This is a genomic window from Halalkalibaculum roseum (assembly GCF_011059145.1).
GTDB lineage: Bacteria > Bacteroidota > Rhodothermia > Balneolales > Balneolaceae > Halalkalibaculum > Halalkalibaculum roseum.
Genome location: NZ_JAALLT010000005.1, coordinates 57,672 through 104,849 on the forward strand (window position 1 = coordinate 57,672; position 47,178 = coordinate 104,849).

At 45.1% G+C, this 47,178-nt stretch carries 42 protein-coding genes and 1 tRNA gene (1 of these 43 cut by a window edge); 18 read left to right on the forward strand and 25 right to left on the reverse strand.

The genetic code is table 11. From position 1 onward, the window contains the following. Both G3570_RS15525 and murI read left to right on the forward strand, forming a co-directional pair. Nucleotides 1-2,389, forward strand: the 3' portion of a protein-coding gene (locus G3570_RS15525; protein WP_165143785.1) for a lamin tail domain-containing protein. The gene continues 1,034 nt to the left of window position 1, outside the view; the window shows 2,389 of its 3,423 coding nt (coding positions 1,035-3,423); its start codon lies beyond the left edge, outside the window; the stop codon is at nucleotides 2,387-2,389. 86 nt (nucleotides 2,390-2,475) lie between these two features. Then, nucleotides 2,476-3,300, forward strand: a complete 825-nt coding sequence (gene murI, locus G3570_RS15530; RefSeq protein ID WP_165143786.1) for a glutamate racemase — start codon at nucleotides 2,476-2,478, stop codon at nucleotides 3,298-3,300. Between the two features lie 89 nt (nucleotides 3,301-3,389). Here murI and G3570_RS15535 read toward each other — a convergent pair whose 3' ends face one another. The 3 genes from G3570_RS15535 to G3570_RS15545 all read right to left on the reverse strand — a co-directional run bounded on the left by G3570_RS15535 (nucleotide 3,390) and on the right by G3570_RS15545 (nucleotide 6,109). Continuing rightward, nucleotides 3,390-4,724 carry a PhoH family protein gene (locus G3570_RS15535; RefSeq protein ID WP_165143787.1) on the reverse strand — a complete coding sequence of 445 codons (1,335 nt, stop codon included), beginning with the start codon at nucleotides 4,722-4,724 and terminating at the stop codon, nucleotides 3,390-3,392. Between the two features lie 288 nt (nucleotides 4,725-5,012). After that, nucleotides 5,013-5,297, reverse strand: coding sequence for a DUF5808 domain-containing protein (locus tag G3570_RS15540; protein ID WP_165143788.1), 285 nt, complete (start codon nucleotides 5,295-5,297; stop codon nucleotides 5,013-5,015). A 29-nt stretch (nucleotides 5,298-5,326) separates the two neighbouring features. Then, nucleotides 5,327-6,109, reverse strand: a complete 783-nt coding sequence (locus tag G3570_RS15545) for a TrmH family RNA methyltransferase (protein ID WP_165143789.1) — start codon at nucleotides 6,107-6,109, stop codon at nucleotides 5,327-5,329. 121 nt (nucleotides 6,110-6,230) lie between these two features. On the opposite strand from G3570_RS15545, the gene amaB reads away from it, so the two are divergent. Then, a complete protein-coding gene (gene amaB, locus G3570_RS15550; RefSeq protein WP_165143790.1) occupies nucleotides 6,231-7,760 on the forward strand; it encodes an L-piperidine-6-carboxylate dehydrogenase in 1,530 nt (509 codons plus the stop codon). 101 nt (nucleotides 7,761-7,861) lie between these two features. Here amaB and G3570_RS15555 read toward each other — a convergent pair whose 3' ends face one another. Together G3570_RS15555 and G3570_RS15560 are read right to left on the reverse strand one after the other, a co-directional pair. After that, the gene (locus tag G3570_RS15555) at nucleotides 7,862-8,809 is read right to left on the reverse strand and encodes a DUF3078 domain-containing protein (protein WP_165143791.1); all 948 of its coding nucleotides are present in this window, start codon (nucleotides 8,807-8,809) and stop codon (nucleotides 7,862-7,864) included. A 73-nt stretch (nucleotides 8,810-8,882) separates the two neighbouring features. Then, nucleotides 8,883-9,395 (reverse strand): phosphoribosyltransferase family protein, encoded by a 513-nt coding sequence (locus G3570_RS15560; RefSeq protein WP_165143792.1) that lies wholly within the window; start codon nucleotides 9,393-9,395, stop codon nucleotides 8,883-8,885. Between the two features lie 125 nt (nucleotides 9,396-9,520). Here G3570_RS15560 and G3570_RS15565 point away from each other — a divergent pair, with 125 nt between their 5' ends. The 8 genes from G3570_RS15565 to G3570_RS15600 all read left to right on the forward strand — a co-directional run bounded on the left by G3570_RS15565 (nucleotide 9,521) and on the right by G3570_RS15600 (nucleotide 16,585). Further along, nucleotides 9,521-9,823: a YtxH domain-containing protein gene (locus tag G3570_RS15565; RefSeq protein ID WP_165143793.1), complete on the forward strand. Its 303-nt coding sequence runs from the start codon at nucleotides 9,521-9,523 to the stop codon at nucleotides 9,821-9,823. After that, a complete protein-coding gene (locus G3570_RS15570) occupies nucleotides 9,816-10,997 on the forward strand; it encodes a DUF2851 family protein (protein WP_165143794.1) in 1,182 nt (393 codons plus the stop codon). The genes G3570_RS15565 and G3570_RS15570 overlap by 8 nt, the downstream gene beginning before the upstream one ends. A 51-nt stretch (nucleotides 10,998-11,048) precedes the next feature. After that, nucleotides 11,049-11,119: transfer RNA gene (locus G3570_RS15575), tRNA-Gln, on the forward strand. Nucleotides 11,120-11,194: 75 nt separating this feature from the next. Continuing rightward, nucleotides 11,195-12,127, forward strand: coding sequence for a ribose-phosphate diphosphokinase (locus G3570_RS15580; RefSeq protein ID WP_165143795.1), 933 nt, complete (start codon nucleotides 11,195-11,197; stop codon nucleotides 12,125-12,127). A gap of 141 nt (nucleotides 12,128-12,268) precedes the next feature. Then, a complete protein-coding gene (locus tag G3570_RS15585; RefSeq protein ID WP_165143796.1) occupies nucleotides 12,269-12,982 on the forward strand; it encodes a 50S ribosomal protein L25 in 714 nt (237 codons plus the stop codon). A gap of 26 nt (nucleotides 12,983-13,008) precedes the next feature. Then, complete coding sequence (pth, locus tag G3570_RS15590) at nucleotides 13,009-13,566, forward strand: aminoacyl-tRNA hydrolase (RefSeq protein WP_165143797.1); 558 nt, start codon at nucleotides 13,009-13,011, stop codon at nucleotides 13,564-13,566. 34 nt (nucleotides 13,567-13,600) lie between these two features. Continuing rightward, nucleotides 13,601-15,784, forward strand: a complete 2,184-nt coding sequence (locus G3570_RS15595; protein ID WP_165143798.1) for a sodium-translocating pyrophosphatase — start codon at nucleotides 13,601-13,603, stop codon at nucleotides 15,782-15,784. Between the two features lie 138 nt (nucleotides 15,785-15,922). Further along, nucleotides 15,923-16,585 (forward strand): hypothetical protein, encoded by a 663-nt coding sequence (locus tag G3570_RS15600; protein WP_165143799.1) that lies wholly within the window; start codon nucleotides 15,923-15,925, stop codon nucleotides 16,583-16,585. A 142-nt stretch (nucleotides 16,586-16,727) separates the two neighbouring features. Here the strand turns inward: G3570_RS15600 and G3570_RS15605 are convergent, their stop codons facing one another. Next, nucleotides 16,728-17,471: an SAM-dependent methyltransferase gene (locus tag G3570_RS15605; RefSeq protein WP_165143800.1), complete on the reverse strand. Its 744-nt coding sequence runs from the start codon at nucleotides 17,469-17,471 to the stop codon at nucleotides 16,728-16,730. Between the two features lie 255 nt (nucleotides 17,472-17,726). Between G3570_RS15605 and G3570_RS15610 the strand changes: the two genes are divergently transcribed. The 4 genes from G3570_RS15610 to rnhA all read left to right on the forward strand — a co-directional run bounded on the left by G3570_RS15610 (nucleotide 17,727) and on the right by rnhA (nucleotide 21,767). Further along, nucleotides 17,727-18,977, forward strand: a complete 1,251-nt coding sequence (locus G3570_RS15610) for an OmpP1/FadL family transporter (RefSeq protein WP_165143801.1) — start codon at nucleotides 17,727-17,729, stop codon at nucleotides 18,975-18,977. Nucleotides 18,978-19,005: 28 nt separating this feature from the next. Continuing rightward, complete coding sequence (locus G3570_RS15615) at nucleotides 19,006-20,370, forward strand: SGNH/GDSL hydrolase family protein (protein WP_165143802.1); 1,365 nt, start codon at nucleotides 19,006-19,008, stop codon at nucleotides 20,368-20,370. Nucleotides 20,371-20,479: 109 nt separating this feature from the next. Next, nucleotides 20,480-21,322 (forward strand): orotidine-5'-phosphate decarboxylase, encoded by an 843-nt coding sequence (gene pyrF / locus G3570_RS15620; protein WP_165143803.1) that lies wholly within the window; start codon nucleotides 20,480-20,482, stop codon nucleotides 21,320-21,322. Next, entirely contained in the window at nucleotides 21,312-21,767 is a 456-nt protein-coding gene (rnhA, locus tag G3570_RS15625; RefSeq protein ID WP_165143804.1) for a ribonuclease HI, read from the forward strand. The genes pyrF and rnhA overlap by 11 nt, the downstream gene beginning before the upstream one ends. A 157-nt stretch (nucleotides 21,768-21,924) precedes the next feature. On the opposite strand, the gene tsaD is transcribed toward rnhA, so the two are convergent. From tsaD to G3570_RS15670, 9 genes are all read right to left on the reverse strand, one after another. Then, nucleotides 21,925-22,926 carry a tRNA (adenosine(37)-N6)-threonylcarbamoyltransferase complex transferase subunit TsaD gene (tsaD, locus tag G3570_RS15630; protein WP_165143805.1) on the reverse strand — a complete coding sequence of 334 codons (1,002 nt, stop codon included), beginning with the start codon at nucleotides 22,924-22,926 and terminating at the stop codon, nucleotides 21,925-21,927. Between the two features lie 158 nt (nucleotides 22,927-23,084). Then, on the reverse strand, nucleotides 23,085-25,031 hold the full coding sequence (gene dnaK, locus G3570_RS15635; RefSeq protein ID WP_165143806.1) for a molecular chaperone DnaK: 1,947 nt from the start codon (nucleotides 25,029-25,031) through the stop codon (nucleotides 23,085-23,087). A 121-nt stretch (nucleotides 25,032-25,152) separates the two neighbouring features. Continuing rightward, nucleotides 25,153-25,578, reverse strand: coding sequence for an Hsp20/alpha crystallin family protein (locus G3570_RS15640; protein WP_165143807.1), 426 nt, complete (start codon nucleotides 25,576-25,578; stop codon nucleotides 25,153-25,155). Nucleotides 25,579-25,726: 148 nt separating this feature from the next. After that, nucleotides 25,727-27,019 (reverse strand): 3-phosphoshikimate 1-carboxyvinyltransferase, encoded by a 1,293-nt coding sequence (aroA, locus tag G3570_RS15645; protein WP_165143808.1) that lies wholly within the window; start codon nucleotides 27,017-27,019, stop codon nucleotides 25,727-25,729. Further along, nucleotides 27,020-30,013 (reverse strand): tetratricopeptide repeat protein, encoded by a 2,994-nt coding sequence (locus tag G3570_RS15650; RefSeq protein ID WP_165143809.1) that lies wholly within the window; start codon nucleotides 30,011-30,013, stop codon nucleotides 27,020-27,022. Between the two features lie 100 nt (nucleotides 30,014-30,113). Beyond that, nucleotides 30,114-30,779, reverse strand: a complete 666-nt coding sequence (locus G3570_RS15655; RefSeq protein ID WP_165143810.1) for a CBS domain-containing protein — start codon at nucleotides 30,777-30,779, stop codon at nucleotides 30,114-30,116. A 31-nt stretch (nucleotides 30,780-30,810) separates the two neighbouring features. Then, a complete protein-coding gene (gene hflX / locus G3570_RS15660; RefSeq protein WP_165143811.1) occupies nucleotides 30,811-32,100 on the reverse strand; it encodes a GTPase HflX in 1,290 nt (429 codons plus the stop codon). A 59-nt stretch (nucleotides 32,101-32,159) separates the two neighbouring features. Then, nucleotides 32,160-32,744, reverse strand: a complete 585-nt coding sequence (locus G3570_RS15665) for a hypothetical protein (protein ID WP_165143812.1) — start codon at nucleotides 32,742-32,744, stop codon at nucleotides 32,160-32,162. A gap of 2 nt (nucleotides 32,745-32,746) precedes the next feature. After that, nucleotides 32,747-34,876 (reverse strand): BatA domain-containing protein, encoded by a 2,130-nt coding sequence (locus tag G3570_RS15670; protein ID WP_165143813.1) that lies wholly within the window; start codon nucleotides 34,874-34,876, stop codon nucleotides 32,747-32,749. Nucleotides 34,877-35,011: 135 nt separating this feature from the next. On the opposite strand from G3570_RS15670, the gene G3570_RS15675 reads away from it, so the two are divergent. After that, nucleotides 35,012-37,663, forward strand: coding sequence for a hypothetical protein (locus G3570_RS15675; RefSeq protein WP_165143814.1), 2,652 nt, complete (start codon nucleotides 35,012-35,014; stop codon nucleotides 37,661-37,663). A gap of 88 nt (nucleotides 37,664-37,751) precedes the next feature. Here the strand turns inward: G3570_RS15675 and G3570_RS15680 are convergent, their stop codons facing one another. Then, complete coding sequence (locus tag G3570_RS15680; protein WP_165143815.1) at nucleotides 37,752-38,648, reverse strand: TIGR01777 family oxidoreductase; 897 nt, start codon at nucleotides 38,646-38,648, stop codon at nucleotides 37,752-37,754. A gap of 133 nt (nucleotides 38,649-38,781) precedes the next feature. Here G3570_RS15680 and G3570_RS15685 point away from each other — a divergent pair, with 133 nt between their 5' ends. Next, a complete protein-coding gene (locus G3570_RS15685; protein ID WP_165143816.1) occupies nucleotides 38,782-39,231 on the forward strand; it encodes a MauE/DoxX family redox-associated membrane protein in 450 nt (149 codons plus the stop codon). Between the two features lie 159 nt (nucleotides 39,232-39,390). On the opposite strand, the gene G3570_RS15690 is transcribed toward G3570_RS15685, so the two are convergent. The 9 genes from G3570_RS15690 to G3570_RS15730 form a co-directional block, all read right to left on the reverse strand. Next, nucleotides 39,391-40,431 (reverse strand): dipeptide epimerase, encoded by a 1,041-nt coding sequence (locus G3570_RS15690; protein WP_165143817.1) that lies wholly within the window; start codon nucleotides 40,429-40,431, stop codon nucleotides 39,391-39,393. Continuing rightward, entirely contained in the window at nucleotides 40,418-41,239 is an 822-nt protein-coding gene (locus tag G3570_RS15695) for a phosphatidate cytidylyltransferase (protein ID WP_165143818.1), read from the reverse strand. Before G3570_RS15695 ends, G3570_RS15690 begins: the two co-directional genes overlap by 14 nt. 3 nt (nucleotides 41,240-41,242) lie before the next feature. Next, nucleotides 41,243-41,512, reverse strand: coding sequence for a putative signal transducing protein (locus tag G3570_RS15700; RefSeq protein ID WP_165143819.1), 270 nt, complete (start codon nucleotides 41,510-41,512; stop codon nucleotides 41,243-41,245). Continuing rightward, complete coding sequence (locus G3570_RS15705) at nucleotides 41,505-42,452, reverse strand: CPBP family intramembrane glutamic endopeptidase (RefSeq protein ID WP_165143820.1); 948 nt, start codon at nucleotides 42,450-42,452, stop codon at nucleotides 41,505-41,507. Before G3570_RS15705 ends, G3570_RS15700 begins: the two co-directional genes overlap by 8 nt. Nucleotides 42,453-42,508: 56 nt before the next feature. Then, nucleotides 42,509-43,066, reverse strand: a complete 558-nt coding sequence (locus G3570_RS15710; RefSeq protein ID WP_165143821.1) for a DUF4199 family protein — start codon at nucleotides 43,064-43,066, stop codon at nucleotides 42,509-42,511. After that, nucleotides 43,044-43,547: a DUF2085 domain-containing protein gene (locus G3570_RS15715; RefSeq protein ID WP_165143822.1), complete on the reverse strand. Its 504-nt coding sequence runs from the start codon at nucleotides 43,545-43,547 to the stop codon at nucleotides 43,044-43,046. Before G3570_RS15715 ends, G3570_RS15710 begins: the two co-directional genes overlap by 23 nt. Nucleotides 43,548-43,549: 2 nt before the next feature. Further along, the gene (locus G3570_RS15720; RefSeq protein WP_249067203.1) at nucleotides 43,550-43,984 is read right to left on the reverse strand and encodes an acyl-CoA thioesterase; all 435 of its coding nucleotides are present in this window, start codon (nucleotides 43,982-43,984) and stop codon (nucleotides 43,550-43,552) included. Nucleotides 43,985-43,988: 4 nt separating this feature from the next. Continuing rightward, nucleotides 43,989-44,984, reverse strand: coding sequence for an acetyl-CoA carboxylase carboxyltransferase subunit alpha (locus G3570_RS15725; protein ID WP_165143823.1), 996 nt, complete (start codon nucleotides 44,982-44,984; stop codon nucleotides 43,989-43,991). A 115-nt stretch (nucleotides 44,985-45,099) separates the two neighbouring features. Further along, nucleotides 45,100-45,828, reverse strand: a complete 729-nt coding sequence (locus tag G3570_RS15730) for a polyprenol monophosphomannose synthase (RefSeq protein WP_165143824.1) — start codon at nucleotides 45,826-45,828, stop codon at nucleotides 45,100-45,102. 147 nt (nucleotides 45,829-45,975) lie between these two features. On the opposite strand from G3570_RS15730, the gene tgt reads away from it, so the two are divergent. Next, nucleotides 45,976-47,106 carry a tRNA guanosine(34) transglycosylase Tgt gene (tgt, locus tag G3570_RS15735; protein ID WP_165143828.1) on the forward strand — a complete coding sequence of 377 codons (1,131 nt, stop codon included), beginning with the start codon at nucleotides 45,976-45,978 and terminating at the stop codon, nucleotides 47,104-47,106. Nucleotides 47,107-47,178 lie beyond the last annotated feature (72 nt).

Here is a 47,178-nt window from a genome sequence, read left to right on the forward strand (position 1 = left end):
ATTCATGTACGACCCTCCTTTGGGATTACCGGAATATGTGGAGTTAAAAAATCGATCGGGTAACTACCTGAACCTGATGGGGTGGAAAATTGGAGACAAAAGCGGTACCGGTACTATCGTTCAGGACACACTTGTACTTGAACCCGGCAGCCTGTTGGCAATAAGTTCCGATACAGCTGCTCTTACTTTGGAATTCGGTTCCGGTAACTATTTGAGTGTCAATACAGGTAACTTTCCTTCGCTGAATAATGGAGGAGATGCCATTCGCATTCTCAATAATCAAGGAATACTGATCGATTCTCTCTACTATTATCCCGATTGGGGTGGAGAAGATATAGCAATGGAGAGGCGTTCTGTAGATGCGGTCTCCGATAAAAAAGCAAATTGGGGCGACTCCCCACAAGGTATCGGTACCCCGGGCTCCCCTAACCTTGTAGAGCAGGATATAAACCCGCCTGTTCTAACAGCTGTAAATGCTACAGGGGCAAACATACTGTTGCTGTCCTTTAATGAAGAACTGGACGCACAGTCAGCTACTGATGCATCACACTACGCAATAAGTCCTGCAATTGGGATTAATTTAATCTCTACTATCGCTGACAGCGTGCTAATCTACCTATCCAGTGAACTACAACCGCTTCAAACCTACATAATATCAGTTAACGGTGTTAAAGATATTTTTGGTAATGCGATGGACACCTATTCACTGGATGTCAGATACATACCATTTGGCAGGGTAGCAACCGGTGATATTGTCATAAACGAAATACTGTACGATGAAACTGAAAATGGGTATACCGAGTTTGTGGAGCTATTCAATACCACTAAGAAGAATTTTGACCTTTCCGAATGGCTAATCGGTGATGCTACCGATTTAGCGAAGCTACCGGAAAGGGCAACTTTTCTGGCTGGTGACTACCTGGTACTGACTGCTGACGCCGGTTTTGCAAACGGTCAGGAAAGCACTATTTATATTTCAGGCTTTCCATCACTCAACAATTCTGATGATATAATTTTCCTCAAAGATAGAGAGGGGATCACGGTTGACTCCCTGAACTATACCAAGGAATGGAGTCATGCATCGCCAGGTGTATCTATGGAGCGTAAGGATCCGTCAGGTGCCTCCAACGATCCCTCAAACTGGAAAGAGTCAGCAGCTGGAGAAGGTCATACAGCCGGATTAGAAAATTCAGTACACCAGAGGGACCAGACTCCTCCATCCATGATTTTCGCAAAACGGGTAACGCCCGAGCTGATTTCAGTTCACTTCAATGAGTTTATTGATCCTGAACAAAATACTGTATTTGATATGGATGGTTCCGTGATGAGTATTGAAGGATTTGAAGTATCAAATGCCAATCGCATTTTGCTAAAAACGCCGGTTTCTAAATCCCGCATCTTATCACAAGTTATTACTGCACGTAATCTTCGCGATATGGTTGGGAATAACACTACTAATCAGTCCATACCTCTCGCCCGGAAAGTAGCACCGGGAGATGTTGTCATCAATGAAATCATGTATAATCCAATAAGTGATTCCGAGGATAACCTTCCAGATCAGTCAGAGTATGTGGAACTGAAAAACACGCGGGATTATGCAATCTCCCTGGAAGGAATATACCTGCGCGATGCTACAGACGAAAATGGTGAAGTGCGTTCCTTAAATCCGGTCTCATCAAAGTATAAGTGGATTCCGGCCGGAGGGCTGGCCCTGATCTATTCTGATGAAAAGGAAGCATTCACTGAAAGTAAAATTGCAAGTTTCTTCGGTCTGCAAGTGGATAACACCCTTAATTTGCGCATTGACCGAAGCAGCCTAGGATTAGCCAACGACCGGGATGCCATCTATCTGGCCGACCCTTCAGGAACTACTATCGACTCAGTATTCTATGAGGAGAGCTGGCAAAATCCGAACCTAATAGATACGCGAGGAATAGCACTGGAGCGTATCAATCCATTAGGCCCCAGCAGTGATCCCTCAAACTGGAGTTCCAATACCTTACTACTGGGTGGCACGCCGGGCTCTGAAAATTCTATCTTCCAGGTTACCGCGAATCAGCCCGAATCTACCGGAATAAGCTTCAGTCCGAACCCTTTTTCGCCGGACGATGACGGCACAGATGATCATCTGTTCATCAACTACAAACTGGATCAACCCGACTACCTGCTGAAAGTTCAGATATACGATCGATACGGGCGATTGGTAAGAAAACTGGCAGACGGAGTGCCGGGCAGTTTTGAGGGTTCGCTTATTTGGGACGGTAGAAATGATAATGGAAAGAGCAATCGCATTGGCATTTATATCGTGGTATTTGAGGCGATCAATAGTACGGTAGGCAGAAACAGGGCATTTAAAAAGACGGTGGTACTTGCCAGAAGGCTTCAATAGTGTTTGAATTTTATATACTTGAAATTAGGATTTAGGAATTGGGTCTCTTTTGTTAATTTCAAGATCAATTTTCAAACGATAGAAATATGAGTAAAAAAGGTCCCATTGGCATTTTCGATTCCGGCTATGGAGGACTCACCGTACTGAAAGAAATTGTCAATGAGTTGCCTGATTACGATTATCTCTACCTGGGTGACAATGCAAGAAGTCCGTATGGCACACGATCCTTTCAAACCATCTATGATTATACCTTAGAGTGCGTAAAGCACCTGTTTTCACAAGATTGTCATCTTATCATACTGGCTTGCAATACGGCCTCGGCAAAAGCTCTACGAAATATTCAACAACAGGATCTTCCTGAAATTGATCCGCAGCGAAGAGTACTTGGGGTTATAAGGCCCACTGCAGAGGTGATTGGCAACTATTCGGGAAGCGGTCACGTCGGGGTGCTGGGTACCGGAGGTACTGTTAATTCCGAATCGTATGTCATGGAAATCAAAAAGCAGTTTCCGGAACTGACCGTTGTGCAGGAAGCCTGCCCGATGTGGGTACCGTTAGTAGAAAACGGAGAATACGACAAACCGGGAGCCGACTACTTTGTGCAGCAGCATGTGGAACGTGTTTTGGCCAAAGATCCAAAAGTTGACACCCTCCTTCTTGCCTGCACCCACTATCCCCTTCTAATGAAAAAGATTCGTGAGTATACACCGGAACATGTTTCGGTATTAAGTCAGGGCGAAATTGTTGCGGAAAGCCTGAAGGACTATCTGAATAGGCACCCTGAGATCGATGAAAAATGTTCCAAAGGAGGAAGTCGACACTTTCTGACGACTGACTCCACGGAAGAGTTTGATGCACACGGCAAGGAATTCTTCGGCAATGAAATAACCTCAGAATATGTACACCTCTAGTTTTTGCCGCAGATCTGAACGGAAGGGTACAGATTAACGAGCGATGCTGTGCATCATTTGTAAATCAATTAATCTGTGCAAATCTGAGGCTACAGAAGCTTGCTGGCGAGATTTGCCAGTTCCGATCGCTCTCCTTTTTCCAGGTTGATGTGCGCATATAGATCATTATCATGCATACGGTCTACCAGGTATGAGAGTCCGTTGCTCTGGGTATCCAGGTACGGGGTATCAATTTGAAAAATATCACCGGTAAAGATCACCTTCGTATTTTCACCGGCCCGGGTGATAATGGTTTTAACCTCATGAGGCGTCAGATTCTGAGCCTCATCCACAATAAAGATCACATTCGACAGGCTACGTCCCCGAATATAGGCCAGAGGTACGATGCGCAGCTTCTCCGTTTCCACCATCTCGTCAATTTTCTTGAAAGGCTTGCTGCTCTCTTTAAACTGGTTTTTGATGAAAGAGAGGTTATCCCATAATGGTTGCATATAGGGATCTATCTTTGATTTCACATCTCCGGGTAAGTAACCGATATCCTTATTGCTCAAAGGGACTATAGGTCTTGCCAGATAGATCTGCTGAAAATCACGCCGCTGTTCCAGGGCACCGGCCAAGGCCAGTAATGTTTTGCCCGTACCTGCCGCTCCTGTAATGGTAACCAAAAGGTTCTCCGGATTCATGATAGCCTGCAGTGCAAAGGTCTGTTCTGCATTCTTAGGTTTGACCCCATAGGCTGCCAGTTTGTTCACCGGTTCGATCAGCTCAGACTTTGAGTTGTAATACCCGAGTGCAGAACTGGAGTGATTTTTCAGAATATAAAAGTGGTTGCTCGAAGGTTTGCTCTCGGTGACTTCTCCCGGTTTCAGATTGCCCTCGCGGTAAAATTTATTGATGAGCTCGGCATCCTCATACTTCACCTCGGTTTTACCCTTATAGAGGTGATCAATGTCCTTGACCTGTACCGTTTCATAATCTTCGGCTTCAATATTCAGCGCCCTGGCCTTGATTCTGAGATTGATATCCTTTGAAACCAGGATCACCTTTTTATCCGGCTCGTCTTCCATCAACTTGAGGGCGGAATTCAGAATGCGGTGATCGTTCTTCTGGTTGCCGAAAATGTCGGAAGCATCGACTTCACTCGACTCGTCCTTCAAAACCCTCAGCTTGCCATGGGTTCGCCCGTTGAGCGGTATCCACTGCTGCAGCATATTTTTGTCGGAAATTTTATCAAGATATCGGATGAATTCCCGCGCATGAAGGTTGATTACGTTATTTCCTTTCTTAAAGGTATCAAGCTCTTCCAGAACGGTGATGGGGATGGCGATGTCGTTCTTCTGGAAGTTTTTTACTGCGTCATAGTCATATAAAAGTACGGAGGTATCAAGTACAAAGATCTTTCGGGGCTTCTTGGCTCTGGGCATAAAGATCAGGGATTAAATTGAAAGAACGTCGGTGATGATATGAATCTATTTCAACGATATATAAACAAACAATGAGAAGCAATTCCTAAAGACATCTTAATTAAAAAATAATGCGGAAGGGGAAAGGGGTATAGGGTATAAGGTGGAAGGGTAAAGCTATTTCTTTTCTTTTTAAGTAAAAATTTGGTTTATCAGATTACTTCTAATTTAAATTAGAATTCTCGATACTATACATTCCTTGAAAATAACTTAACATAAGGCACTCCAAAGATTCATTTACAGGCTAATTCAGTTTGGCAATATCAAGGCAATTAAAAACAGCATTCCGGAACCGATTAGTACCCAGGACAGAGGTTTGGCAAAGTTAAAAGTGTAGCCTCCCCCGGTTCGTTTTGGCACAATGATACGTGGATCATCTCTATTGGAATAGATTAAATTACTCTGCCAGTTTGAGGACTCCTTTACGTGCTCTTCACCCCTGTTCTCACGGTGCCAGCGGGAACTGACAACAGAATTGTATACAAGCAGTACTACCAGAAATATCACGGCTACTGCTGCAATGGTCAGTTTCATAATCGACGTACTATTACCTTTTTATAAACCTAAGATCTGATTGCGAAGAGTGCAATTGCCGTGGCAATAGCGGCATTCAGACTCTCTACCTCCTTTTGACCGGGTGCAGATTCAATGCGGAGAGGTATTCTATGCTCTGAAAAGAGTTGTGGGTCAGCCCCGTTTGCTTCATTACCGGTAAGCAGTATGGTCTTTTCAGAAGTCTTGATTTCCCTGATATCCCGGGACCCCTCTCCACCATCCAGGATCAAAACTTGCCATCCGTGATTTTCAAACTCCTTGAGCCCGTTTTGAAGCTCAAGGTTGCAATGATTCAAAGAGCCGGTAGCACCTGCTGTACTTCGCACTACTTTGGGATGAAACAAGTCAACCGTTCCTTTACCGGATAGCAGCCCTGACGCACCGAACCAAACTGCAGTACGTATCATGGTTCCAAGATTTCCAGGATCCTGAATTCGGTCTGTCGCTAAAAGAATACCGGTTTCTTCAATCAACTCAGCAACCGGCGACTCGGGAGGCATTCTACATAGAGCCAAAACGCCCTGCGGTGAATCGGTATCGCTGATTTCCTGAAAGTATCCCCGATCAATGGAGGATGTCGGATAGTAATTTGCCTTTTCATCCCACTCGGGCTGATCCCAGTAATTTTGCGACTTATCGAAGAACAATTCTGCGATTTCAACTTTACCGTTATGAATAATCTGCTCTACCGCACGAGCTCCTTCTATCACAAAGAGTCGCTCCTGCTCGCGGTATTTTCTCCTGTTGAGTTTTCTTAGCAGTGTCAGCCGGCTATTGGATATGTCTTTCATTTCAGATATTTAAGATTATTCAGTAATAATATGCAGATGCATTGGCTGGCAATATGTTCTTAAAACATAAAAACTATCCTTATCTTTAACACGAATTATTAAGCACAACAAAAGTAGCACTATGGATTTTTTAAAGAACCTGGGTATCGAGAATAGTAATCCCGGCACAAGCACGGGACAAAATTTTTTGGGTGAGGATCATTCAGAAGAGATTATGAGTCAAACTCCGATTGACGGATCTGAAATTGCAAGCGTCACCATAACATCCCGAGCTGAATACGATGAAGTGGTAGAAAAGGCACAGGATGCATTCAAAGAGTGGCGTATGGTACCGGCCCCGGAGCGCGGTGAAATTGTACGTCAAATCGGCTTGGAACTCAGAGCCCACAAAGAAGATCTTGGCAAGCTGGTTTCTTACGAAATGGGCAAGATATATCAGGAAGGTCTAGGGGAAGTTCAGGAAATGATCGATATCTGTGATTTTGCCGTAGGCCTTTCCCGACAGCTTTACGGAAAGACCATGCAGTCCGAGAGACCGAAACATCGCATGTACGAGCAGTGGCATCCTCTCGGAATTTGCGGAATTATTTCCGCCTTTAACTTTCCGGTCGCCGTATATAGCTGGAATGCCATGATTGCAGCTGTTTGCGGAGACGTCATGATCTGGAAGGGATCGGAAAAGACCCCGTTGTGCGGAGTAGCTGTCCAAAAAATCATCGCTAAAGTTCTAAAACGAAACGGCATATCCGAAGGAGTTTTCAATCTCATAACAGGAGGAAGAGAAGTCGGTGAATGGATGGCTGAAGATGAGCGGATTCCATTGATTTCCGCCACAGGTTCAATTCGAATGGGCAAGGAAGTTGCCAAAACAGTGGGTGCGCGCCTGGGTAAAACCATCCTCGAACTTGGTGGCAACAACGCCATCATTATATCCGAACACTCCGATCTGGAAATGGCCATCAGGGCAACCGTCTTCGGCTCCGTCGGCACATGCGGACAGCGCTGCACCTCCACGCGCCGGCTCATTGTTCACGAATCGGTATTTGATGAACTAAAAGAACGACTGGTCAAACTTTACGATGGTATCAATATCGGAAATCCCCTGGATGAAGATACCCTTGTAGGTCCGATGATTGATGAAGATGCCGTTGACAACATGAATGCCGCTCTGAAGGAAGTTCAGGAAGCAGGCGGAGAGCTGGTCTATGGGGGCGAAACGGTTGATAAAGCAGGACTCGAGGGTGGCCATTATGTTAAACCGGCTATAGTCATTGCCCAAAACGATTATGAAATTGTTCAGGAAGAAACCTTTGCCCCGATTCTTTACCTGATCAAATACAGTGATCTTGATGAAGCCATCGCCATGCATAACGGCGTTAAACAGGGACTGAGCTCCTCCATGTTTACCCTAAATATGCGAGAAGCTGAAACCTTTTTGAGTTCCCGGGGATCAGATTGCGGTATAGCCAATATCAATGTCGGAACCAGTGGAGCAGAGATTGGAGGCGCTTTCGGTGGTGAAAAAGAAACAGGCGGCGGCCGGGAATCCGGGTCGGACGCTTGGAAAGCCTACATGCGACGACAGACCAATACCATCAACTGGGGAGACGAGATGCCCCTGGCACAGGGAATTGAATTTGATGTAGAGTAAGAGCCGGAGATTAGATGTTGGATGTTAGAAGCTGGATGTTGGAAATTATAAATTAGGATCCAACCTCTAGCTTCCAACCTCTAGCTTCTAGCTTCTAATTTCTAAAGTAGGCTAAAAGAGAGCCCTACCGACAGAACCTGCTTAATCTGCGCCTTCGTGGAAAAGTCATCATCATAGATCACCACGAATTGAAAAGATGTGTTCAGGTAATCATTAATCTTACCGATCACTTCGTTTGAGAACACGATATCCGTACTCTTAATATTGCGCTGCAGGTTGGTAAAGGTTTCGAAGATACTGATGAGTTTTACATTGCTGACAATGGTTTTCTCAAAATTTAGGCCGGTGGCATAACCGGGCTCAAAACGAAATTTTTCTCCCGGCTTCAATCCGTAACGTTCGGAGAGACGTGTATCGGAAACGATGGTCTCTTTAAAAGCCAAACCTGCCTCAGCTGTAAAATAATCAGCGGGATTATAAGCGATACCGGCTATTTGTGTAAAGTAGGCCGGTGCAAAAAACTTGGATATCAGAATCGGATCTTGACCATCCGGGACATTGTAATCAAATCCTTCATCAAACTGGGTGGCAAAATTGATATTCCCGAAGGCACTCCAGCGTTCATCATCAAACAGATAGCTGAACTTATTGTTTACGGCAATACGGTCGTCGGTCTTCCGTGTTCCTTCGCCTTCCAGCTTTGCTTTACCGTATTTCAGATTGGTGGTCAAGGCATAGGCAAATTTGTCTTTTCGGTAGCGAAGATTAAAAACCGTAGAAGCCGTTACGCTGATGGTATTTACACCACCCTGACTCCAGTTGCGATAGGCAGCCTGTGAGCCGTTAAATCCACCCACCCAGTTATAATCCCAGCCTACCAGCGTGTCGCTTACAATAAAAGCACTGTTTACCTTTGAAATATCACTGGCAGAAATGTCATCATCCTCACTTAATAAATCACTGATTTCAATCGCTTCCTGGGCTGAAGTTGTAGTCACACTAAAAAAACAAAGCAATAGTGTGAGAGCGGTCGTAATAATTTTATCCATCTGTTTCGATATTATTCATGATTAATAGTGCGCCTAAACTACAACATTTTAGTTTTTTGGGAAAGTGACAAATCTAGTGAAGCGACTTTTCCAAAATGACCGTAAAAGGCTCACCATTTTTTAATTCGAGGTGCACATGTTCATCGAGTTTGGTAGGCAGATCAAGACCTACGAAGCGGGCAATAATTGGATATTTACGATGACCGCGGTCTACCAGCGTAACAGTATGGACCTCATCGGGCGCATGATCTCGTGTAATCAGCTTGAGGGCCTCAAACATGGTAGTCCCTGAAAAGATCACATCATCAACCAGTAAAACATACTTACCTTGCAGTGAAAAATCCGTTTTTGAGGAGCTGTTTTTCTTCACCTCAAGCCTATTGCAAGCGATGGGATTGTCAAGGAGATCTTTCAGATAGCGGCAAAGCATTTCAGAAACCGCATACCCCCTTTTGTTGATACCCAGCAGAACCAGTTCTTTGGATGCCTTATTATCCTCTGCAACCTGGTGCGCAATTCGCTTTAGAGAACGCTCGATTCGCTTTGCATCCATTAGGGCGAGGGTATCTTCAGTGTCCTTATTCATGTGTCTTTAAATTTTTATATACCAGGTTAAACTTATGTAACGTTATTTAAACTGATTAGCTTTTTCAGTAACTTAATGTAGCAAAGAAGACAGGAAGCCACCAACCTAAAAACAGGGAGAATAATATGGCAAAGCGCTCAAATTTAACACAATTCCTCTTAACAGCCAGCTCATTTGCAGGCGGTGTAGCACTCGGTTTGCTATTAGCACCCAAATCAGGCAGAGAACATCGCCAGTGGATCAATGAGCAGACAACTGAAATTGCCGACTGGGTAGATTCCCAGGGTAAAGAAGTATTGAAGAGAGGCAGCGAACAGATTTCCGGTGTTAGCAGGAAAGTACGAAACGGCATTAAAGACAGCATCCCCGATCTTTACGATGCTACGGAAAATATCAAGCTCGAAGAATCAGATTTTATAGGTGTCTAGGGATTATTCATATCCCGAAGAACTGCTTCACTGGGTCTGGAAAACTTCCAGGCTTAAATCAGAACATCTTGAAACGATATCAGGAGAACAGGTTACTGTTTTTGATACAGGTATTTCTAACCCTGCAGACGGGCCCGATTTCCTCAATGCACGGGTGCAAATAGGTTCGCTCCAATGGTTTGGCGATGTGGAAATACATTGGCGAACCGGAGACTGGAATCATCACAATCATCACACCGATACCAACTACAATCGGGTCATCCTGCATCTGGTATGGAATCACGACGATTCCGAAGTCACAAGGCACGATCGAACCTCCATTCCAACCCTGGAAATCAAACCTTTCCTCAGCGAGAGCCTGCAAGCTTTTCTGGAGCGCTACCGGCAACCTGATCTTCTTCCCTGCAGCTCTCATATCTCCTACATTTCACAGGCAGCTTTTGAGAATCAGCTCAACAAAGCCAAACATCAGTATTTTGAGCAAAAGGTGAATGATCTCCTGAAGTTCTGGGATGCTTCTTTACCTCCTTCCATGGCCTGGAGGCAAATGCTGGCAGTCGGTCTTTTTGACGCCTTTGGTATTCCCCATAACCGCAGGCCGCTTAGAGAGTTGGCTCATCACCTGTTTCCTCAATTGAACAATTCCACCCGGAAAGAAGACTTCGTTTCCCTTGCCATAAAATCATCAGGCTTACGATCTGAAGGTTCTACTGAACAAAACAGGTGGAACCATAAGGGCTGTCGTCCCTCCAACCAGCCTAAAGTCCGCATAGGGCAAGCTGCCGCCTATTTGTGGGAAATCCATAAATTCCCTTTCAAAGACTTTCTTGTAAAGGACCCTATGCCTCTTTGGAATCGCCTGCACAGAAAGTTGACAAATACTGAATTGCCCGGTCGGCAAACACGTGATATCATGTGCGCCACGGTGTGGCTTCCCTCCTTCTTTATACTCGGAAATCTTTTCGCTTCCACTGAGCTAAAAAGCAGATCTTATGAACACTGGAAAAATCGTGATACCCGGCTGCCCAAAAGCTTGCTTGAGCCCTTCCGTTCATCCGGTTTTCCTGCAGCATCATACCAAAAATCCCTTGGCGCCATTTATCAGCTTCGCTCCTATTGCCGACCGAGGCATTGCGATAAATGCAAGGTATTTAAAAGTGTAATTTCTTCTTGATTACAAATAGGTAAATTCATATCATCAGAGTCTCTAAAAAAGGGGAATTTTTGCCCGGTCGTCTAATGGCAGGACAGCGGTTTTTGGTACCGTCAGTGGGGGTTCGAGTCCTCCCCGGGCAACTTAAATGATGATAGAAAGGATGACTGCAAAGCCATCCTTTTGTTTTATCTCAACCTACGAATCATAAAATTCCATTGGAAACACCTTTAGCCATATTTGCCGGCAGAAGTAATCTGGCTCTCTCTAGGGCAATTGCCGAGCATTATGGAACAGAACTGGGTGAGGTTACTATCAAACCTTTTTCTGATGGCGAGTTGTACGTGAAGTACGAACAGAGTATTCGTGGCGAAGATATTTTTGTGGTTCAATCCACACCGCCTCCGGGCGATAACATTATGGAATTGCTGCTGCTGCTGGATGCCGCCAAGCGCGCATCTGCAAAAAGAGTGACTGCAGTTATTCCCTATTTCGGATATGCACGGCAAGATCGTAAGGATCAGCCCCGCGTATCCATCGCTTCCAAGCTTCTGGCAAATGTGTTGACCGAAGCGGGAGCTGATCGCATTTTGACAATGGACTTACATGCAGCCCAGATCCAGGGCTTTTTCGACATTCCGCTGGATCACCTGTATGCAAGTCGATTGTTTATCGATCATTTTAAAGAGCAACCTATTGAAAACCTAGTGGTTGTTGCACCGGATGTAGGTAGCCTTAAGATGTCGCGTTCTTATGCCAAAAGGCTGGGTGCGCGTCTTGCATTTATTGATAAGCGACGTCCGAAGCAAAATGTTGCTGAGGTGATGAATATTGTCGGTGAAGTGAAAGGTAAGAATGTTTTGATAGTCGATGATCTTATCGACACAGCCGGAACATTGACCAATGCCGCCTCTGCTTTGAAAGAACGCGGCGCCTTAAACATTACTGCTACATGCACGCATCCAATATTGTCGGGACCTGCATACCAGCGGATTGAAGATTCACCGATTGACCAATTATTGGTCACGGATACGGTACCGTTACGTAAACCTTCGAGCAAGATAAAGGTATTAAGTGTAGCGGGAATATTTGCTGAAGCAATACAGCGTATTCATACCAATGACACCATCAGCGCGCTTTTTGATGATTAAGAGATTCCGGATGTTGAAGAACGAACTGCCGGACGAGCAGCGGGTTTGAAAATTAAAATTTATAGAACTTAAATCTAAGGTCCACTGAGTTTAACTTTAGCACTTGTTTGTATCAGTGGCCAAAATTAACGACCAAGAATTATGACTACTCCAGAAGTTGTAGAATTAGAAGGGAAAAAAAGAGAAACAGGCCGAAAAGCTGCTGATGCTTTGCGTGACTCAATGCGCGTGCCCAGTGTACTCTATGGCCCTGAACTGGATGAGAATATCCATTTCTCCATCGACGAGCTTGAACTTGAAAAAGCCATACTTGCTAAAAGCAAACGGCAAATTATCGAACTCCAGATCGATGGCCAAACGTACAAAACACTTCTTAAGAAGGCGGAATATCACCCAATAAACGATCGTCCTATTCACGTTGACTTTTATGCCTTGGAAAAAGATCACAAGGTAACCTTGAGTGTGCCGATTCGCTTGTCAGGTACGCCTATCGGTGTTACGGAAGGAGGTGGACGAATATTCCAGCCTATGCACAGACTTCGTATTAAAGTGTTACCGGAGAATATTCCCGGCGACTATACTGTGGATATCTCCCAGCTCGAAATTGGCGATTCTCTGCACGTTAGAGATCTTGAACTGGAAGGCATTATACCGCTTGACGATCTAAGCCAGACGATTGCAACCATTCGACCTCCGAAATCCGAAGCTCTGCTTACTTCATCTCTCATTACTGAAGAAGAGCCTGAAGAAGTTGAGGAAGGTGAAGAACTTGCTGAAGGTGAAGAGCCGATTGAAGGCGAAGCTACTGAAGGCGAGGGCGAAGAAGGAGAAGGCGAAGAAGAATCAACAGAATAGTATTATTCTAATCCAGCATATTTGTTATGCCTGTAATTGTAGGTTTGGGTAATCCCGGTAGCAAATATGCTGGCACACGCCATAATATTGGTTTTGATTTCTTAGACCGGCTGGCAGCTGAGCTGTCAGTTTCTCTGGGGCCTGGAAAAGGCCCCTTTCATATAGGTAACGGAGTATTTCAAAGGGAAAAGGTCATTCTTATTAAACCGACCACCTACATGAATCTCAGTGGTGATGCTGTGCAGCAGGTACTGCATTACTACAAAATAGATGCCGAAGAATGCCTCGTTTGTTATGACGATCTGGACTTGGATATAGGCGATATCCGGCTTAGGCAAAAAGGGAGCGCCGGCGGACATAATGGAATTAAAGATATCATATTAAAATTGGGGACCGATCACTTTCCAAGATTACGTATCGGAATCGGGAATAATTTTCCGAAAGGGCAACAGGTAAATTATGTGCTTTCCAAATTTAAACCTGAGGAAAAGAAAAAAATCAACGAGACATTGGACACCGCTGTACAGGCTGCCCTCACTTTTGTTACAGACGGTATTGACAAGGCTATGAATTCTTATAACTAATCGACACATAACGCTGACTTAAATCAACGCTAACATGAATACCATAATCACCTATTTAATACCGGCAGCAGGAGTCATTGCGCTGTTGTATACATTTTTCAAATCATCATGGGTTTCAAAACAGGAAATTGGAACCGATAAGATGGGAAAGATTAGCCAGCACATTGCTAAAGGTGCCATGGCTTTTCTCAAGGCAGAATACAAAGTTCTTTCCATATTTGTACTCTGCGTGGCTATTATTTTAGGCCTATCTGCAAATCCCCAAACTTCACACTGGCTAGTGTCCGTATCATTTGTAGTGGGAGCCATCTGCTCGGGACTTGCAGGTTTTATCGGAATGAAAGTTGCCACCAAGGCTAATGTCCGTACCACTAATGCTGCAAGAGAAAGCCTTGGCAAAGGTTTGAATATTGCTTTTGCCGGCGGATCCGTTATGGGTCTCGGTGTGGTAGGTCTGGGAGTACTTGGGCTCAGCCTTCTCTTCCTGATTTTCGGTGAGATGTTCGGAACCGGTGTCGAAAGCATCAACAAAGTACTCGCCGTGGTTACCGGATTCTCTTTTGGCGCCTCTTCTATTGCACTTTTTGCACGTGTAGGCGGCGGTATTTATACCAAAGCTGCTGACGTAGGTGCTGACCTTGTAGGTAAGGTGGAAGCCGGAATTCCGGAAGACCATCCCCTGAACCCCGCTACTATTGCCGACAACGTAGGTGATAATGTCGGTGATGTTGCCGGTATGGGTGCCGACCTTTTTGAATCATATGTAGGATCCATTATCGGAACCATGGTATTGGGTGCTGCTTTTATGGTAAGTCCTGAATGGGCAGATAATTTTTCAGGCCTATCGGCTGTATTGTTGCCCTTGGTACTTGCCGGAACGGGAATTCTGACTTCCATTCTGGGTACCTTCTTTGTTCGCGTAAAAGAAGGAGGCAATCCGCAGGCTGCCCTTAATATCGGTGAATTTATCTCTGCAGCCGTCATGCTGGCTGCTTCCTGGTTTATTATTCACTGGATGCTTCCGGAAAGCTGGATGTTCAATGGTATTGAATACAATCCTACCGGAGTATTCTGGGCTACGATCTTTGGTCTGTCTGCCGGACTCTTGATTGGTCTAATTACCGAGCACTACACCGGAACCGGAACGAAGCCCGTAATTTCTATTGTAAAACAATCGGTTACCGGTTCGGCCACCAATATTATTGCCGGCCTGGGAGTGGGAATGATTTCCACAGCGATACCTATTGTCATTATTGCAACTGCTATTATTGGAGCATATCACTTTGCAGGTCTTTACGGAATTGCAATTGCTGCTGTAGGAATGCTTTCTAACACCGGTATTCAACTGGCGGTTGATGCCTACGGTCCGATTTCTGACAATGCCGGCGGTATTGCAGAGATGTCTGAACTTCCAAGTGAGGTACGTGAACGCACTGATAAACTGGATGCCGTCGGTAACACCACCGCGGCAATCGGTAAAGGTTTTGCCATCGGTTCTGCAGCACTTACGGCCATTGCACTTTTTGCTGCCTTTATCACCGCCTATGAAACGGTAAATCCCGGTGTTACTGTAACTATTGGGGTAACAAATCCCTTTGTGATGGCATCTCTTTTTGTGGGCGCCATGCTTCCTTTCCTCTTCTCTGCTCTTTCCATGAACGCAGTAGGACGCGCCGCAATGTCAATGATTGAAGAGGTACGTCGACAGTTCCGCGATATCCCTGAATTGAGAGCCGGATTGGATGCTATGAATCGCAATGAAGGTAAAAAACTGACGGAATGGTCGGACGAAGATCGCAAGACCTTTGAAGCAGCCGACGGTAAAGCCGAATATGAGAAATGTGTTGAAATTTCTACAACCGCCTCTATTCGTGAAATGGTTGCTCCCGGTGTACTTGCTGTGGCAGTTCCTGTTGCTTTCGGTTTCCTGGGTGGAGCGGAAATGCTGGGCGGACTGCTGGCAGGTGTTACCGCATCCGGTGTGCTGATGGCTCTTTTCCAGTCAAATGCCGGCGGTGCCTGGGATAATGCCAAGAAAATGATTGAAGAAGGTTTTGATCACGATGGAACCCAATTGAAGAAAGGTACGGAAGCTCATAAAGCTGCCGTAGTCGGTGATACGGTTGGTGATCCTTTCAAGGATACTTCCGGCCCTTCACTGAACATTCTGCTCAAGCTGATGTCGGTTGTAGCACTTGTTATTGCAACCATGATCTAAGGCAGAACATAACTTTTACTTTCCAGCCCCGTCGTAATTTTATGACGGGGCTTTTTTTATTGCGTTTTATCGCATACCGCATATTTCGTATTTTTATTAGCTTATTAACCAATACTTCCAAATACCCGATACTTCTCCATGGATATTTTCAAACTATTTTTTGAGCACGATCTACGCCTCGACAAGCTGGCAAAGCGCAATGCCAATAAAACCGAAGAAGAGGTGGAAGCTTCGCTGGCAGATTTCATGAAGCCCACCCCCACCTATTCCAAGTTTTATCTGACCGGTACCCGGTTGAAAGAGGAGGTTTTTGGACTGAATACTCTTGATCGATGGGAAGATATCCGTAACAGCCTGGAGAGTGTGTTTGAAGATAGCCATATACAAACAGTAAACGGACTCCTCTCCTCCCTGAAAGAGGCAATCGATAACACAGAGATTGGTGAGGCGATCATCATAAGTTCGGAAATTGACACAGACCTGCCGATTCCCTCACTTTCTGTAGACAAAGAATCAAACGTGGGACATTTTAAAGAAGAGTTAAGCAAGGTTCTCGAAGCCGGTCACCGGGTATTGTATAAGGAGCAGGCTCATGACGGTTTTGACCTGCATCTTTTTTCAAAAGAAAATATATACGAGCATCTTTTCCATGCGTTCAAACCCCTGGTGAGACCGGATTTTCGGTTCTTCAGCATAAACAGCAGAAGGATGCGCTCCGAAAGACACTTCTATTTTGAAACCTGGACACTCAACAAACCGCCCCACGGTGCCGAGGAGGTTTTACCCCAGACGGTGCTTTGATGCTGGTCAACTACGCTAAAGCTACGTTGACTACAGATGCTGGATGCTGGATGCTGGAACAGGCGGATAGATTTTAAATAACTGTTCAAACCTAAATCAGCATCTACTTTTCACGTTTTCACATCTCACACCACAACGCAAATCACTCTTTCAGGTGACTAATAATCAGCAAGCGGCTGCTGGTTTCGGGATCATAGGCATGGCCCTCATAGTCCCCGTAAACATGATCAATTACAAGATTTCGTTTTGCCATCTCCTCCTGGAACCACTCTAAAGGATAGAGCTTGACGCGCTCTGAATAGGTCCGCTCACCGTTTACCCGCTCTCCTGAGAATTCTATCTCTTTGAAGATACTGCCATTGCTAATGTAGCGCTCAATATCGTAATGAATACCTTGAAACTCGCCGCTGTCTGACGGACGATAACTCTCTCGCACTTTTTTAGCGTTCAGATAATCAAGCACAAAGATGCCGTCTGGTTTCAACATTTTTACCACGCTGTCAAAAACACTGGCATTTTCTTCATCGGATTCAAAGTACCCGAAGGTGGTAAAAAGATTGACGATGGCATCAAAGCTTTCATCCAAAGGATTCCTCATATCGCGAACTTCAAACCGGATATTATCTAACCCCATCTTTTCGACTTTTTCCCTGGCAGTCTTGATGGCCTGGCGGGATAAGTCAATTCCTTTCACGCTAAAGCCTCTCTTGTTTAGGTTTATGGAGTGCCGTCCCCTGCCGCATCCCAAATCAAGTATTTTGGAACATTTATTCAGTTCCAATTCATCAATGAGAAGCTCAACCAGCTGTACAGCCTCAGCTTCATCTCTATTGGAGTACAATTTTTCATACAGAGGGCTGTCAAACCACTCTTCAAACCAATCCATTTGTTACCTGCTAGTTTTCTATTCACCGCAAATATACTGAAAAGGGAATAGGGAAATAAATCCTCAATTCATTTCAGGTTAATTTTTAAAAATTCATTAACTTTTAGTTAGTTAACCGTTAACAGTGTTAAGTACCGAGTCAAGCAATGGTTTTCCATTTTAATCGTTAGGTATTTTTAGCCTTAATTACTGATCTCATACCCGGCTTGGCTTATCCACAAAACTATAATTGTCATCACAGATCCATTTGAATCTATGCGAAGATTTATAGCTACTATTTGTTTCATTTTTATTGGGACCTATTCGGCGCTGGCAAGCGGCTTCTCCATCTATGAAGCCAGTGTCCGTGCCAACGGTATGCTGGGCGCCTTTTCTGCCTATGCAGACCATGTAACAACGATTTACTACAATCCCGCCGGACTTTCGGGCCTTGACGGCATCCAGATTAGTGCGGGAGCCACTATTATTGCACCTCGCACCTCGTTCAGAAATTTGAGTCCGCTGGCATCTGCAGGAGAAAAGTTCGACATGCAAAAACAGGAATTTTTGGTTCCCAATTTCTTTGGTTCATACCAGGTTGCTGACGGCTTCACAGTCGGTGTCGGTGTCTACGCTCCTTTTGGTCTTGGAACGGAATGGGATCAAAACTGGGTGGGCCGTGGTGAGTCTATTGAAGCAAACATTCAGACACTTTTTGCAAATCCTGCTATCGGTTACGAACTACCCGATTTTGGAATCGGAGACATAAAAATCGGTGCGGGTTTACAGGTAGCTTTCTTCGGAGAAGTTTCTCTGCGTAGGGCTATTCGCCAGTTTACACCGGAAGCAAGCTTTAGCCTCGACGGAGAGTTAAAAGAACCTGCCTTTGGCTTTAATGCGGGTATTCTGTACAGCCCGATCGAAGAACTCACCCTGGGCTTTACTTACCGCAGTGAAGTTAAGACCGAATATGAAGGAAACGGTAATTTCAGAAATCTACCGGGACGCATACAGGTGCCGGTAGAAGGAAGTGCTGAAATTGATCTTCCGGCAAGCTGGGTAGCGGCTGTAAACGTAAAACCTATGGAAGGTCTCACTGTTGAAGCAGATTATGTATGGTGGGGTTGGTCCAGTTACGATGAATTGCGCATTGAGTTTAAGGAACCCGTTCCTGTACTTGGAATTACCGAGACCGTAAGCGAAAGAAATTATGAAGACAGCTGGCAAATTCGTCTCGGTGCTGAATACACAGAACTGCCGCTTGAATTTCTGACTGTTAGAGCCGGTATTGCCTATGATAAGAATCCGATTAAGGATGAATACGTTGATCCCACACTCCCGGATTCCGATCGATGGTTGTTTTCAGGTGGAGTAACATTCACAGTTACAAACTACATGGATATCGATGCTTCCTACATCTTTATTCGTGGCAAAGAACGCCGCGTCGAAGGTACCGAGAGCGGCATAGACGGTGTATACAATACCCATGCAAACCTTCCGGGTTTGGGCGCCACCCTGAAATTTTAATTTAATATTCTAAGAGGATATCAGAGTTATGAAGTTTACGTTCAAAAAAACATCTATTTCAGTCTTGGTACTGCTGCTAATGGTTTTGGCAGGCTGTGAAGATTACAGTAGCCTGAACCTGAAGCCGATAGATTCAGGCAATGCCGATTACAGCAACTATGTAGCGGTAGGCAACAGCCTTACCGCGGGATACCAGAACAGTTCCCTTTATGCGTCGGGTCAGCAATTTTCATTCCCTAAGCAAATTGCCCGTCAGCTGCGTATTGAAGAATCATTTGATCAGCCGTTGATCAGCGATCCCGGAATTGGGGGAAGAATTGAGCTGAACAGCCTGAATCCGATCGGACTTGAAGTTACCAGCAGCCGGGGGACTCCATTTAATCAAAACCAAAAACCCTTTAAAAACCTGGGTATTCCGGGATCTATCCTAGTGGATTATTTAAACCCTAATAACCAGGGTCAGTTGAAAGAACGTTCAACGAATCCACAGAACCCGGCTTTCAATCCTTTTTACAGCATTGTATTGCCCAACAACGAGCTTGCCAAAGATGCACCCAATATTCACAACCAGGTCGTGGCTCAGAACCCGACTTTTGTAACATTCTGGCTCGGTAATAACGATGTATTGGGATATGTGACCTCAGGGGGGCAAAGTGCTCAGGGGATTACCGACCCTGCCGTTTTTGCACAGCTTTACCAGGCGTCAGTCCAGGCACTGCAGGCAACCGGTGCCAGCGTAGTAGTCTACAATATTCCTGATGTAACCAGTATTCCCTATGTCTTCTTACTGCGTTCCCAACTGGAGCAGCAAGGAGCCATTACCTTCAATGAAGATACACAAAGTTACCAACTGGTTACGGAACAGGGTAACTTTGATATTTATATCTCCGTTGACGGTAACGCAGAAGTTATGAGGCAGGACGATTTTCCCACACTGCGCGCCCAGGAGTTTTTTGTACAGGTTCAGCGAGGCAACATCCCGCCGCCTATTCAACCGGAGAATGCCATTCCCGACAACCTGGTTCTTGATGGAAGCCTGGGAGATGGTGACCCGACCAATTCGGAACTGGAACAGGCAGCTGCCGCTGTTCAACAATTCAATGCTACTATTGCCAGCGCTGCTTCATCGGCAGGTTTCGGTCTGGTTGATATCAATGCCATCTATAATGAGGTCATTACCAACTATCAAACCAACGGCGGCGGTTACAGCACCAATGGAATAAAGCTGCAACCCCTTCCCGGTTCATTATTTTCTTTCGACGGTATTCACCCAACCAATCGTGGTGCCTCAGTCATAGCCAACGAAACCATTAAAGTGATGAACAGCACTTTTGGTTCTTCTGTCGACTTGATCGACGTAAGTGATATTCCGGAAGGACTCCCGGTTGATTAACATGATTCAGTCTTTAAGGCAGTCATCACACGGTGACTGCCTTTTTTATTTTACCAAATTTGAGATACCTTCCGCATGTCAATATTTAAGCTGAATTGAATTGATAAGCATGAACTACACCGAAAGGCTAAAAGATGCCCTTCGTGAATCAGGTACCTGCCTATGCGTAGGTCTTGATCCCGATCTGGGTCGCATACCAAAATCTGTAAGTGGAGCATACGATACGCGTCCTGAGCAAGTGGTTGCCTTCTTAAAAACTGTGATCGACTGTACCAAGGATAACTGCGCCGCCTACAAACCAAACCTTGGCTTTTTTGAAGCACTCGGAGCTACGGGTCTGGAGGTATTCCGTGAAGTGATAGACTATATTCCCGAAGGTAAGATTGTCATTGCTGATGTAAAACGCGGTGATATCAGTTCTACAGCCGAGCATTATGCCAAAGCCTACTTTGAAACCTTTGATGTAGATGCCATCACCATCAATCCGATGATGGGTTTTGAGTCCCTCCAACCTTTTCTGGATTATCCCGGCAAAGGAGTCTATACGCTTACGCTTACCTCAAATCCGGGTGCCCGGGACTTCCTGATGAAACCCTTTGAAGGGCATGAAACGATGGCGGCCTACATAGCTCAAAACCTCGCTGAAATGCAGCAGAATCATAGCACGCATTTGGGCATGGTTATTGGAGCAACCAATACCGAAAATCTTAGTGATGTGCTGCATGAGCATCCCAAAGGAAACCTGTTGATACCCGGAATCGGGGCGCAGGGCGGTTCTATTGCCGATCTTGCAAAAGTATTGTCAGATCATAAAGGTCTGCCCCTTATAAACTCCAGCAGAAGCATTATATATGCCGGAGAAGGCACCGAAGATTGGCAGCAAGCCATTGGCAAACAGTCACGCACCATGAAACAAGCTTTAACTTCTATTACCTCCAGTTATGTCAGCTAGCTCTTCAAAAGACGAAGTGATCATTTATACCGACGGTGCTTGTAGCGGAAACCCGGGGCCGGGCGGCTGGGGAGCCTTGCTCATATGGAGAGGAAAAAAAAGAGAGCTGACTGGAGCGGAACCCGAATCCACGAACAACCGTATGGAAATGCGCGCCGTCATTGAAGCATTGAAAGCTCTGAAGCGTCCCTGTCACGTTAAAATCCACAGCGACAGCGCATTGATTGTAAATGCCTTCAAACAAGGCTGGATTGAAAACTGGAAAAAGCGGGGATGGAAAAAGGCTAATAAGAAACCTGTGGAAAATCAGGATCTCTGGAAAGAGATGTTAACAGCAATGGACGATCATAAAGTCAGCTGGATCAAGGTCAAAGGACATGCCGATAACGAACTTAACAACCGCGTAGACCGGCTGGCGGTTGAAGCATCGAAGAAGTATCAGTGAGGGAGAAGGGAGAAGAAAATTGGTTGTAACAGCGATACTATCCAAGTTCCAACTTCCAGCTTCTAGTTTTGAGACTGATTCAAGCGTGGACGCTGGTCACAGCTTTTTAATTTAACAACCCTCTCACATCCAATTTCTAACCACCAACTTCCAACATCTAGCTTCCAGCTTCAAAATTCGCAAAAGGCTTCATGTTCAGGTCTGAATACATCCCCTGCTGAGCCATCATATATCCTGTAACCGCGATCATAGCAGCATTATCCGTGCAGTAGGCCATCTTTGGTATATGCAGTTTGATGCCGAGTTCAGCAGCCAGGGATTTGGCTTTTTCACGAAGCATGGAATTGGCTGAGACGCCACCGGCAAGTAGCATGCTTTGCACACCGGTTTCTTCAACTGCTTTTCTGAGTTTTTTGACCAGTACTTCCGTAATCGCCTCAGAAACACTGGCGCAGATGTCATTCAGATGTTCTTCCAGGAAGCTTTCCCTATTGTCTTTCTCTTCCAGGTAATACAATACCGATGTTTTTAAGCCTGAAAAACTGAATTCAAACCCCTCATTCAGTAGTGCCTGTGGGAATCGATGAAATTCAGGATCACCGGTTTTCGACTTTTCATCAATAACGGGTCCTGCCGGATAGGGTAGCCCGAGTATTTTACCGATTTTATCGAACGCCTCCCCTGCTGCATCATCTCTTGTTCGTCCCAATACTTTCTGATTAAAAGGCCCTTCCACCAGGACCAGCTGAGTGTGCCCCCCTGAAACAGTGAGCGAGACGAAAGGGTACTCCGGATTTTCATCAATAAAATTTGCATATATGTGGGCATCCATATGATTCACTCCGATAAGCGGGATATTCCGGGCTACCGACATCCCTTTGGCAAAGCAGATCCCGACAAGAAGTGCCCCCATTAAACCGGGGCCCTGAGTTACGGCTATGGCATCTATCTCTTTGATAGAAACATTGGCCGTATCCAGTGCCTGTCGAACTGTCCCCCAGATTGTTTTGTGATGGGCTCGCGATGCCAGTTCGGGCACAACCCCGCCATACCTTCGGTGAACCGATTGTGAGGCAATTATATTTGATTTGAGGCCTTCTTTCGTGTAGACAGCGGCTGCTGTCTCATCACAGGAAGATTCTATACCCAGTATGGTCATGTCAACCGTTATATTAACAAAGCTTTTCTTTTATCCTGGGGCAAATATAAGGCATTTCCCAGAGTCACCATAAACCTATAGGCAAATGTATACATAAAAAAAGCCTCCCATCATTCGATGAGAGGCTTTTAGTTTATGAAGTTTTCTGAAGCTTGTGCTTACTTGTTGTCCTCTTCTTCATCGACAACTTCGAAATCGGCATCTACCGCTTCGTCCTCTTCTTTAGAGGATTCAGCTTGAGCTCCTCCGCCAGGCTGTTGTCCGTTACCCGGTCCGGCTGCGCCGGCTTGAGCCTGTTCTTGCTGTGCGGCCTGGTATATTTCCTGAGAAGCTTCATTCCAAGCTTCGTTCAGTTCTTCCATGGCTGCATCGAGTTCATCCACATTTTCTTCTTTGTGGAGTTTCTCAACTTTTTCAAGAGCGGATTCAATTTTCTCTTTGTTGCCTTCAGATATCTTATCCTTATGCTCATCAAGCTGCTTGCGTGTTGAGAACACGAGACTGTCGGCTTCATTCAGCTTTTCAGTACGTTCTTTAATACGCTGATCTTCTTCAGCATGCTCTTCGGCATCTTTCTTCATCTTCTCGATTTCCTCTTCGGAAAGTCCGGAAGAAGATTCAATACGGATGCTCTGTTCTTTGCCTGTGCCTTTGTCTTTGGCACTCACGTTCAGCACACCGTCAGCATCGATATCAAAGGTAACCTCAATCTGAGGCACGCCTCTTGGTGCCGGCGGGATTCCATCAAGATGGAACCGTCCGAGTGTTCTGTTGTCCTGTGCCTTGGCACGCTCACCCTGCAGGATGTGAATCTCAACGCTGGTCTGATTATCAGCTGCCGTTGAGAAGGTCTCCGTCTTGCTGGTTGGGATCGTCGTATTGGCTTCGATCAGGTTCGTGGTTACACCGCCAAGAGTCTCAATACCGAGCGTCAGCGGAGTAACATCCAACAGTACCACGTCATCGACATCGCCGGACATTACACCACCCTGAATAGCGGCGCCAACTGCTACCACTTCGTCAGGATTTACTCCTTTACTTGGATCCTTACCGTAGAATTCTTTTACAACTTCCTGAATTTTCGGTATTCGAGTGGATCCACCTACAAGAATTACCTGGTCAATATCATTCTTGCCTAGGTCGGCATCTTCAAGCGCCTTTTTGCAAGGATCAATGGTTTTTTGGACCAGATCATCGATCATCTTCTCAAACTGTGCGCGAGTGATGTCGATATTCAGATGCTTGGGACCGGAGTCGGTTGCCGTAATAAAGGGCAAGTTGACATTGGTCTTTTGTGAACTGGAAAGCTCAATTTTGGCTTTCTCAGAAGCATCTTTCAGTCGCTGCATGGCCATCGGATCTTTTCTCAGATCGATGCCTTCATCTTTCTTAAATTCCGAAGCCAGATGATCAATGAGACGAGAGTCAAAATCGTCACCGCCAAGATGCGTATCTCCACGGGTGGACTTCACTTCAAATACTCCGTCGCCCAGCTCAAGGATAGAAACATCAAATGTACCTCCACCAAGGTCATAAACTACGATGGTTTGATCTTGATCTTTCTTATCAAGGCCGTAAGCCAAAGAAGCGGCTGTAGGTTCGTTAATAATTCGTTTTACGTTCAGTCCGGCAATATCACCGGCTTCCTGAGTTGCTTTACGCTGTGCATCGTTAAAGTATGCAGGTACGGTAATGACGGCGTCCGTCACTTTTTCACCCAGATACTCCTCAGCCGTCTGTTTCATCTTCTGCAGGATCATGGCTGAGATTTCCTGTGGTGCGTACTTTCTATCTTCAATTTGTACACGCGCCGTATCGTCATCCCCTTTTACAATTTCATAGGAAGCCTGTTTAGCTTCTTCTTTTACCTCATCATAAAGACGACCCATGAATCGTTTGATGGAGGAAATTGTTTTTTCGGGATTTGTAATAGCTTGTCGTTTGGCGGGTGCTCCAACCAGTCGCTCTCCGTCTTTCGAGAAAGCAACAACGGAAGGAGTTGTTCTACCACCTTCTGAATTCTGTATTACTACAGGTTCGTTTCCTTCCATTACGGAAACGCAGGAGTTGGTAGTACCCAAGTCAATTCCTATAATTTTACCCATAATGCTTATCTGTTATTTTTGATTAAATGTTTAATTCTTTAAAAAATCTTGTTCTGTTCACTCTTCTTAGAATATCCTTTCCAAGTTCATCCTGGAAAAGACTTCCTCTCACTAATTCGCTTTAGTTGATCGGTATAGACTTTGAATCCTTAAGTACGTCCGACTTCGGCATTGATATTGTCAGTACCCCGCTGCGAAAATGCGCACTGGTTTCAGCAGCATTTACATTTTCAGGCAGTGCAAAAGAACGTGAAAAAACGCCTGACCTTCTCTCCTGTCGGCGATAGGTCTCTTCGTCACTGAGCGTTTCACTGCGTTCACCTTTTACAGTCAGTACATGCTCTTTAAGAGCGATATTAATTTCTTTCTTTGTGAGACCCGGTAAATCAATCATGATTTTATAGTCATCCTCACTCTCAACAATATCACAAGCCGGGGTAAAATCATGACCTTTGTCTTCGAGCGGTACAATACGCTCAACAAAATCCTGAATATCTTTACCCAGTTTGGTCAACTGCTTTTCAATATCAATGGTGAATTCGCTCATATGCTTACCGTTAATTTCTTATTCACTTTTATATGAGCAATCACAATGCCAAGGAGGTAAGCGCGTCATTTTTTATGACGTATTGGCATTATAGAATTTCTATGCAAATGGATTTGTCAGAATTGCGGGTACTGAGAGTCGTCTTATCTCAATTCGTCAGCATCTTGAGATCTTCCCAGAAACCCGGGTAGGAAATGTCAGTACATTCACCCCCCTTGACCTTTGAGGGTTCCGACCCTTTAGAAGCCAGTATGGCAGCTGACATCGCAATGCGATGGTCGTGGTAACTATTGTAGGATGCCGGGCGTGGCACAAATTTCGGATCTCCATGAATTTCAAGGCCGTCTTCCATCTCTTTGAAACTTGCACCTGCCTTTTTTAGCATATCAGACAGAGCTGAAAGGCGGTCAGTCTCTTTGTGCCGCAGCTCTTCGGCCCCTCTTATTGTTGAGGTTCCCTCGGCAAACAACATGGCAATAGCCAGGATGGGGATTTCATCAATCAGGTTAGGAACCAGCTTTTCAGTTATCGTAACCGGTTGTAAAGTGCTTCCGGTAATATGTAGGTTTGCAAACGGTTCTATTGCTTCACGATTCTCTTTCACCATCGAAATTTCAGCACCCATCTTTTGCAGTATTTTTAGTGCTGCGGTACGGCTGGGATTGATTCCTACATCAGTAAGCCTGACAGAGCCTTGCTTATGTATGCTACCCGCCACCAGCCAGAAAGCTGCAGCTGAGAAATCATTGGGAATTCGGTAACTCTGTTCCGGAATCACCATGGAGTTGTCGCTGCCAATAATTTTCCGATCCTTTTTCAACTCAATAGGTAGCTGTAATAATCGCTCGGTATGGTCACGGCTTGGTATTGTTTCAATGACGCTAGTAGTATTTTTACCGTATAATCCGGCCAGAAGAACACATGATTTAAGCTGCGCGCTTGGAATGGGTAGTTCAAAATGAAGCGCTTTTACGGGATCTTTTCTACTTATCTTTAAGGGAGCAAAGTTATCTTCTCTACCATAGATATCAATACCCATGGCTCTGAGTGGGTCAATGATGCGTTTCATGGTACGAGCAGACAGTGACTCATCACCGGTCAGCGTACAGTTTACACCGGCGCCTCCCACAATCCCGCTAAGCAATCGCATCGTAGTGCCGGAATTACCGCAATCCAGAGGTTCTTCAGGTTCGTTGAAACCATAGCGTCCTTTGCCTTTAATACTCAGATCCTGCCCTTTTGCTTCAATTTCAATACCTAGCTGACGCAGACAAGCCAAGGTGCTTTGGGGATCGGCCGCTGCAGAAAAATTACTGATATGGGAAGTGCTTTCATGCAGCGCCGCAAAAAGTGCCGCTCTGTGAGATATGGATTTGTCGGCAGGCAGCTCAACTGTTCCTTTGATATTTTTAGCAGGCTTTACTTCCTTGGCTGAACTCATCTATGATCCAGAGTCTAAGAGTCGTTGTGCCTTCTGAGCTTCCTCCGTTCCCGGGTAGTTTCTTACAATCTCATTCAGCGTATTTCTTGCCTCCCCGCGATTGCCCATCTGAATATAACACTCAGCACTTCGGAGCATGGATTTCGAAACCCAGTTGTCATAGGCGCTGTAGAGCACTTTAACGTTAGAATAAGCTTCCAGAGCCTCGTTAAACTGCTGCTGCTCCTGCTCCGCAAGGCCAATCAGGTATTGGGCTTCAGCCCCTATCTCCGTGGTATTGGATTCAGCAACCAAATTCAGGCGGTCCATAGCTTCTGCGTAATTGCCGTTCTCCAGCGCTACTTTCCCGAGCCCTACCCTGGCCGGGTCAAAACTTCCGTTAACACTTAAAGCTGATTCAAACTGAGAGCGGGCCTCATCAATATTGCCCATAGCCAGCTGTGCATTACCCATACCAATATAAGCTTCCAGGCGGTATCCTTGTGCCTGTTCCCCGAGACGGCTAAAGTAATCAAACGATTGTTGATACTGACCCTGACTATAACTTAGCCGTCCCAGTGATGCTAACGACGGAGCCGCCCTCTCAGATTCAGGATAGCTATTGACAATTAAATTGTAAGTCTCCATAGCCTGATCAATCTGCCCTGTCTGTTCATATGCATTAGCCAGGCTGAACTGTGCCTCCGGTAAAAGTTGCTGGTTGTTCGTTATTCTGATGTACTGTCTTAGCTCATCAATCGCACTATCGTAGTCGCCGGATTGTAGCAGTGTTTCTGCCTGACGGTAACGAAGTCGATCTGCGGTGGTAGTCTGTGGATTATCATCCAGAAAATCTTCCAGTACTGCGGAACTTGAATCTGTTTTTCCTGCAGAGAGCTGGGCATATTGTATCCCGTTGACCGCTTCAATGATATAGTCACTACGCGGATACTTCTCCATCACGGTTTTGTAGGCCTCAATCGCTTCCTGATACTCACCGGAGTTATAATAGGCATCCCCTATATTGTATTGCGAACGAGCCGCCCAGGATGTATTGGGATACTTATTGATCACTGTCTGAAACTCCTCTATAGCCTGGGTATAGTTTCCTGAATTGAGATAGATATAGGCAATATTATATTGTGCCTGTTCCCTAAGTCGACTGTAGGGATAGATGCGCAGGAATCTACGGAATGTAGTCACTGCCTCGTAAGTGTTCTCAGCCCTGTAGTAGGAATTACCGATCTGGAACATGGCATAATCCCCGCCGGGCTCGGCGCCAATTGCTTCCTGGTAGGTATTGATGGCATTTTCATAATCGCCCACGGCATAATACGAGTCTCCCAGCCTCAAACGGGTGTCGGTATCGTAGGGGAAAAGTGCAATTTCAGGTGGCTCATAATTGTCCAGAAATTCCTTGAGCGGGGAGATTGCCTTCCCGAATGAACCCATTTGGAAATAGCTCCATCCCAGCGAGTAGTAAGCCGCGCCGATCAGCTCGTGATCCGGATACTGCCTGATAAACGCAGCGAAATGATTGCTGGCAGGTCCGAATTGTTGCATCTGGTAATGTGCATCGGCACTCCAAAAGAGTGCCTCCTTACCTAACTTGGTATTCGGTGCGGCGTTGTAGACCTGTTCAAAGGTAGGCTGAGCCTGCCGGTAAGCCTGGTTACGGTACTGTACCCATGCTTTTTGAAATCGTGCCTGAAGCTTTACGGCCGGATCAATATCAGCACTATTTTCTGCTGCCTCAAATGCCTGAAGCGCCCGGGTATATTCCTTGTTTGCAAAATAGGATTCTCCAAGAAGCGTATATACTTTACCGGGCCATTTTAGCTCGCTATCATCCCGAACCAGGGAAAGCAGTACTTCAATTGATTCCCCGTACTGACCCAGCTCAAAGGCAGTGATAGCCCATTCGTAATATCCCTCCTCAACCCAAAGACCGGTCTCATACAGTTCACCGAATCTTCGAAACGACTCAATAGCCGCCGGGTAACGGCCTCCCAGTTTTTCATTGACCGCTTTGTAATAGAGAGCTTTACGGGCCAGTTCATCATCACCCTTAACGGCCTTGTTAAATTCATCCGACGCCCAGTGATATATTTCCTGCTTGTGATATACCCAGCCCAAACCGTAATGAGCCTTTCGCTCATTCATTGTTCCTTTCTCAAGGTTTATATACTGGAGATAGTACTTGGAGGCTTCATCAAAATTTCTGAGATAGTTGTGGCTCTCGGCAATCAGGTAAACCGCTTTTGATTTCAGTTCACCCTCCAAATAAGGCATTGCATTGATAAAGGCTTCTATGGCTTTCTCATATTCACCCTGCTGGTAATAAGACTCCCCGAGGGCAGTACCGATACGCCGGGTAATTTCATCATTTGGATAACGTTCCTTAAGCAGTTCGAACGCTACTGAAGATGAATCATATTTATTTTCGCTCAGGTAGAGCCTACCCCTGGCATACAAGGCTTTGGATGCCCAGGATGATTCCGGATAACGGTCGGCCAGATGCAGAAATCGTGATCGTGCCTGTTGCTTGTTACCCATGGACACATAGTCTTCTGCAATCCAGTAATTTACCTCTGCCGCCTGTTTATCCCTCATCCCATAGTCAAGAGAACGCTGGTAAAAAGAGATTGCTTTGTCGAATTGCATGTTCTCTTCCGATCGTTGTGCCAGTTCAAAAAGCAGTTTTTGCGAAAAGGTCTCTTTGGGATAGCTGCGAATATATTCCTCATAATAGGACTCCGTATTCACGGAATCGGCCTTTCCCAGCGACCGGGCCTTGTAAAATTTAGCGGAAGTAGCCAGCTCGTGATCGGGATAATCTTCAATGAAGTTCTCAAACTCTACTAACGCTTCTTCATAGAGCCCCTTATCAAAAAGCGCTATCCCCTGTTCATAATCATGGGTGACAGGCTTCTGAATTTCCTGTGCATTTGAAAGTGTGGGTATGAGTAATAAAGCCGGCGCGAGGAGAAGTGAAAGTAATCGGGCTCGAAGCATTAGCGGTAATAAAATTTCCGTTTCTGGTTATTACTGAATATATCAAGAATTGAACTTTTGTTCCGCAAAAACCCGGGAAAGAAAAGAAATTATACAGATATTACATATCCATATATTTGATGAGCTGATCTGCCCGGGTTTCTACATCCACACCTAACATTTCGGCGCTGGAATCGGTAAGCACAGTATACTCATGTCTCCTCAGGGTAGCGGCCACCCTGGAGATATCCCGCAGGTTAAGCTTGACGGAAACTTCGTAAACTCCGGCTTGAATATCCGGTGTCTCTACCGTAATACCCAGTATCTTGGCTCCTTCCGATTCTATCAGGTGAACAATTTCCGCAAGTGTAAAATCACGCTGCTTAAGCTCGATAGTAATTACAGACCCCGATTCGGCAAGATTAAGCATGTGGGTAAGTGATTCGAGCACTCTGGTCTTACCGAGATAGCCGATAAACGTTTTTTCCTTGTCAACCACCGGAAGCAGTCTCATCTCATACTGCAACATAAGTCGTGCGGCTTCAAAGATATGCTGTTCGTAATAGATCTTCACCGGCTGCTGCAACTCCACATCAGAAATTAACTGGTCGCTTTCAGCGTTTTCGAGCTGCTCCAGAGTAACCTGTCCCAAGAGTTTGCCGGTAGTATCATCGACTACGGGCAGGCTAGATACTTTAAGCACAACCATGCTATGTATCGCTTCGGATACGGCATCATTGCTCTCAAGAGGCTCTATTTCGGTATTCAGTGCTTGTTTAGCCAGCATAGATGTATGATTTATTACTTACTCACGGTATTTAAACAACTGATTCGGGAGAATCAATATTGTTTAGCATATTTTTCAATCTCATTAAATCTTCCTTAGCAATGCTGAACTTCAACTTTACACTGGAATTTACGTATTGTTCGCTATGAATGTTGGCTACACGATGTAAAAAGGCCACTCCCTCGTACTTGGAAACGGGTATCTTCATCGTTTTTGTAACGAAATCTTCTTCAATTAATTCCTGAATGCAGTCTTCGAGTTTATCAAGACCGATACCCCTCTCTGCGGAGATGAATACCGCATCGGGATAGGCTGCCTTCAATTCCGAAATTTGTTCCGGCTGCACTTTATCCACTTTGTTGAAGACCATAAGCATCTTCTTATCCTTGATATCCAGATCCTCAAGCGTATCTTCTACGACCGTAATATAGTCGTCAATAACTGTGGATGAAGCATCCACTACATGCAGCAGGATATCTGATTCACGCACTTCATCGAGTGTCGATTTAAAACTCTCAATCAGGTTATGGGGAAGTTTCCTGATAAAGCCTACCGTATCGGAAAGCAGTATATCGTAATTCTCTAAATCAAAACGTCTTACGGTAGAGTCGAGAGTAGCAAACAAACGATCCTCAGTAAGTACCTTGGTATCCGTAAGCGCATTCATCAGGGTGGATTTTCCAGCATTGGTATAGCCTACAAGGGAGAGACGTATCATATTAGAACGTCCCTTTCGTTGGGTTTTACGCTGTTTGTCAAGCTTTTCTAACTTGTCTTTAAGAGTGGATATGCGTTTGTCAACCAGCCTTCGGTCCGTCTCAATCTGAGTTTCACCGGGACCTCGGGTTCCTATACCACCCTGCTGTCTGGAAAGGTGAGACCAGAAACGGGTAAGACGCGGAAGCAGATACTGAAGCTGTGCCAGTTCAACCTGAGTTTTAGCGGCTGCCGTTTTTGCTCTTCCGGCAAAAATGTCAAGAATAAGACCACTTCGATCCAACACTTTTACTTTGGTCTCTTTCTCTACATTTCGAATCTGTGTTGGGGATAAATCGTCGTCAAAAATGATGGTGCCGATATCTTTAGACCCGGCCATCTGCTTTAATTCCCGCAGTTTGCCTTTACCAATATATGTTGAGGGATCGGGATGTGTGCGATTCTGTAAAATTTTCTCAACAGGTATACCCCCGGCTGTATCGGTTAGTAAAGCCAGTTCTTCAAGATACTCTTCAGCCTGTATTCTTGGAGTATCAGGCCCGTAAACGCCAACTAGAAGTGCTTTTTCCTGCTCTATGTCTGAATTTTGTACTTCTTCTAACAAATGAGTTTAACTAAAGATGAATTGAAAAGTGTGATTGGGAAGTAAATATCCCTGTCGAATCAATTAAAGTGTTCCACCTTAATTGACTCCGTTTCATAACAAGTTATACGACGTCCGAGTTTATGTGAAATTAATTTTTTAAAATCGCTCAATTTCCTGTCAGGGACAAAAAGATTAAGTCTGAGTATTTTGCCGGGTTCATCCATAGCAGGTTCAGAGTAGATAAACAGGAACTTTGTTCCCTGTGGTTGATCTTCTTCTACGAAGTCCCTTATCTGGTGCCAGGCAATAGTCTGAGAGGGGTCATTTACATTCTTAACTATACCGTGATTTGTGACATAACGCTTGGAAGCAAGGTAACTGGTAATAAACCATCCCATGGCAATGATCATGTATAACGAAGCCATGGATAGTTCCTGGAAAGACTCCCGGAACAACCCGATACCTACAAGTAATACACTGACCCCTAAAAATAGGGTCGAAAATAGCGGATATCCCTTCATTTTGCCTGCTTTCCAGTTGAGGCGTACATTTCTGAGTCTCACTACATTTACAAGCGTTGAAACCGCCAGTAAGGTAGAAACCAGGCTGAAGATACCCAGCAGGACCCAAAGGGAGATCATTAATTCTGTATTAAGCACCATGTTTAATTCATATTTTCAGCTTTGTATAACTTAGACACCAGCATTTCTGCAACAAGCAGTAACAGAGCTATCCAAACAAACCAGTTCCAGATTTCCTTGCCAAAGCTCGCAGCATTGAGCTGTTCTTGCAGACCGTTCTCGGAAATTTCGCTCGCATCGATTGCACTATTTATAGTTACGTATTTTGAGAGCAAATTATCAAGATCTGTATAGGGTAACGTATCAAAGTACGATTCCATTATGTCCTGATTTACAGCGATCAATCTTTTTTCCTCTCCCGCGCTTATGGTAAGTATGCCGGGCGTCCATTCCCTTGCCGGATAACTGATCTGTATACCTTCCGGCATGCCCTGAACCTCGGGTATAACTGTTTCCTCACCCTTTTCTATCTGAACATTTAGATTCTGCATAGATCCTTCCCATTCAAAACGCTGGCCCAGGGTATATTGGTCAAGCCCCCCCTGCTCGGAAGAGGAAGCATACAAGACTGCACGATAATATAGGGGCGCAAACAAGGGATTTATCGGAAAGTTGGTCCACCCGGGGTCTGAACCGAATGCAGAGATCAGCACCTTCCCTTCTCCGAAACGCTGTTCGGTCAATAAAGCTTCATCGGATCGCGATTGAAGGATATTGTAAGTACCGGTGTTCTCAGGCGGTTCGTATTGATAATAGAAAAAGAGTTCAGGCAGGTCCAGGCTTATCTGTTCGTCACCTTCTTTTTCAAAAAGCTCATTAAGGATAGGATGCCCCTCTACCAAATCATCAAATTCGCCGGCAGGTTTAAAGGAAGCATATTCACCAATGATATTACGGTATTCACCGGCATTAAAAAGCTCAAAGAAATCATTGTAATTACCAACATTCCCCTGTTCTGACGGAAAAAAGAGAAGCCCCTTGCCATTTTGAATGTAACGCTGTAAATCGTTGAACCAGTATTCCGGAATTTCTTTCAAACCATCGAGTACTATGACATCGTAACCGGCAAGTTCCGCCTGTCCGACCTCCTGCACGGTGCGTTCTGTAAACGTGATTTGCGTATTCGTTTTCCGAGCTGCTTCAAGGGCCGGGTTCAGATATGACCTGAAGTCTTTAGAGGCTGCTCGATCTTCCGAGAGCAACAATACCGATCGAGTTTCAGGGATTCTGAGTACAAAGTAACGTGAGTTATCAAAGGTGACTTCATCACCATCAATGATAATCCGGCCCGGTATATCACCGGTCTGATCCGGTACAATCTCAAAAAGATACTCGCGGCTCTCACCGGGCTGAAGTTCTACCTGGTATTGTCCCGACATCCTGTTTCGGATCTCCAGGGAGACATATTGATTTACCGCTTCCACCTCACCGGTATTCTCCAAGGTTACACCAAGTGTAACCGGGGTTCCGCTACTTAACATCTGACTCTTAAGACTGAGATCGGAGATGGCAAGATTTTGCTGTTCAGAATTTCCCAATTCTACCAGCTGAAAGGTGATCTGTTTGGTATCAGAGGACTGCTCAATATCGAAACTCTCAAGCTTTTGCAGCTGGCTTTTTTGACCATCTGTGATTAAGTATACTATAGCCTGCTCGATGGGGGCCTGCTCCAGCCGCTCATAAACCAGGGAAAGCGTCTCGGAAATAAAATTACCGGTATTTTGAGTTTCGATATTCCGAATGCTTTCCTGTGCCCGTAAAGCACTCTGCAGAGTAACTTGAGACTGTTCTCCATTCGTATTAGTCACAATGAATCTATCTTCCTGACGAGCACCGTCAATAATGGTTTGGGCAACCTGCCTGGCCTGTTCAATAATAGGTCCGCGGGCACTCACTCTTTCCATACTTGGGCTGTTGTCGATAATAATGCCAACTGCTTTTGGACTATCGGAACCTGACGATCCTGTTAGAGTTGGAGGTAGAAAGGGTCGTGCAAGAGCCAGCGCTAGAAATAACACAGCCAGTGCTCTCAAAGCCATCAGAAGATACTGCTTGATTCTGATTTTTCGAATGGTACTTTTTTTGAGTTCATTCAAAAATGAAAGCGTAGAAAACTGTACCTTTTGAGGCCTTCTTAAATTGATCAAATGAATAATCACCGGAACCGCTACGGCTATAATACCTAATAAGAAAAAAGGATTCAGAAAATTCATTTAAACCAAAATTATTACCTTTTTACCGATTCCAGAATAGGAATAATGCAAAAATACTTTTCATTCTTGAATTATAAGCTATAACATTAACAGCCTTTACAAAATATTATTACTGAGAAATTTTTACATACGTCTATGCTCCGTCTACTAAAATGCAGCGTGCTGTTAATACCCCTGTTTCTCGTGCATGCCTGCAGCAACATTCCGGACAAAAACTGGTACCAGGCAGTTCCCGAGAAAACGCCCTTTGTAATTATTCCGGCTGAAGATGCTACTATCTATTCTGTTTTACAGTCAGAGTATATACCATTTCTAGATGACATTACCTCTTCTGCAATCCCTCTTGTTTCCCAGGTCGATTCATCGGCGTCCAGCTCATTGACTTTAAAGGCCGTCATGCTCTATCCGGGTACCCAGTCAAATCTCGAACCCATATGGGTCACCGAGTCTAAACCCGGACTGGTCGTTAACCTCCAACAGATTTACTATAAAAAGTTTACTCAGAACCAATACCATTTCAAGGGAGTCACAATTCACAAGCTGCATATCAGGGAAAGAGCCGTGTTTGCAGCTGAGCTAAATGATATTCTGCTGTTGTCGGAATCAAGCCTAGGTATTGAAGATGTCGTTCGTTCTTATGTAGGGCAACAACCCGCACTTGCTACAGATGGGTTCGAACTGAAACCGGGTTCCATAATAATGAATACTCCTGCTCTTGATAAGGTAGCAACACAGCTATCTAAAGTTAGCTATCGGCCATACCTCAAGAATGGTCTGAAAGGTACAGGACCAGTCTTGCTTGATGTATCGAGAATGGAAGGAGAAGAAATTTCAGGTGATATATTCAGCGGTACCATACCACTGACCAATGACCCTGCCAGCGAGCTGGTAGCAGCTCTTTCTCACCAAAACGCTCCGATTGAACTTGATCGGTATATCTCGTCAAATGCTGCCGCTTTTGGGATTTTTCGTCTGGAGCCCCGACTTGCCCCACCGGCTTCCCTGCCCGATACCACGGAACTTGACGTACAACTGATGGACGACAAAGTACGGTATTCAAAGTTTGCCAAGAGCCTTGGAAATCCTTTTGCCATGGTTATGTACTCAGAATCCGGATTCCTTTCTACCGGTGAGCATCTTTTTATCAGGGAAGTTACCGATAGCGGTGCGCTACGGGAAGAACTGGATGCTCTGGTAAATGATGGGATGGCTGAATTAAGCGGCGGCACCTATTTCATCCAAAGCCGGATCTTGTCTGAACTTATCGGATCAGGTATGTCAGATATCCGTGATTTTTATCTTGATCTTACCGGAGATGTGGTAGTGATTTCCAAAAGAAAAGGGCTTGCAGAAATAGTAGCTTCCGATCGCAGCCGCAGAAGGGTGATCTACTATGAACAGAATTATCGGGACATCAAACAGGATCTTCCTGAAGAGATCAGCGGGGTCTTTATTGGAAATTCCGACTTCTACTCCTTCATTGAACCTTTTCTCGGCCCGGATAATTACGGAAGCATTATCGCTTCTCAGTTTGATATGGTCAGTATCAGCACCCGGCTGAATGAGGATGGAAACAGCCTAGGCTTTAGCCTCAGAACCTACCAGACAAGCCGTTCCGACCAGCCCTACCAGGAAAAGTGGCTCTTCCCCACCGGTGGTTCCGATCTGACCGGTAAACCGATTCTCACGGATATCGGTGGAAGCTCCAGAGATGAAGTTGTATTTGCAACAGAGAACGGCAGTATCTATGCACTAGCGGCAGACGGTACGGTTGTATTGAAACTGGACACGGGCAGCGATACCCCCGTGGGTTCACCGGTCGTGTACGACTGGTATGCCACCAACCAAAGGGTCATTTTGATTGCGGCGGGCAACAAAATTTATGGCTGGGATGAAACCGGATCTTCTCTGCCACAGTTTCCGTTTGAGCTCAATGAACAGATCACTTCTCCACTTGCTGTTCAGGATATCGATCGCAACGGACTTCCTGAAGCACTGGTCGCAACCGCCAACAGGCAACTGCATGCCTTTGACGGCAGGGGGCAAAATCTTACGGGCTGGCCCCTGACTACCAACTCTGTCATTAGAACGAAACCCACTATTGACTACTATGAGGGTGCCTACTCCGTAATGGCATTTTCAGAAAATGCGATTCATGCTTGGTTCCCGGATGGAGTACCACGTGACGGGTTCCCGAAATTTGTGAATGCCTCATTAAGCGGATCACCTTATTTGTATCAAGGAAGAATACTGGCGGGAGCAGCCGACGGATATCTGTATGCCGTCGGTCGAAACAGACTTTTTGCAGACTCCCTTAATATCTATTCCGGCACCTCTCAAGAATCAGGTATAGAGGCGGTGTACGTTTCAAATAGTGCCCTTACCGGAACGCCGACAGTTCAGAATGTGAGGGTTCGGGCGGATGAAGAGTCAGAAACACACTCGGGAGATATGATCATAAGCATGAGCGCCAACGGTTCGGCATTTCTTCTGAATTCCAATGGACAGCTTCGTTTTACAAAAAGCATGGGTCAGCCCAGCGCACAAGGGTTTTCTCCATTCATTACGGATATCAATAACGATAACAGAAGTGATCTGATAGCACTTGCCAGTTTTGGACGCCTGTATGCATGGACTTTATTGGGAGGAGAGCGTATTCAACCGCTTCCAACAACGGGAATGGAGTACCCCATCGTTGAAAATATTGACGGAGACCAATATGTCGAACTTATTGCCCAAACCCGTGAAGGCCTCCGCTGCTGGACGATTTACGGTCAATCTGAATAGGACGTTTTTACCACTGAGTTACACAAAGAAAATCTCTGTGCAACTCTTTTATTTTCTCAGTGAAACTCTGTGGTAGAAAAAGTATCGATTACAGAATATCTGCCAGGGCTTCTTTCACATACTGGAATTTAAACTCAAAGCCGGCTTGCTGCAGTTTTTTGGGCTGAACTCTCAGGCTTTCCAGAATCGGATCGGCAGCCTCTCCGAGCACCAGATTCAAGGCAAATTCCGGTACCCTGAAAAAAGTCGGCCTATTCAATACTTCGCCCAGTTTGTCAGCAAACTCATTCATGGTCACCGGGTTAGGAGCACTCAGGTTATATGCCCCTTCAAAAGCTTCATTTTCTAGAGGATGTTTTAACCCGCGGCAGAGGTCATACATATGGATCCATGGAAAATACTGATCACCGCTTCCCACCGGTCCACCCACTCCCAGTTTAAAAGGTGGTAGCATTTGCTGCAAGGCCCCTCCTCCTGTTTCTAGGACGATGCCGATTCTTGGTATGGCTAGCCTGACACCATGGTCCTCAATCTCCTGTGCGGCAGCTTCCCACTCCAAGCAGACATTACTCAAAAAACTATTCCCTGCCGGTTCGCTTTCGGTTAGAACATCATCACCTCTATCCCCATAGTATCCGACTGCTGAAGCGGATATCATAAGCTCAGGTGGATTCTCGGCATCACCTGCTGCCTGTACCAGCTTTCGGGTCGTCTTCACCCGGCTATCTAGTATTTTGCGTTTGACTTCCTCTGTCCAACGCTGTCCGAAGATCGATGCCCCCGCGAGATTTATAACGGCATCCGAATTTTCCATGGCTTCGCTAAGGTCATCATCCCACGAGATAAACTTTTGATTCTTTGCTTTTTCATCTTCATACTTTTTTGGTGATCGAGTAATTATGGTAAGATAGTGGCCTTCCTGTAGCAGCATGTCCCTCAGTTCGCTACCAATGAATCCCGTACCCCCGGTGATGAGTATGTTCATTTTAATTTGTTTATTAAATTTATAGGTCTAATTTCTTTAGTTATATAAATGTTTTTACTTCAAAATCATTCTTCAGGAATACATAATAACTTTGCTCTAAAAGTATCCCCGTATTTTGAACCAGAAGCCTAAGATGCAAAAAAATATACTTTTAACCATTCGAATACTCCTGGGACTCATCTTTCTTGCTTCAGGAGTTGGAAAATTGATTGACAGCAGTGACGCTCGTTATCTGGTCGAGCTACTGGCTTCTGAATTTTACTGGCTCATCGAATATGCCGACCCTATTGTCATAGGCACTTCCCTGATTGAACTTATTCTGGCTTCCCTGCTGCTCTGGGGCAAAAAAGTAAAGCTTTCACTTTGGGCGTCCCTGCTAATGGTATCAGTTTTTACCGCCGTGCTCGGTCACTTTTACTTGCAAGGAATGAGTATAGAGAGCTGCGGATGCTTCGGTGCTTTGGGGATCGGTGGCGGACTGACTGCTACTCTAATTCGCAATGCCGTTTTATTGATACTTGTATCCGGCGGTTTGATTCTATCTTCGAGGCTGTTGCAAACAAGAAGTATACCGAAGGTTTAGTTTCCTGACCGGCTCATCCGAATCGAAGTCCTGAAAATCGGAATGACACTCTTTGTTGGAGGATCCGGATCTTTATAATTCAATGGCAAAAAACCCTGTATGAAGTAATTGTTCTGATAGTGCTTACTACCAATAAGCAGTTTCTCAATCAGATATATCTCAACGATTGACTACTCCCAGCCCAGTTCTCTCGCTCACTATTAGATGTTTATACTCGTCAAGCATTACGCCTTGATAAGGATCCTCTTTTATTAGTATATGACCGTCCAGATCTGCATAATCTGCCCATAAAGCCAGTATGGCACCTGCAGTGTTGGCAACGGAGCTCTCAATCATACAACCGATCATGATCTTAAGTCCCAGTTTCCGGGCTTTTGTAATAACATTGCGTGCTTTGGTCATGCTTCCGATTTTCATGAGTTTGATATTGATGATATCAAATGCCTGGGCAATCTCTTCCAGCGACTCATCTCCAATAAAACTCTCATCCGCACAGAGCGGAAGAACCGACTCTTTCTTTAATTTTACCAAATCCTCAAAACGGGATGCGGGCAACGGCTGCTCGACAAGTTCAATATTATGGTCTGCAAGAAAACGAATCATCTGACTCGCTTCTTCGACACTTGCCCACCCTTCATTTGCATCCACCCGAATGGGCTTATCGGTGACCTCGCGAATCCCCCGGATGATAGCCTTGTCTCGCCCGGTGCCCAGCTTGACCTTGTATATGGGGAATTCCCTGGCATCCTGCACTTTTTGCTGCATGATATCAATCTCATCAAGACCAATGGTATAGGAGGTTTGCGGCCCGCGGGTAGTTGGTGCATTCCATAATTTCCAAAGGGGCTGCCCCTGATTTTGGGCATACCAATCAAGCCATGCCATCTCAACAGCGGCTTTGCCTGATTGCACAGAAGGAACTGAATTTCTTGTTGCCACTTCATCAAGCAGTTCATTCAGTTGGTTGGGATGGGAGATATCATCAAAAAAGCTGTTGGGAAGAGCTTCCAAGAAATTAGCGACTTTTTCTGCATCTTCATCATAACGGCTATTGGGAGCGGCTTCACCCACGCCGGTTACACCATCTGCAGAGAGTCTGACGATAACATTGTTGACTTCACTCTTGGTACCTCGGGAAATAGTAAATGGCTGTTTGAGACTGAGACTTACCTTTTCATATTCCAGCCTAAACCGAGACATATCCGAATACCTCTAAGAAATAGATGTAAAGATAAAAAGCGGGTGCAGCTAATATCAGTGCATCAAAACGATCTAAAAAGCCACCGTGCCCCGGCAAAATATTGGCGGTGTCTTTTAATCCCCCGGCGCGTTTCATCTTACTTACGGCCAGGTCGCCTAGCGGGCCAAAGATGCTAAGCACCAAAGCCAGCGGCAACACATATAAAACAGATACCGGATAAGCGATAGGTATCAGGTAAATCGAAATCAGCAGACCGGCAATGGCGCCCAGGATTCCAAAACCGAAACCCTCCCATGTTTTTTTGGGACTGATATCAGGAGCCATGAGGTGGGAACCGGTATATTTGCCTCCAAAATAGGCAAAAACGTCATTGCCCCAGACCATCAATAATAAACTTAAAGTAAGCACAAAACCGGTATCAGTCTCACCAAGGTTGCGGGTCATCAAGAACATGAGCATACCGAGCGGAGCATATACTCCGGAGAAAAGAGTAGAAACCATTTCCTGTATGCCTTTGGATGGATTCTTCAGAACCTGCATGGCCATGAGCAGTAAAAAAATACCTACTCCAATCTCCAAAGCATGAGGTAAAACCGGAACCAGTAAGATCCACAGTCCAATGGTATAAGGAAAGAAATCATCAGGCTTGAAACCTGCTTTGGTGCTGACGTTAATCATTTCATACTGCATCAGCATGCCAATGATTACAATCAGCGAGGTGAAAGCCCAACCCCCAATCCAGGTTATGTAAAGAAATATGGCAGCAGCAGGAACGGCAAATAGAATTCTTTTGGCTAATTCACTCACCGTTTACTCTTCCTCATCATCTAGGTGTTCCGATGATTCCCACTCTTTAATAGCTTCTCTGGCCTCCTCTTCATACTCATCCGGCACATAAAGGTAAACCAGTGCCATTTCACCTACATTCAGACTGTAGGCTGAATCTCGTTTTGATAATATATTGGAGGGTATTTGCAGGTTGGATAAATAGTTCTTGGCCATTTCCACTTCCAGCTCAGTGCTACGCTCCATCACGCAGGTCCAATTCTCAATTTTGTTGGGGTCCGGTCCTTTAAACATCTGTGTCTCCTGTTGAGGCTAAATTCTTATGCTGTTGATACATAAAATAAATTAAATAACCTGAAATAATAATACTAACCGCTACTGCCCAGATCGGCGGCATTGTTTCAGGTGTCATCTCAGCAAACGCAGTATCCGGAAAATAAGATCCCACCAGCACGCTTCCCCCGTTATTAACGAAGTGAGCCAACATGGCCGGGTAGATACTTTCACTTACCCAGGTAACATACCCCAGAACAATACCGATTGTTGCCAGTGGCAATAAATTACTCAGCTGCACATGATATAACCCGAAAAGCAGTCCTGAAATAAGGATAGCCGGAAGTATACCCCAGCTTTTCTGGAAGGCCCGCATCACATAGCCCCTATAAAGAACCTCCTCACAAATTGCAGGAACAACACCCACATGAAATAAGGTAAGTATCAACAGATGATCGCCTCTAAGGAAATTTTCAATCATCTGCATCTGAGAACTCTGGAATTCACTCAACATATCCGGAACCGGAAGGAAAGCGTTCAGCCAGCCGAGAAACCAGACCGTAGGCTGTATGGCCAGGATCAAAATAAACGTTAGCCCCAGCATTGAGGGAGTTTTCTCATTAGTTGAGAAACGTAGAAATGCCGGACGCTGTGATTTGGAAGCATGCAGCCTTACAAAAAACCAGGTGGCTAGTCCCAGAAAGAGTATCTGGCCGGTTGTATTACCTACAAATAGCAGGTCCAGGTTCTCAGTAAAAGACTGGGTAATTTCAGCAGCATTCAAAGGGCCTTCCCGGTTTATCATAAGAAGAACTACAGCTACTATAGCTGCAGTAAATTGAAACCCTATAAATGCTATGATAATCCATAAAATTGCCAGGGACCAGTCGGAAAATCCGTTTCTTTCTGCCCATGACCTGTAAACTGCCGGCTGTGATGATTCGTCGTTATCGAGATTCATATAAAAATCTTATTGGGCCGAGGAGCAATTTCATCGGCCTGAATTGAAGCTAGTTATTACTCCTTATTCCGTGCAAATAGCGAAACTCCCAGCATACCTGTCAGGAGATTCAGTATGCCAAAAATGGGAATACCATACAGCAATTGCATTCCAATGGATGGATTCGCCTGCGAGGCCGCCTGATCGATCATCTGCTGTTTGGTTTCTTCAGGCATATCCATGGCCTCAAAGTTGGCGATGGTGCTTTCCATCATCTTTTGCTGCATATCGGGATCAAACAAAAGCCAGAGTTTATTTAAAACAATCCCTATAATTACCATCGCGAGTCCCGTTAAAAATCCGATCAGGGCTCCTTTTCCAAGTTTCATTGTTATCTGGTATTCGTTGGCATAGTGCCACACGGCAACCATACCCCCAAAGGCTCCCACCAGACAAACTACCAAACCAAAAAGCATGGTGGGTGAAAATAAGGATCCCGTGGGTTCGGCATTGATCTGCATGTATCCACTGATTAGCTGAAGTACGGTTGTTAATAGGCTGAAAATAACTGCAGCAATCCCGACCGAAGTCAGATAACTTGGTGGTGTACCGTTAGTTTGATTTGTCTGTTCCATACCGTATCCCTTTAATGTTTATTTTATTGATCCCAATGAATTCGTAACCGATAACTAAAACTGCTGAGAGTCCGACCAGGCCTCCCAAGGCAAATCTGGAAACAAGCGTATTTTGCCACATTCCAATAAAATTTCCAAATACATCTATGAAATTTATGAGTAAAACACCCATCAGCATCCAGCGTTTATAGCCATCCATACGTTCAAGGAGCTTCGGTATCATGGGAAATGAGAGCCAGCCTATAAATACGGTGCTGTAAATCCCAAAACAACGGCTGCAAACGGCCATCGGACTCCCGTTAATCCAAAAAGATCGCTGTGGATTCTGGTGACATAGTCCGGTAAACGCTTTATGTTGCCAGTGGTCAAACCAGATACCCGGCTGACTGAAAATACCTCCTCCCAGTGCTGTCAATACCAAGAAAGCAGTCAGAGACAGTACCAGTACATATAATTTTTTTTGTTCTAAATTGGCCCACATAACTACTGATTCTGAAACTCCGACAAACGATCCAGAAAATTTTCGGGAGCCCTGCATGGTTTTCTGTTTTCTTCTTTCATAAAACAGAGAACAACCTTTCCCAGTGCATGAGGATCTTCCGATCGATCGGTAAAAATTTCGTAGTAGGTTTCAAGTTTAACGGTTGGAACTGTAAAAAGATGCACCTTAATATCCATTAGTTCATCATAGTAAATAGGTGCTTTATAATCTATTTCGGTCCGTACAACCGGCAGCATCACCCCCTGTGCTTCCAGGGAGGAATACGGCATACCCAGTGAGCGGATCATCTCAGTTCGAGCCACTTCGAAATACTCAAGGTATCTCCCATAATAGACATAACCCATCTGGTCCGTTTCTCCGTAACGGCTTCGAAGTTTGTGAGAATAGGTATAAAGTGGCTCGCCGGTAGGAAACAAAGAGCTATTTTTTTGAATTTTTTGCCTTGGCCTTAGCTTTTGGCTTGGATGCTTTGGCCCATTCACCCATCGCAGAATATTTCTGAATCCTGTTTTCAACCAGCTTTTCAGGTTTTTGCTTCTTAAGTCGCTTTAGAGAGTCTAAAATCTGTTTTTTTACTGATTGAGCAGATTTATCCGGGTCTCGATGCGCTCCTCCCAAAGGTTCTTTGATGATGCCGTCAATGACCTTTAGTTCTTTAAGATCTTCTGCAGTGAGTTTCAAAACTGCGGCCGCCTGTTCCTTATAATCCCAAGTCTTCCAAAGTATGGATGAGCATGATTCCGGTGAAATTACCGAATACCAGGTATTTTCCATCATAAATACCTCATTACCCATTCCGATACCGATTGCACCGCCACTGGCACCCTCGCCGATGACGACCGTTATTAATGGAACCTTCAGCATCGCCATCATCTTAAGATTTTTTGCAATGGCTTCCGCCTGCCCACGCTCCTCAGCCTCCAGCCCGGGATAGGCACCCGGTGTATCAAGCAGCGTAACAATGGGTACATCAAACTTTTCGGCCAGTTTCATCAGTCTATAAGCTTTCCGGTATCCCTCGGGATTTGCCATACCGAAGTTGCGGTACTGCCTGCTCTTGGTATCCCTTCCCTTCTGATGACCCATGATCATCACCGACTGCCCGTCCATAGTGGCAAAACCGCCCACAATGGCTTTATCATCGCTGTGGTAGCGATCCCCGTGCAGCTCTACAAAATTTTCTGTAATCTTATAAATATAGTCAAGCGTATAGGGACGCTCGGGATGCCGGGCAAGCTGAACACGCTGCCAGCGTGTAAGGTTACTGAAAATAGATTCTCTCAGCTCTTCAACCCTTTTTTTCAATCGCTTGATTTCAGGGGTAAGAACTTCATCGTCGGCAATAGAAAGCTCACTCAGTTCTTTTATTTTTTGCTCCAGATCTGCAATCGGCTGTTCAAATTCGAGATACTGCATAGGTAACCGGTTAATCTATTTCTTCAAATTATTTTCAAATATACAAACTTAAGGTCGATACTTTAAGAACTTTATCCAAACCATCTTTAACTGTAATATACGTATCCGAAAGATGTTATAAGGTTCCGAATATACTCTGAAATTTAAGAAACCAGACTCTCCAAATAGCTTCCCATACAATCTTTTTTGACATTTTGGAGACCCCTTCCTCCCTTTCCCGAAATATGATTGACACCTCTTTGAGACGGAAACCGGCCTTCCAAGCCCGGAAGTGCAGTTCTATCTGAAAAGCATAACCGTTAGAACGTATGCCTTCCACCGAAATATTTTCCAATACTTTTCGGTGAATACATTTGAACCCCGCTGTGGTGTCAGCAACCGGAAGACCTGTGATAATACGTGCATACAAATTGGCACCGTATGACAGTATCAGTCTGCTTAGGGGCCAGTTAATAATGCTGATACCTTTGGAATATCGAGAACCGATGGCTACATCCGCATTACCACTTCTTACTTCCTCCACCAGGGCCGGGATATCTTCCGGATTATGGGAAAAATCGGCATCCATCTCACATACGTAGGTATACCCTTTCTCGAGAGCAAATTTAAAACCCCGTACATAGGCTGTACCCAGGCCAAGTTTACCAGATCTTCTTATTAGGTGTAACCTTCCTTCATAGGATGGAATTAACTCTTCAACGATATCCCCGGTACCATCCGGTGAGCCGTCATCTACTACCAACAGATGTGTAGGTTCGTCCAGATTCAGAACGGACTCAATAATTTTCGGAATATTATGTGCCTCATTATAGGTAGGTACTATAACAAGAATCTGATTCTGCATTATATTTGATTGATTGGTATTTCTTCCCATCCCAATTAGTGTGAAAGGATACAAATTTATCAATTAATTAAACACCTGAAATTGATTATACTCAAAGGTTTAAAAAGTCGCTTTCAGAAGCGTCTGAACTGATAATTAACCGGTACAATTTTGTTTGAACTGCACAAAGAAGACCAGAGTACTAAAGCCCGCAAGGGAATCCTAAAAACAGACCACGGGAATATTGAGACTCCCATTTTCATGCCGGTTGGCACTCTTGGGACCGTAAAAGCGGTAAAACCGGAGGATCTCCGGGATAAAATCCATGCCCAAATAATACTGGGCAATGCCTACCACCTCTATCTGAGGCCGGGCTGTGATATCATTGAAGAAGCGGGCGGCCTTCACCGGTTCATGCAGTGGGATGGTCCAATACTCACTGATTCAGGCGGTTACCAGATCTACTCTCTATCCGACAATAGAGAACTGAAAGAGAAGGGTGCCCACTTTAAAAGTCATCTTGACGGCTCCAAACATCTTTTCACACCAGAAAATGTGGTTGAAATACAACGCGTGCTCGGTTCTGACATCATGATGCTGCTGGATGAATGTCCTCCCTATCCCTGCAGCTATGAATATGCAAAGGAATCCATGGAGCTGACGCATCGCTGGGCTGAGAGGGGGCGAAAAGCATTTTTAGATACGGAATCCAAATACGGACATCGCCAATATCAATTCGGTATCATCCAAGGGGGCACCTATGAAGATTTGCGTAAAGAGTCTACACAGTTCATGACAGAACAGGATTTTGAGGGACTGGCGATCGGAGGCCTGAGTGTGGGTGAACCTGCTGAACTCATGTATGAAATGGCTGATCTGAATACCGACTTAATGCCTGCCGGAAAACCCAGATACCTGATGGGCGTCGGTACTCCGGCCAACTTGTTGCACTGTGTCGCACTGGGCATTGATATGTTTGACTGCGTAATGCCCACACGGAATGCTCGCAATGGTCAGATCTTTACCCGGCATGGTATCATAAACATCCGTAATGCCAAGTGGAAGAATCATCACAAGGTGTTTGATAAAGAGTTCCCCTCCGATGTGTCACAAAAATATACCATGTCATACCTGCACCATCTCTTTCGCAACAGCGAATTACTAGGTTTGGAACTTACCTCCATTCACAATCTCACCTTTTATTTGTGGCTGATGGAGCAGATGCGCAAGCGTATCAAAGATGGAACCTTTAGTGATTGGTATGCCGGCATGGCTGAGCAAGTTGATCAGAAGATCTAGCCAATAAAAAAGCCTCATATACATGTAGCATAGAGGCTTGGTAATTCATTACAATAAAAAAAGTGAGGAAGC

Coding starts and splice junctions, on each gene's coding strand:
- G3570_RS15670 (WP_165143813.1), bottom strand. CDS start 34,876: ATGAATTTTCTGAATCCTTTTTTCTTATTAGGTATTATAGCCGTAGCG.
- pyrF (WP_165143803.1), top strand. CDS start 20,480: ATGAACTACACCGAAAGGCTAAAAGATGCCCTTCGTGAATCAGGTACC.
- G3570_RS15725 (WP_165143823.1), bottom strand. CDS start 44,984: ATGCAGTATCTCGAATTTGAACAGCCGATTGCAGATCTGGAGCAAAAA.
- G3570_RS15555 (WP_165143791.1), bottom strand. CDS start 8,809: ATGGATAAAATTATTACGACCGCTCTCACACTATTGCTTTGTTTTTTT.
- G3570_RS15715 (WP_165143822.1), bottom strand. CDS start 43,547: ATGTGGGCCAATTTAGAACAAAAAAAATTATATGTACTGGTACTGTCT.
- G3570_RS15545 (WP_165143789.1), bottom strand. CDS start 6,109: ATGAAAGACATATCCAATAGCCGGCTGACACTGCTAAGAAAACTCAAC.
- G3570_RS15540 (WP_165143788.1), bottom strand. CDS start 5,297: ATGAAACTGACCATTGCAGCAGTAGCCGTGATATTTCTGGTAGTACTG.
- G3570_RS15585 (WP_165143796.1), top strand. CDS start 12,269: ATGACTACTCCAGAAGTTGTAGAATTAGAAGGGAAAAAAAGAGAAACA.
- G3570_RS15535 (WP_165143787.1), bottom strand. CDS start 4,724: ATGCCCAGAGCCAAGAAGCCCCGAAAGATCTTTGTACTTGATACCTCC.
- G3570_RS15610 (WP_165143801.1), top strand. CDS start 17,727: ATGCGAAGATTTATAGCTACTATTTGTTTCATTTTTATTGGGACCTAT.
- G3570_RS15680 (WP_165143815.1), bottom strand. CDS start 38,648: ATGAACATACTCATCACCGGGGGTACGGGATTCATTGGTAGCGAACTG.
- G3570_RS15605 (WP_165143800.1), bottom strand. CDS start 17,471: ATGGATTGGTTTGAAGAGTGGTTTGACAGCCCTCTGTATGAAAAATTG.
- G3570_RS15615 (WP_165143802.1), top strand. CDS start 19,006: ATGAAGTTTACGTTCAAAAAAACATCTATTTCAGTCTTGGTACTGCTG.
- G3570_RS15705 (WP_165143820.1), bottom strand. CDS start 42,452: ATGAATCTCGATAACGACGAATCATCACAGCCGGCAGTTTACAGGTCA.
- G3570_RS15560 (WP_165143792.1), bottom strand. CDS start 9,395: ATGAATAAGGACACTGAAGATACCCTCGCCCTAATGGATGCAAAGCGA.
- G3570_RS15595 (WP_165143798.1), top strand. CDS start 13,601: ATGAATACCATAATCACCTATTTAATACCGGCAGCAGGAGTCATTGCG.
- G3570_RS15600 (WP_165143799.1), top strand. CDS start 15,923: ATGGATATTTTCAAACTATTTTTTGAGCACGATCTACGCCTCGACAAG.
- G3570_RS15650 (WP_165143809.1), bottom strand. CDS start 30,013: ATGCTTCGAGCCCGATTACTTTCACTTCTCCTCGCGCCGGCTTTATTA.
- G3570_RS15685 (WP_165143816.1), top strand. CDS start 38,782: ATGCAAAAAAATATACTTTTAACCATTCGAATACTCCTGGGACTCATC.
- G3570_RS15565 (WP_165143793.1), top strand. CDS start 9,521: ATGGCAAAGCGCTCAAATTTAACACAATTCCTCTTAACAGCCAGCTCA.
- tsaD (WP_165143805.1), bottom strand. CDS start 22,926: ATGACCATACTGGGTATAGAATCTTCCTGTGATGAGACAGCAGCCGCT.
- G3570_RS15690 (WP_165143817.1), bottom strand. CDS start 40,431: ATGTCTCGGTTTAGGCTGGAATATGAAAAGGTAAGTCTCAGTCTCAAA.
- G3570_RS15655 (WP_165143810.1), bottom strand. CDS start 30,779: ATGCTGGCTAAACAAGCACTGAATACCGAAATAGAGCCTCTTGAGAGC.
- G3570_RS15710 (WP_165143821.1), bottom strand. CDS start 43,066: ATGGAACAGACAAATCAAACTAACGGTACACCACCAAGTTATCTGACT.
- G3570_RS15700 (WP_165143819.1), bottom strand. CDS start 41,512: ATGTTTAAAGGACCGGACCCCAACAAAATTGAGAATTGGACCTGCGTG.
- G3570_RS15675 (WP_165143814.1), top strand. CDS start 35,012: ATGCTCCGTCTACTAAAATGCAGCGTGCTGTTAATACCCCTGTTTCTC.
- dnaK (WP_165143806.1), bottom strand. CDS start 25,031: ATGGGTAAAATTATAGGAATTGACTTGGGTACTACCAACTCCTGCGTT.
- G3570_RS15665 (WP_165143812.1), bottom strand. CDS start 32,744: ATGGTGCTTAATACAGAATTAATGATCTCCCTTTGGGTCCTGCTGGGT.
- murI (WP_165143786.1), top strand. CDS start 2,476: ATGAGTAAAAAAGGTCCCATTGGCATTTTCGATTCCGGCTATGGAGGA.
- amaB (WP_165143790.1), top strand. CDS start 6,231: ATGGATTTTTTAAAGAACCTGGGTATCGAGAATAGTAATCCCGGCACA.
- aroA (WP_165143808.1), bottom strand. CDS start 27,019: ATGAGTTCAGCCAAGGAAGTAAAGCCTGCTAAAAATATCAAAGGAACA.
- rnhA (WP_165143804.1), top strand. CDS start 21,312: ATGTCAGCTAGCTCTTCAAAAGACGAAGTGATCATTTATACCGACGGT.
- pth (WP_165143797.1), top strand. CDS start 13,009: ATGCCTGTAATTGTAGGTTTGGGTAATCCCGGTAGCAAATATGCTGGC.
- G3570_RS15730 (WP_165143824.1), bottom strand. CDS start 45,828: ATGCAGAATCAGATTCTTGTTATAGTACCTACCTATAATGAGGCACAT.
- G3570_RS15640 (WP_165143807.1), bottom strand. CDS start 25,578: ATGAGCGAATTCACCATTGATATTGAAAAGCAGTTGACCAAACTGGGT.